The organism is Exiguobacterium sp. SH5S13 (assembly GCF_004337085.1).
GTDB classification, from domain to species: domain Bacteria; phylum Bacillota; class Bacilli; order Exiguobacteriales; family Exiguobacteriaceae; genus Exiguobacterium; species Exiguobacterium aurantiacum_A.
Map to the genome: position 1 here is coordinate 1 of NZ_SJUS01000016.1, position 57,671 is coordinate 57,671.

47 protein-coding genes and 1 other annotated feature (1 of these 48 running past the window's edge) are annotated in these 57,671 nt (G+C 52.9%); of the genes, 17 read left to right on the forward strand and 30 right to left on the reverse strand.

Annotation, left to right across the window (positions count from 1 at the left end):
- Positions 1-193: 193 nt before the first annotated feature.
- Positions 194-2,878: an HD domain-containing phosphohydrolase gene (locus EVJ30_RS09260; protein ID WP_236634069.1), complete on the reverse strand. Its 2,685-nt coding sequence runs from the start codon at positions 2,876-2,878 to the stop codon at positions 194-196.
- Positions 2,879-3,079: 201 nt separating this feature from the next.
- On the opposite strand from EVJ30_RS09260, the gene EVJ30_RS09265 reads away from it, so the two are divergent.
- From EVJ30_RS09265 to EVJ30_RS09275, 3 genes are all read left to right on the forward strand, one after another.
- Positions 3,080-3,388 carry a PadR family transcriptional regulator gene (locus EVJ30_RS09265; RefSeq protein ID WP_131456498.1) on the forward strand — a complete coding sequence of 103 codons (309 nt, stop codon included), beginning with the start codon at positions 3,080-3,082 and terminating at the stop codon, positions 3,386-3,388.
- A 5-nt stretch (positions 3,389-3,393) separates the two neighbouring features.
- Positions 3,394-4,578: a chromate efflux transporter gene (chrA, locus tag EVJ30_RS09270; RefSeq protein WP_131456496.1), complete on the forward strand. Its 1,185-nt coding sequence runs from the start codon at positions 3,394-3,396 to the stop codon at positions 4,576-4,578.
- Between the two features lie 171 nt (positions 4,579-4,749).
- Positions 4,750-6,525 (forward strand): acyltransferase family protein, encoded by a 1,776-nt coding sequence (locus EVJ30_RS09275; RefSeq protein ID WP_131468839.1) that lies wholly within the window; start codon positions 4,750-4,752, stop codon positions 6,523-6,525.
- 10 nt (positions 6,526-6,535) lie between these two features.
- Here EVJ30_RS09275 and EVJ30_RS09280 read toward each other — a convergent pair whose 3' ends face one another.
- On the reverse strand, positions 6,536-7,039 hold the full coding sequence (locus EVJ30_RS09280; protein ID WP_131456492.1) for a YdcF family protein: 504 nt from the start codon (positions 7,037-7,039) through the stop codon (positions 6,536-6,538).
- A 301-nt stretch (positions 7,040-7,340) separates the two neighbouring features.
- Between EVJ30_RS09280 and EVJ30_RS09285 the strand changes: the two genes are divergently transcribed.
- Positions 7,341-8,432, forward strand: coding sequence for a DHHW family protein (locus EVJ30_RS09285; protein WP_161567607.1), 1,092 nt, complete (start codon positions 7,341-7,343; stop codon positions 8,430-8,432).
- A 74-nt stretch (positions 8,433-8,506) separates the two neighbouring features.
- Here EVJ30_RS09285 and EVJ30_RS09290 read toward each other — a convergent pair whose 3' ends face one another.
- From EVJ30_RS09290 to EVJ30_RS09350, 13 genes are all read right to left on the reverse strand, one after another.
- On the reverse strand, positions 8,507-9,556 hold the full coding sequence (locus EVJ30_RS09290; protein ID WP_131468841.1) for a hypothetical protein: 1,050 nt from the start codon (positions 9,554-9,556) through the stop codon (positions 8,507-8,509).
- Positions 9,557-9,722: 166 nt separating this feature from the next.
- Complete coding sequence (locus tag EVJ30_RS09295; protein ID WP_070328537.1) at positions 9,723-11,153, reverse strand: MBOAT family O-acyltransferase; 1,431 nt, start codon at positions 11,151-11,153, stop codon at positions 9,723-9,725.
- Positions 11,154-11,211: 58 nt separating this feature from the next.
- Positions 11,212-12,321 (reverse strand): non-hydrolyzing UDP-N-acetylglucosamine 2-epimerase, encoded by a 1,110-nt coding sequence (gene wecB / locus EVJ30_RS09300; RefSeq protein ID WP_070328536.1) that lies wholly within the window; start codon positions 12,319-12,321, stop codon positions 11,212-11,214.
- A complete protein-coding gene (gene tagH / locus EVJ30_RS09305) occupies positions 12,318-13,175 on the reverse strand; it encodes a teichoic acids export ABC transporter ATP-binding subunit TagH (RefSeq protein ID WP_131468843.1) in 858 nt (285 codons plus the stop codon). The genes wecB and tagH overlap by 4 nt, the downstream gene beginning before the upstream one ends.
- 13 nt (positions 13,176-13,188) lie before the next feature.
- Positions 13,189-13,986, reverse strand: coding sequence for an ABC transporter permease (locus EVJ30_RS09310; protein WP_131456484.1), 798 nt, complete (start codon positions 13,984-13,986; stop codon positions 13,189-13,191).
- A 14-nt stretch (positions 13,987-14,000) separates the two neighbouring features.
- Positions 14,001-15,290: a nucleotide sugar dehydrogenase gene (locus tag EVJ30_RS09315; RefSeq protein WP_131468845.1), complete on the reverse strand. Its 1,290-nt coding sequence runs from the start codon at positions 15,288-15,290 to the stop codon at positions 14,001-14,003.
- A 147-nt stretch (positions 15,291-15,437) separates the two neighbouring features.
- A complete protein-coding gene (locus EVJ30_RS09320; protein WP_131468847.1) occupies positions 15,438-16,739 on the reverse strand; it encodes a glycosyltransferase in 1,302 nt (433 codons plus the stop codon).
- Positions 16,736-17,089, reverse strand: coding sequence for a hypothetical protein (locus tag EVJ30_RS09325; protein ID WP_131456479.1), 354 nt, complete (start codon positions 17,087-17,089; stop codon positions 16,736-16,738). The genes EVJ30_RS09320 and EVJ30_RS09325 overlap by 4 nt, the downstream gene beginning before the upstream one ends.
- A gap of 10 nt (positions 17,090-17,099) precedes the next feature.
- The gene (locus tag EVJ30_RS09330; protein ID WP_131468849.1) at positions 17,100-19,064 is read right to left on the reverse strand and encodes a hypothetical protein; all 1,965 of its coding nucleotides are present in this window, start codon (positions 19,062-19,064) and stop codon (positions 17,100-17,102) included.
- Positions 19,065-19,122: 58 nt separating this feature from the next.
- On the reverse strand, positions 19,123-21,285 hold the full coding sequence (locus EVJ30_RS09335) for a glycosyltransferase (protein WP_131468851.1): 2,163 nt from the start codon (positions 21,283-21,285) through the stop codon (positions 19,123-19,125).
- Complete coding sequence (locus EVJ30_RS09340) at positions 21,282-24,365, reverse strand: CgeB family protein (protein ID WP_131468853.1); 3,084 nt, start codon at positions 24,363-24,365, stop codon at positions 21,282-21,284. Before EVJ30_RS09340 ends, EVJ30_RS09335 begins: the two co-directional genes overlap by 4 nt.
- Before the next feature lie 180 nt (positions 24,366-24,545).
- Positions 24,546-26,570: a bifunctional metallophosphatase/5'-nucleotidase gene (locus EVJ30_RS09345; protein ID WP_131456653.1), complete on the reverse strand. Its 2,025-nt coding sequence runs from the start codon at positions 26,568-26,570 to the stop codon at positions 24,546-24,548.
- Positions 26,571-26,838: 268 nt separating this feature from the next.
- The gene (locus EVJ30_RS09350) at positions 26,839-28,965 is read right to left on the reverse strand and encodes a heparinase II/III family protein (RefSeq protein ID WP_161568766.1); all 2,127 of its coding nucleotides are present in this window, start codon (positions 28,963-28,965) and stop codon (positions 26,839-26,841) included.
- Positions 28,966-29,148: 183 nt separating this feature from the next.
- On the opposite strand from EVJ30_RS09350, the gene EVJ30_RS09355 reads away from it, so the two are divergent.
- Entirely contained in the window at positions 29,149-31,005 is a 1,857-nt protein-coding gene (locus tag EVJ30_RS09355; protein WP_131456474.1) for an SH3 domain-containing protein, read from the forward strand.
- 179 nt (positions 31,006-31,184) lie between these two features.
- A complete protein-coding gene (locus EVJ30_RS09360; protein WP_070328525.1) occupies positions 31,185-31,460 on the forward strand; it encodes a hypothetical protein in 276 nt (91 codons plus the stop codon).
- 86 nt (positions 31,461-31,546) lie between these two features.
- Here EVJ30_RS09360 and EVJ30_RS09365 read toward each other — a convergent pair whose 3' ends face one another.
- The 4 genes from EVJ30_RS09365 to EVJ30_RS09380 form a co-directional block, all read right to left on the reverse strand.
- Positions 31,547-34,135, reverse strand: coding sequence for a hypothetical protein (locus tag EVJ30_RS09365; RefSeq protein ID WP_131468855.1), 2,589 nt, complete (start codon positions 34,133-34,135; stop codon positions 31,547-31,549).
- A 197-nt stretch (positions 34,136-34,332) separates the two neighbouring features.
- On the reverse strand, positions 34,333-37,116 hold the full coding sequence (locus tag EVJ30_RS09370; RefSeq protein WP_131468857.1) for a hypothetical protein: 2,784 nt from the start codon (positions 37,114-37,116) through the stop codon (positions 34,333-34,335).
- A 642-nt stretch (positions 37,117-37,758) separates the two neighbouring features.
- Positions 37,759-39,081, reverse strand: coding sequence for an Ig-like domain-containing protein (locus tag EVJ30_RS09375; RefSeq protein ID WP_131468859.1), 1,323 nt, complete (start codon positions 39,079-39,081; stop codon positions 37,759-37,761).
- Between the two features lie 148 nt (positions 39,082-39,229).
- Complete coding sequence (locus EVJ30_RS09380; protein ID WP_131456465.1) at positions 39,230-39,604, reverse strand: nuclear transport factor 2 family protein; 375 nt, start codon at positions 39,602-39,604, stop codon at positions 39,230-39,232.
- 273 nt (positions 39,605-39,877) lie between these two features.
- Positions 39,878-40,100, forward strand: a binding site (T-box leader).
- Between the two features lie 53 nt (positions 40,101-40,153).
- On the opposite strand from EVJ30_RS09380, the gene trpE reads away from it, so the two are divergent.
- The 5 genes from trpE to EVJ30_RS09405 all read left to right on the forward strand — a co-directional run bounded on the left by trpE (position 40,154) and on the right by EVJ30_RS09405 (position 44,203).
- Positions 40,154-41,485, forward strand: coding sequence for an anthranilate synthase component I (gene trpE / locus EVJ30_RS09385; RefSeq protein WP_131456463.1), 1,332 nt, complete (start codon positions 40,154-40,156; stop codon positions 41,483-41,485).
- Complete coding sequence (locus tag EVJ30_RS09390; RefSeq protein WP_131456461.1) at positions 41,482-42,060, forward strand: anthranilate synthase component II; 579 nt, start codon at positions 41,482-41,484, stop codon at positions 42,058-42,060. The genes trpE and EVJ30_RS09390 overlap by 4 nt, the downstream gene beginning before the upstream one ends.
- 287 nt (positions 42,061-42,347) lie before the next feature.
- On the forward strand, positions 42,348-43,391 hold the full coding sequence (locus tag EVJ30_RS09395) for a Fic family protein (protein ID WP_236636073.1): 1,044 nt from the start codon (positions 42,348-42,350) through the stop codon (positions 43,389-43,391).
- A gap of 104 nt (positions 43,392-43,495) precedes the next feature.
- A complete protein-coding gene (locus EVJ30_RS09400) occupies positions 43,496-43,744 on the forward strand; it encodes a hypothetical protein (protein ID WP_131456457.1) in 249 nt (82 codons plus the stop codon).
- Between the two features lie 18 nt (positions 43,745-43,762).
- Positions 43,763-44,203, forward strand: a complete 441-nt coding sequence (locus EVJ30_RS09405) for a small multi-drug export protein (protein ID WP_131468863.1) — start codon at positions 43,763-43,765, stop codon at positions 44,201-44,203.
- Positions 44,204-44,350: 147 nt separating this feature from the next.
- Here the strand turns inward: EVJ30_RS09405 and EVJ30_RS09410 are convergent, their stop codons facing one another.
- The 6 genes from EVJ30_RS09410 to EVJ30_RS09435 form a co-directional block, all read right to left on the reverse strand.
- Positions 44,351-45,073: an FAD-dependent oxidoreductase gene (locus EVJ30_RS09410; protein ID WP_131468865.1), complete on the reverse strand. Its 723-nt coding sequence runs from the start codon at positions 45,071-45,073 to the stop codon at positions 44,351-44,353.
- Positions 45,074-45,094: 21 nt separating this feature from the next.
- Entirely contained in the window at positions 45,095-45,847 is a 753-nt protein-coding gene (locus tag EVJ30_RS09415) for an iron ABC transporter ATP-binding protein (protein ID WP_131456453.1), read from the reverse strand.
- The gene (locus EVJ30_RS09420; protein WP_131468867.1) at positions 45,844-46,905 is read right to left on the reverse strand and encodes an iron chelate uptake ABC transporter family permease subunit; all 1,062 of its coding nucleotides are present in this window, start codon (positions 46,903-46,905) and stop codon (positions 45,844-45,846) included. The genes EVJ30_RS09415 and EVJ30_RS09420 overlap by 4 nt, the downstream gene beginning before the upstream one ends.
- The gene (locus tag EVJ30_RS09425; RefSeq protein ID WP_370250802.1) at positions 46,902-47,894 is read right to left on the reverse strand and encodes an ABC transporter permease; all 993 of its coding nucleotides are present in this window, start codon (positions 47,892-47,894) and stop codon (positions 46,902-46,904) included. The genes EVJ30_RS09420 and EVJ30_RS09425 overlap by 4 nt, the downstream gene beginning before the upstream one ends.
- A gap of 24 nt (positions 47,895-47,918) precedes the next feature.
- Positions 47,919-48,929 (reverse strand): siderophore ABC transporter substrate-binding protein, encoded by a 1,011-nt coding sequence (locus EVJ30_RS09430; protein ID WP_131456447.1) that lies wholly within the window; start codon positions 48,927-48,929, stop codon positions 47,919-47,921.
- A gap of 368 nt (positions 48,930-49,297) precedes the next feature.
- A complete protein-coding gene (locus EVJ30_RS09435) occupies positions 49,298-49,939 on the reverse strand; it encodes an RNA-guided endonuclease TnpB family protein (RefSeq protein WP_131468869.1) in 642 nt (213 codons plus the stop codon).
- A 430-nt stretch (positions 49,940-50,369) separates the two neighbouring features.
- On the opposite strand from EVJ30_RS09435, the gene EVJ30_RS09445 reads away from it, so the two are divergent.
- Together EVJ30_RS09445 and EVJ30_RS09450 are read left to right on the forward strand one after the other, a co-directional pair.
- Complete coding sequence (locus EVJ30_RS09445) at positions 50,370-50,711, forward strand: nuclear transport factor 2 family protein (protein ID WP_131468873.1); 342 nt, start codon at positions 50,370-50,372, stop codon at positions 50,709-50,711.
- A gap of 170 nt (positions 50,712-50,881) precedes the next feature.
- Positions 50,882-51,358 carry a hypothetical protein gene (locus EVJ30_RS09450; RefSeq protein WP_145963151.1) on the forward strand — a complete coding sequence of 159 codons (477 nt, stop codon included), beginning with the start codon at positions 50,882-50,884 and terminating at the stop codon, positions 51,356-51,358.
- Positions 51,359-51,396: 38 nt separating this feature from the next.
- On the opposite strand, the gene EVJ30_RS09455 is transcribed toward EVJ30_RS09450, so the two are convergent.
- The 5 genes from EVJ30_RS09455 to EVJ30_RS09475 form a co-directional block, all read right to left on the reverse strand.
- Entirely contained in the window at positions 51,397-51,759 is a 363-nt protein-coding gene (locus EVJ30_RS09455; protein ID WP_131456443.1) for a VOC family protein, read from the reverse strand.
- Positions 51,756-52,529: an ABC transporter permease gene (locus tag EVJ30_RS09460; protein WP_131464246.1), complete on the reverse strand. Its 774-nt coding sequence runs from the start codon at positions 52,527-52,529 to the stop codon at positions 51,756-51,758. Before EVJ30_RS09460 ends, EVJ30_RS09455 begins: the two co-directional genes overlap by 4 nt.
- Positions 52,526-53,230: an ABC transporter ATP-binding protein gene (locus tag EVJ30_RS09465; protein WP_131468875.1), complete on the reverse strand. Its 705-nt coding sequence runs from the start codon at positions 53,228-53,230 to the stop codon at positions 52,526-52,528. Before EVJ30_RS09465 ends, EVJ30_RS09460 begins: the two co-directional genes overlap by 4 nt.
- Before the next feature lie 33 nt (positions 53,231-53,263).
- Positions 53,264-53,485: a DUF6440 family protein gene (locus tag EVJ30_RS09470; protein ID WP_071398173.1), complete on the reverse strand. Its 222-nt coding sequence runs from the start codon at positions 53,483-53,485 to the stop codon at positions 53,264-53,266.
- Positions 53,486-53,626: 141 nt separating this feature from the next.
- Complete coding sequence (locus tag EVJ30_RS09475; RefSeq protein WP_131468877.1) at positions 53,627-54,343, reverse strand: GntR family transcriptional regulator; 717 nt, start codon at positions 54,341-54,343, stop codon at positions 53,627-53,629.
- Positions 54,344-54,517: 174 nt separating this feature from the next.
- On the opposite strand from EVJ30_RS09475, the gene EVJ30_RS09480 reads away from it, so the two are divergent.
- The 4 genes in view from EVJ30_RS09480 to EVJ30_RS09495 are tightly spaced (at most 29 nt apart) and all read left to right on the forward strand, a layout consistent with a single transcriptional unit that may run on beyond the window.
- Entirely contained in the window at positions 54,518-55,837 is a 1,320-nt protein-coding gene (locus EVJ30_RS09480; protein ID WP_131468879.1) for a 6-phospho-beta-glucosidase, read from the forward strand.
- Complete coding sequence (gene celB, locus EVJ30_RS09485) at positions 55,834-57,153, forward strand: PTS cellobiose transporter subunit IIC (RefSeq protein ID WP_131456433.1); 1,320 nt, start codon at positions 55,834-55,836, stop codon at positions 57,151-57,153. The genes EVJ30_RS09480 and celB overlap by 4 nt, the downstream gene beginning before the upstream one ends.
- 29 nt (positions 57,154-57,182) lie before the next feature.
- Positions 57,183-57,482, forward strand: a complete 300-nt coding sequence (locus tag EVJ30_RS09490; RefSeq protein WP_035386318.1) for a PTS sugar transporter subunit IIA — start codon at positions 57,183-57,185, stop codon at positions 57,480-57,482.
- A protein-coding gene (locus EVJ30_RS09495; RefSeq protein ID WP_131456431.1) for a PTS sugar transporter subunit IIB crosses the window boundary here: on the forward strand, positions 57,479-57,671 show its 5' portion. 104 nt of this gene lie beyond the right edge of the window; only the first 193 of its 297 coding nucleotides appear in the window; the start codon lies at positions 57,479-57,481; its stop codon lies beyond the right edge, outside the window. Before EVJ30_RS09490 ends, EVJ30_RS09495 begins: the two co-directional genes overlap by 4 nt.

Genomic DNA, 57,671 nt, shown 5'->3' on the forward strand with positions numbered 1-57,671 from the left:
TATACTTTTTGTACATAGGGGCACCTCCAAAGTTATGGTTTGGTCACTTTAACTTTATCAGAGGTCGCCCCTATCTGTTTAGTCCGAAATGCGTGAACGAACCCATAAAAATGAGAAGAGGCCACCGGGAGCGAACAAGTCGCTCCCGGTGGCCTCTTTCTTATAAATCTACTGAGTTATGTCCCAGCCTCTTCTAGCGTTGTAACGTCGGAACAATCTTTTGGAAGAACACCTCGACGAGTACAGGGTCGAACTGGCGACCTGCCTCTTGTTCGATGACGGCGAGCGCCTCGTCAAGCGTCTTCGCTCGGCGATACGGTCGGCCCGTCACCATGACGTCGAACGTGTCTGCGAGCGCGATGATCCGGGAGGCGAGCGGAATATCAAACCCGCTTATGCCGTTCGGATAACCGTTCCCGTCCCAACGCTCATGGTGCGACAGCACGATCTCTGACAGCGTCCCGTACTCAGGGACAGTGCTCAAAATATTGTAGCTCACCTCGGGATGACGTTTGATCTCGCGCCACTCGGCTTCGGTCAAAGCACCCGATTTGTCGAGAATCTCATTACTGATCGCGACCTTGCCGATATCATGCAGGATGGCGGCCGTCTTCAGCTCGTTCACGTCACTGCTCGTCAAGTCCATCGCCTCGCCAAGCTGACCTGATAGCTCGGCGACGCGCAGCGAGTGCGCCTCTTCACGCGGGATTTTCTCATACAGCGTCCGCATGATCAATTGAATCGACGAGTGGCGGCGACTCTGCTTCTCGGACACTTTATGATGGTACATCTGATCTTCAGCCAAATTGAACGCGTCCATGATCGACAGTGCACCGTCAGTTTTGACCGCTTCTCCGAACGATGCCGAGATCGGCAACCCTTCAATCGATCTTTCAAGGAATAAACGGCTCAATCGATTGGACAACTGCTGCGCATCAGACAACGGCGTATTCGGCAAGATGATCACGAATTCGTCACCGCCGATCCGGGCGACCGTGTCGACACCGCTGATTTCACGCTTCAAAATATTCGCCGCTTCGATCAAGAGCCGGTCTCCGACCAAGTGGCCGAACGCGTCGTTCGTCAGTTTTAGGCCGTTGATGTCGACGACGATGAGGGCGAGCGGGTAATAGCCCGGCTCGTCGAACGTGACGAGTGCCTCGTCGAAGTAGCGGCGGTTCTTCACCCCGGTCAACTGGTCGTGATAGCTCAAATACTCGATTTCCATCTCGTACGTCTTCTTCTCGGTCACGTCCCCGATGTAGCCGTGCCAGAGCACGTGCCCCTCGGCGAGCTTCTCAGGGCGAGACGAGCCGAGGATCCACGTCGTCCGCCCGTCCGGTCGATGAAAGCGGAATTCGGCATCCCATATCGTTAAATTGCGATAGGACTCTTCAATGTTCGCCATCACTTGCGGATAATCGTCTGTGTGCATCTTTTTGAACACGAGATCCGCGTCTCGTTTCACTTCATCGACCGGGATCCCGGTCAACACTTCAAAGCCATGGCTAATAAATGGGAAATGGAACGACCCGTCCGGCCGGAGCTCGAACTGATAGATGGCGCCCGGGACTTGGTCGGACAACTTCGTCAGCAGACGGTCGCGCTCGGCGAGTTCTTCTTCGAGCTGGACGCGTTCGGTCACGTCCTTGGCGACGGCGTAGATGTAGTTGCCTTGGACTTTGCAATGCCATTCGATCGAGCGGTAATCCCCATCGATCGTCCGGTAACGGTTGACGAACCGAAACAGTTCACGCGCCGTATCGAGCTCACTAAAGGACGCTTTCGTCTTCGCCTGATCGTCAGGATGGATGAGCCCGATGAAGTCCATGTTCTCGAGTGACTCGATCGAGAAGCCAAGCACACGCTCCCACGCTTTGTTCAAATGCAGTACGTCTCGCGTCGCGAGTGACATGATGCACTCGAGGTCGACGGTGGCGAACCCTTCGAACATCGAATCTTTCGCCTCGCCGACTTGACGGTCGACTTTCGTCATCTGTTCGAGGATATGAACGATGTACAGCTCGACGAGACCGAGACGGTCGGCCCGCTTCTTCCCTTGCATGACGATCGTCAAGTCACCGTAAAAGACGCCGTCTTTTTCAATCTTGAACAAGATGACTTGCCCGAGGTCGAAGATGCGTAAAATGTTTTTGACGAGCCGCTTCGGCAATACCCCGTCCATGAGTGGTTCGATTTCGTCCAAGATGATCGGACTCGGTAACTCCAACAGCTCGATGCGTTTCCGGCTCATCGGCCATTTCTTGCCGACCGGGTGGAAGCCGAGGACATCCAAGCTGCGTTCGAGTAGCTCGTCAATCCCAGAGATTGCGACCGTCGAGTACGTTTGTCCATCGTCATTCATCAAGTTGAGCGTCACCGCTTTCGCACCGGTGAAGTCACGGATCTGGTCGAGGAAATGTTGGTTCATCAACAGTTCCCGGCCCGTGGCGACGAAGCGATGCGACACGTTGACGAGTTGTTTCAAGGCGTTGTTCTCTTGGACGTGCGGGGTGATGTCATGGAACAAGGTCGAGACGTAACCTGGTCGTTCGCTGAAGACGGACAGTTCATACCACGCTTTGTTTCGGCGCGAGAAGTGTTCGAACTTGATCGTCTCGCCGTTGTTCACCGCCCGCGCGACTTGAACGATCCATTCGCGCTCGCTGTATTCGAAGTCTTTCAACTGCTCGGTGATGCGTCCGCCGAGAAACTGTTTGCGCTTCGCCTTCATCATTTTTTCGAACGCTTCGTTCACTTCGACAAACTCATAATCGACCGGCTCCCCGGCACCGTCGAAGATGACTTTGAATTCGACGTAGCCTTGGGGCATATGGCGCAACAAGGATCTGTATGGGGTGCTGTCTCGTTCTGTCACGTCATTTCCTCCTACGCTGTTTTCTACATTTTAGTTTACCTCATTTTCGATAAATTCCCTATATTTTCCGAATCGATTCCTACCGATGTGCAAAGGTTAAGTTTTTGTAAATGCCGCCTCACGGGTTGCACGGTTCGCTCCCCGTTGTTAATATGATTACGAAAACCGATATCGAAAACCGATTTCAAGGAGATGAAGCAAGTGGAAGACCGCGTCCTTCGTAAGCTGTTTCTTGGTTTTATTCATATCCATATCTTGCACCATGCGTCCGAACACCCGGTTTATGGGGCGTGGATGGTCGAAGAGCTGCGCGAGCACGGTTACTCGATCAGTGCCGGGACGCTCTATCCGATCCTGCACGGCATGGAACAAGACGGCCTGCTCACTCGGACGAACGAGTTGGTCGACGGTCATATCCGCAAGAACTATACGACGACCGAAAAAGGGCTCGTCGTCTTGGCCGAAGCCCGGCAAAAAGCGCACGAACTATTCAAAGAGATCAAGGAGTGAAACCAATGGCCAATCAACGTGTGACGTTCAAGACGTTACTGGAGATTTTATTCGTATCGACCCGGCTTGGCTTGACGTCGTTCGGCGGACCGGTCGCCCACCTCGGCTACTTCCATGAGGAATACGTAAGGCGCCGGAAATGGATGGACGAGCGAACGTATGCCGACCTCGTCGCCCTCTGTCAGTTCTTACCTGGCCCTGCGAGCAGTCAAGTCGGGATCGGCATCGGCATCGTCCGTGGCGGTATCCTCGGCGGCATAACCTCGTTCATCGGGTTCACGGCACCGTCCGTCATCGCCCTCATCTTGTTCGCCCTTTTGGTCTCAGGACTCGACGTCTCCGACGCGGGCTGGCTGTATGGCTTAAAAATCGTCGCCGTCGCCATCGTCGCCCACGCCATTCTCGGGATGGCCGGCAAGCTGACGCCGGACGCAAAGACGCGGACGATCGCCTTCTTCGCGCTCGCCGGTGTGCTCCTCTGGCAGACGACGTATAGCCAAGTGCTCGTCATCGGCTTGGCCGCGCTCGCCGGATTCTTGTTGTTCAAACCGCAACATCTCGACGTCAAGTCGGCCTCGTTCCCGCTCTCGAAACGGCTCGGGGCGACGCTGCTCGGTCTGTTCGGAGCCTTACTCGTCATCTTGCCGCTCTTGCGTGAGACGATTGAAAGCCAGTCGCTCGCCTTGTTCGACAGCTTTTACCGGTCTGGTGCCCTCGTCTTCGGCGGTGGTCACGTCGTCTTGCCGCTCCTCGAGCGCGAGCTCGTCCCGGCCGGATTCTTGAGCGAAGAGGCGTTCCTCGCCGGCTACGGGGCGGCCCAAGCCGTACCGGGTCCGCTGTTCACGTTCGCGTCGTACCTCGGGACCGTCATCAACGGTGTCCCGGGCGGACTGCTCGCGACGTTCGCCATCTTCTTGCCGGCGTTCCTGCTCATCCTCGGGGCGTTACCGTTTTGGGACGCACTCCGGCGCAACCCGAAAGTGGCCGGTGCGTTGATTGGTGTCAATGCGGCCGTCGTCGGGATTTTGATCGCCGCATTCTATCAGCCGATCTTCACGAGCACGGTGAATGGCGCCGTCGACTTCGTCTTCGCCGCCCTCTTGTTCGTCATGATCGCCTATTGGAAACTGCCGCCTTGGGCACTCGTCATCGCTGGCGTCGTCGGTGGGACGATTATCGGAATGTTGTAACGTGACTAGGGACTTCGTGTCCCTTTTTTGTTCCCTGTTATCCTCCACTTCGTAAGCTAAAATGTTAATCATTTGAAACTTTTTCAAGTCTAGCGCTCGCTATACTGGAGTATGGATCCCTTTACAAAAGAGGGAAACGTTCCGCTTGGACTTGAGAAAGGAAGTGGGGTCATGCAGCCCTTACACCATAAAGCAACGTATATGCCAGGTCTCGACGGCCTGCGCACGTTCGCCGTTTTTGCAGTCATACTCTTTCATTTGAACGCACCATACATACCCGGCGGCTTTCTCGGCGTCGACTTATTCTTCGTCCTGTCCGGTTATTTGATCACCGGCATCTTGCTTCGGGAGCAAGCTAAACACGGACAGATCAATTTGAAACGATTCTATATCGCCCGGTTCCGGCGCCTGTTGCCGGCGCTCGTCTTCATGCTATCGGTCGTCATGGCGTACGTCACGTTGTTCGAGCGCGGACTGCTTGATACGGTGCGCCAAGATACGCTCGCCGCGCTCGCCTACGTGAACAACTGGTGGTATATCTTCCACGACGTCTCGTACTTCGAGAGTTTCGGCAAGCCGTCACCGCTCCAAAACCTGTGGTCGCTCTCGATCGAGGAGCAGTTCTATTTGGTCTGGCCGCTGCTGTTGATCTTTGGGCTGACCGTGAAGAAACGCTTCCTCCAGCTCACCGGCATCGTCTTACTCGCCTCCACCGTTTGGATGGCAATCAGCTTCACACCCGGGACGGATCCGAGCCGTGTCTATTACGGCACCGACACACGCCTGTTCGCGCTCCTCACCGGGGCGTTGCTCGCGTTCGGTTGGCGTCCGGATGCGTTCAAGCGCGAGATGCCAGCGCTCGGTCTTCGTATTTTGAACGGCGGTGGTGCCGGAGCGCTCATAACGCTCGTCACGGTCATGATGACAGCGAACGCCTATGATGCGTTCCTGTATTATGGAGGTTTCTTGCTCGTCGCCGTGGCGTCAGGTGTGTTGATTGCCGCGACGGCCCATCCGTCGACGCTCTGGTCCCGTCTGTTTGGAAGCGCTTGGCTTCGGTTAATCGGGACACGGACGTACGGCATCTACTTATGGCACTATCCGGTCATCATCTTGACGACCCCGCTTGAGCGGATCAGTTCGTTCAATCCCCTTCTCGCACTCGGTCAAGTCATGCTCACGCTGCTCATCGCTGAAGCGTCTTACCGCTACGTCGAGACACCGATTCGCCGCGACGGGTTCCGCCATGTCATCCGCAACCTGATCCCGACTCGCAACATCAAACCGGCTCGACTGTTTGCGATCACAATCGCGACATCCTTGTCAGTCGTCCTCGTCGGGAATTTGACGATCCTCGCGTTCACGGATAACTCGGACCGGCAACACGAGCTCCCGGTCGTCAAAGCACCGAAGCCGAAGCCAAAAGAAACGACGACCGAACGGCCGGTCGAGTCGTGTCCGCCCGCACTTGCCATCGGCGACTCGGTCTTGCTCGGCTTGAACGAGTATCTCGGTACCGCGTTCCCGAACATGACGATCGACGCCGAAGTCGGTCGCCAAGTCCGTGACGCGCAAGATGTCGCCGCGGGCTATCGTGACTTTGACGCCCCCGGCCACGTCGTCTTCCTCCACCTCGGGACGAACGGAGCTTTCAAGATGGAACAGCTCGACACGTTGATCGGTATGTTTGAATCAGCCGATCACGTGTACGTCATCAATACGCATGTCCCGCGCCCGTGGGAACGTGAAGTAAACGAAAAACTCAAGCGCGCGAGCGAACTGCACGACTTCGTCACGCTCATCGACTGGCATGAAGCGTCCGCCGATAAAGCCGACTACTTTGAGAGTGACGGTGTCCATTTGAACATCGATGGCGCCGAGGCGTTCGGAAAGTTGTTGTCCGAAGAGATCGGCTGTCACGACGAACAAGGACTTAGCAACCGCTAAGTCCTTGTTTTCATGGGCGCCACTTCCAGCGCATATAGTTGATCAATAGCTTGATATAGGCGAGCTGTTCGCGGATGACATACTTCGCTTTCGCCGCAGCCGGCGTCGGGGCATAGAGCGCGTCCGTCTCGAGCCCGAAGTAGAGCCGCCCGACGAGCCGGGTCCGGCGCACATGGAAGTCGTTCGTCACGACCGTCAATCCCGTCTCGCCTGCCCACACGTCGCGGCTGAATAAAAAGTTCTCGTACGTCGATGTCGAGTCGGCTTCGACGTGAATGCGTCCCGGGTCGACGCCACGGTCGATCAATTCCCGGGCAATGACGCGCCCCTCGGCCATCCCTTCGTCCGGACCTTGCCCGCCGGAGGCGATTAGGATGACGTGCGGATGCTGTCGCGCATATGTAGCCGCCACGTCGATTCGGTTTCGGAGCGCCCGTGACGGTGCCGTCCCGTTCACTTTCGCCCCTAAGATGAGGACGTACCGGTACGTACCGTCCGCTTGATGTCGTCGCATAGGGGTCACCTGCCTTGATTTCAAGTATAACATCAACGGCTTCTTCGATTGACTGATACGTTTTTGTTACAGTAGGTAAAGCAAATATATGGTAGAATGAGTATCGGATTAATTTGAATTTGAAGGAGTCGCAACAATGCAAAACTTGAATCCTACGCCTCGGAGCACACGACAGCGGCACGAGACGCGACATATCGTTACAAAACGAGTATTCCATAGTTTGCTAATCATAGGCTTCTTAGCCTTTCTTATAGGCGGCGCCTATGTGACGCTCTCTTCGGAGAAACGCGAAGTCTCTGCCATGGAGAATCGCGAACTCGCCAAAGCGACCGCCGACCTCACGTTCGAGAACGTCATGTCCGGCGCCTATATGAAGAGCGTCGAGACGTATGTCACCGATCACGTCTTTAACCGTGACAGCTGGATCAGCTTACATGCGTTTTTATCGAAAGACTTGTTCCGGCAGACCGTGAAGAATGGGATTTACGTTTCGGCTGACGGGACGATGGAGTCTCCCATGAAAGAGACGATCGACACGAACATGCTCCTCGATGATCTGTCGGCGTTCACGACATCGATGCAGTCGGCTGGCGTCGATGTCTACTTCGGGCTTGCCCCGAACAAAGCTTCGATGGTCGAAGTCGAACCGAACATGCCTGACTACATGGGCAACGAGGCACCAACAATCTTTAAAGAAACGCGTGACAGCTTGGCTACGGTCGAGGGAATGACGGTCATGGATTACCGCAAGCCACTGAACACGGCGGACAAATTGAGTGACGTCTTTTATAAGACCGACTACCACTGGAATATAAACGGCGCTTATCTGGCTTACGTCCAAACGGTGAAGCAGATTGCTGCCAAACATCCCGAAGTCAGTGATCCGCTCAAGCCAGGCGAACTCCGGAAGAAGGCGCACGACCGCCCATACTACGGCTCTTACGCCCGTAGCACAACGCTCCAATACGTCAAGAGCGGTGATACGTTCGAATGGATGGAACCAAAGGCCGGATTCACGCCAAGTTCGATTTGTTACAACCGGGCCGAACCGTGTAACGGTAATTTGATCAACAAAAAACCACTCAAATCGGAAGAGACGTACACGGAGATGTACTCGCTCTTCTTACACCGTAACTGGCCACTTATCACAATGAACCAAGAGACGCCGAAGAATGATACACGGACACTCATCTTGAAAGATTCGTACGCCAATCCGATGCTAACGCTGTTGCCGGAACATTTTGGTCATCTGTCGGTCATCGATATCCGCCATTTCGATGAGTCATCGATTGAAACGTATGTGAAGGATAACGACATCGACGTCGTCTTGTTCATCCACAACGTCAACCTCGGTGAGTTCATCCCGCTCTATCACGACAAGTTGAATGAGTAAAAAGAAAAAGGTGATGGTCACGACACTTGTCGGAACCATCACCCTTTTTTCAGGTGTGCGACGCCTCTTTTGAATTAGATTGGTCGCGAAAGAAGGTCTTCACCTTCCAGGAATAAATCAACGACAGACGCAAGCTCATTCGCTGCTTCAAGCAAATAGTACTCGTCATATTCCGTCAGTCCGAGTATGACATTCCGGTTAACCGTCCTTTGCTGATCAATCATCGTCAACGTATGGTGATAAAGCGCCAAATCAACCTCATTGAGCGGTTTCGCTCCATCTTCATACACGTCTAAGAATTCATCGAACTCTTGCGTCCATCTAATTAAATCGTCTAAAATATTTTGATTGCCGAAACCATCCATTGCTAAAATCTCAAAGTTGCTCCCCAACAAATCCTCATAGTTGCCAAAGTGCTGATAGTACTTGGCGTTGTATGCGTTAAAGTCGTCAGAGTAACGTGCAGGCTCATCGACGAGCACTTCTCCTTCGACCACCTCTTCTTCCACATCGACAACCGCTACAGCTTCAGCTTCAGCTTCGGCTTCGGCTTCGGCTTCATTCTGAGCCTGTTGCAACAGTTCGAAATCCCTAATCAAAACGGGATCTGCGGTCACTTTCATCGCGTAATCAAACTCATCACTCGTAGACCCCTCCACAATGACGACATCGTCCGAGTCTGCATATTGCTCCATAACCGATGTCTTCGTTCCACCGCCTACGGCCGACAAGAACTGTTGATTCTTGCTAGGGCTACCGATATCTCTCACCTCGATCGCCAATTCCAAGTACACGTCAGGATCTTTCAAGTGTGCTAGCTCTTCTTCCGTAAGGGGCATGCTGATTCGCGTTTCATGATCGCTAAAGTATTCGAGCACCGCATCAGTTGTCGCGATGGGGGCGTCGCTCGAATCATACAATGTCGCATTCACATCCAAGCCTTCTTCCAGGTTACTCGTGAACCACACGAGCAATCCTTCAATCTCTTCGTTGTAAAATACTCTTGAATCGCTTATATGAATATCCTCTTTTTCAACAGTAGGTCTTGCAGAGGATGATGTGTCACATCCCGATAAATAAAGAATGCTGATCAGTACAAATAGTAGTTTATGTAGGTTTTTCAAAAACTCACTTCCTTTCTTTTGGAATTATACCATTTTAACTATATAAATATAACTTAAAAATGGGAAATGTCTTGTTTTATGGAAATTGAATTATGAATAGCCTGTCAGATAATCTCACCGAACACAAAGAGCGCAACGTATGCCACATACGTTGCGCTCCTGTCGTTTAAAACCGGAAATAGATGAACGGGTTGAAACTGCTCGCGATAATATACGACACGGCGAAGATGAAGATCGTCGCCATAAATCCGAGGCGCATGAAACCGGCCATGTAGTTGACCCATAGTTTCTTGCTCTCCTGTTCGAGACGGAGCACTTTTTCCCCAAACACTTTCGGGAGCGGTGTCGCCGCAATCATCGCAATCAGTAAGATGACCCCGTATTGGACGAAGTAGAACATCGCCTCACTATCCCATACCGCCGCCCCATTCAAGTTGAACATGGCCGCCAAGTACGAGATGGCGTACGGGAAATCATCCGCTCGGAAGAACACCCAACCGATGATGACGACGAACAACGTGAACGCATGGGCGAGCGGTGCCGGGAGTGCTTTGAGCCACGCCCCGAGGAACGCCCGCTCCAGCATGATAAAGATTCCATAGTAGGCACCCCAGGCGATAAATGTCCAACTCGCACCGTGCCAAACCCCGGTCAGAATCCAGACGACGGCGAGGTTACGATAGAGCTTCCACGCACTGCCACGGTTCCCACCAAGCGGGATATAGACATAGTCACGGAACCAACTACCGAGCGAGATGTGCCAGCGGCGCCAAAATTCAGACACCGACTTTGAAATGTACGGATAATTGAAGTTCTCAAGGAAATGAAAACCAAACATCCGTCCTAGCCCGATCGCCATGTCGGAATATCCAGAGAAATCAAAATAAATCTGAAGCGAGTACGCGATAATCCCGATCCAAGCGAGGCCCATCGACATCTCCCCGGCGTCTTGCGAGAAAATTTGGTCGGCCACGTAGCCGGCGTTGTTGGCGAGGAGCATTTTCTTAGCGAGACCGATGACAAACCGTTGCACCCCGCTCGCAAAGTCGTCCATCGTCTCACGGCGATCATTGATCTCGTCAGCGACCGTCTGATAGCGAACGATCGGCCCAGCAATCAGTTGTGGGAAGAGCGAGATGTAGAGCGCGAGGTCGAGCGGGTTGCGCTGGACTTTCCCATCTTTTCGATACACGTCGATGACGTAACTCATCGCTTGGAACGTGAAGAACGATACCCCGATCGGAAGAGGGATTTTGGGATCGGTCAGCTCGAGACCCGTGATGGCGTTCACGTTCTCGATAATGAAACTCGTATATTTGAAGACGGATAACAGCAACACGTTTCCAGCGACCATCGCCCCGACGAGCCATTTCGCCTTCTTCTTGTCGTCACGGTTGTTGTCGACGAGCAGACCGAACGCATAGTTCATGACGATCGACGCGAGCATGACCGTCGTATAGATCGGTTCTCCCCATGCATAGAACAATAGACTGGCAATCAGGAGCACCGTGTTCTTCAAAAAACGCGGTGCGACATAATAGAGAATAAGAACAATCGGTAAAAACCAGAATAAAAAAATCGTCGAACTGAAGAGCATGAGTTCCCTCCTTTCTCATAAAAAATAAAAGGCTGCCCCGAGGGACAGCCTAAACCCATCAACGCGTGAAGCGTTCGACGATTGCGTCGACGATGCGGCGTGACGCCTCCCCGTCCCCGTATGGGTTAGACGCTTTCGCCATGCTTTGGTGCGCCGCCGCGTCAGACAAGAGCTCGTCAGCGAGGCCGAAGATGACTTCTTCTTCAACGCCTGCGAGTTTGAGCGTTCCGGCTGCGACACCTTCCGGACGTTCCGTCGTGTCACGAAGGACAAGGACCGGTACGCCGAGTGATGGTGCTTCTTCTTGTACGCCACCTGAATCTGTCAAGATCAAGTGTGAGCGTGATGCGAAGTTATGGAAATCGAACACGTCGAGCGGCTCGATCAAGTGGACGCGGTCGAGATCGTTTAAAATCTCACCGGCCAGTTCCCGAACGATCGGGTTCATATGGACCGGATAGACGACTTCGATATCGTCATATTTTTCAATCAAGCGACGGACAGCACGGAACATATTGCGCATCGGTTCACCGAGGTTCTCCCGACGATGTGCCGTCAACAAGACGAGGCGCTTGCCTTGTGATGTGATCGAGTTCAACAGTTCATTGTCGTACCCGTCTTGAACGGTCGTCTTCAACGCATCGATTGCCGTGTTGCCTGTGACGAAGATGTCTGCTTCTGTCTTGTTCTCACGAAGCAAGTTCTCAGCTGACGTCTCGGTCGGTGCGAAGTGTAGATCAGCCATGACGCCAGTCAATTGACGGTTCATCTCTTCCGGATACGGCGAGTACTTGTTGTACGTGCGTAGCCCCGCTTCGACATGACCGATGGCAATCTGGTTATAGAACGCCGCGAGTGACGCTGCGAACGTCGTCGTCGTGTCCCCATGGACGAGGACGATATCCGGTTTCGCTTCCTTCATGACTTCATCGAGTCCGTGAAGGACGCGTGTCGTCACGTCGAAGAGCGTTTGATTCTTCTTCATGACGTCTAGGTCATAGTCTGGTGTGATTTTGAACAATTGCAAGACTTGGTCGAGCATCTCCCGATGTTGGGCTGTGACGACGACGATCGGTTCGATCCCTTCACGGTTTTTGAGCTCCAAAACGAGTGGAGCCATTTTGATGGCTTCGGGACGCGTGCCGAACACGGTCATAACTTTAATCATAGCGATTCTCCTTTTCGGGGGTGACGCGGCAAAATGATCGTCTCACCGATATCGTTCTGGTCGACGATCGTTGTGCGTTGTTCCATTTTTTGCTGTTTGAACTCCGATTGACGCTTCGAATCAAGCGTACGGAACCATTTCAAAAACTTCATGTACTCGTCGGCCACATCGTCGACGAGTCCGTACTCACGGATCTCACCGTATTCAAGCCAGATCGCCTGCGTACAAAACTGCCGAACTTGTGACACCGAGTGGCTGATGAAGAAGATGGTCTTTCCTTCGTCTTTGAACTCGTTCATCTTGACGAGACAGCGGTCGGTGAACGTTTGGTCTCCGACCGAGAGCGCCTCATCGATGACGAGGATGTCAGGGTTGATATTGATCGAGATGGCGAAGCCGAGTCGCGCCTTCATGCCGCTCGAATACGTCTTGACCGGTTGATCGATAAAGTCGCCAATATCGGCAAACTCGATAATTCCCGGGGTGATCGCTCTGATTTGATGCTTGTCCATGCCGAGCATGAGGCATTTCAGTTCGATGTTCTCCATACCAGTCAAGTTTCCGTTGAGTCCAGACGAGATGGCGATGAGCGACGGTTTTCCGCGCAGCTCGATCTTGCCGTGCGTCGGCGGGATGACGTCCGACAGAAGATTCGACATCGTCGATTTCCCCGAACCGTTAATCCCGAGAATCCCGACGACCTCTCCAGGCGGGACTTCGAACGTGACGTTACGGAGCGCATAAAACTGCTTACCGTTCGCCCGGTTGAACAACACTTCTTTCAGCTTATCACTTTGTTTCCGGTACAACGTGTACCGTTTTGATACGTTTTCAAACTTTACTTGGTAGCTCATACGTCACCGCTCCTTAAATATAGTCAATGAAGTAGCGACGGAAACGAACGTGGATCGCCGAACCGATTAAGAACGTCACGAGCGTGAAGACCCAGAAGTAGAGGCCGTAGCTAAGATTTTGCATGAGCCAATCCGTTCCGAGGAACATCGATCGGTACCCTTCCACCAAGTAGTAGAGCGGGTTGATCATGAGAATCGTTTCAAGCGTTCCGGTCGGTTGCCAAAAGATAGGTAGTAAATAAAGCATCATCCGAATAATTTGTGACAGCAAATTTTGAAAGTCGCGGATAATCGTGGCCAGTGCCGACGTCAAAAGTGAGAACGCATAAAGGAACGCGAGCGCACTGAGAAGCAGGTACGGCAAGAACAGGATGTTCCAGCCTTCACTGATGCCAAACGCCATCATCAAGATGAACGCGATCACGACCATCGCTACGTGTCGGTATAGTTCCGACAAGATGACGTACGCCGGGATTGTGCTGATCGGGAAGCTCATCTTTGAGACGAGTGCAATCTTCGAAAAAACGGATCGAGAACCACTGACGATGGCCGGTCCAAAGAAGAACCATGGCACAATTCCGGAGACGAGCCATGGAAGGAACGGGACATCACCAACGTCTCGACCCGCACGAAGACCGAACCCGAAGACGAGCCAATAGATGCTGATTTGAATGATTGGCGTCAAGATTTCCCACAAGTATCCGAAGTACTGCATCGAATAGCGACTTTTCGTTTCATATAGAGAGAGTCTCACAATTAAATAGAGACTCTCCCATAATTCGATGAATACTTGCTTCGAGGCTTTGATCATAGTCGGCACACAGGTTAAGCCAACGTTACTTTTCCGTTGACGTATTTGTACAAGTTTCCGTAGTTTACAACCGCGAGGTCGCTGTCATCAGCCTTCACGATATTACGTGTATCAAAAATCATCGGGCGACGCATCGCTGCGTTCAACTCGTTGAAGTCGAGCGCTTTGAACTCGTTATGGTCAACGAGGACGAGGACGACGTCCGCATCTTTGACCGCTTCTTCTTTCGAGACGAGATCGAAGTGTTTCGACGATGAAACTTCGACGTGTGGATCGTGGACGGCGACGTTCATGCCTTGCTCGAGCATCATTTCGATGATCTCAACAGCTGGGCTTTCACGCATGTCATCAACGTTCCCTTTATACGTTACGCCGAACGCGGCGATTTTTGCATCTGTTTGACCTGACACAAGTTTTTGAACGTTTTCAACGACGTATGCCGGCATCGAGACGTTCGTGTCACGTGACAACTTGATGATTTTCGCGAGCTCTGGTTGTTTCGCGACGATGAAGTACGGGTCGACCGCAAGACAGTGTCCACCGACACCTGGGCCTGGGCTGTGAAGATTGACACGCGGGTGTTTGTTCGCCATTTCGATCACGTCGAGGACGTTGATATCGAGGGCGTTACACACTTTCGCAAGTTCGTTCGCAAGTGCGATGTTGACGTCACGGAACGTGTTTTCCATGAGTTTCGACATTTCAGCCGTCTTCGCATCTGTTTTAATAATCTCACCTTTTACGAACGTACCGTATACTTTAGCACCGGCTTCAGCACAGTCTGGCGTGATGCCGCCAACGATACGGTTGTTGTAAACGAGCTCATGCAGAATTTGTCCTGGGAGGACACGCTCTGGGCAATGCACGAGGAAGATGTCTTCGCCGACTGTGAAGCCTGCTGCTTCAACGAGGGGCTTGACGTGATCATCCATCGTACGTGGGGCAATCGTTGATTCAACAATGATGACGTTCCCTTTTTCAACGTAAGGAAGGACGCGTTTCGTCGCTTCAAGAACGTACGTGAGGTCACACGATTTATGTTCGTCATCGTTGTTCGGTGTTGGAACGGCGATGATGAATGCATCTGCCTTCTCCGGCTCGAGCGAGGCACGGAACTTGCCTTTGGCGACGACGTCTTTGACGACGTCTCCGAGGCCCGGCTCTTCGATGTGGATTTCACCACGGTTCAATTTATCGACAACTGACTGATGGATGTCTACGCCGAGCACATCGACACCGTATTGGGCGAAGACTGCAGACGTTGGGAGTCCAATATATCCTAATCCGATTGTACATACTTTCATAGTTGAGCTTACCTCCATAGATGTTAGTGACACTGGTCACTGAATATTGCTTAACATTTCACTTTATTTAAGAATTCATCAAAAATCAAACCCATTATACTCCTGATGTGAATTGAGAAGCAATTACATTTTAATGACAAAACGGGATTACGACGACGCAACCGCTCGCACGGTCGTACTAAGCACATATTCCGTGCTCAAGGCCGCCGCCCGAACATCTCCTAAACTATAACAAACTTCAGGCAATAATGACCAATTCGACACTGAAGTCATGTTAGCGAACGTCAGACGACGAAATACTTCCGGACTGACAGCTTCGGCAAGCTTACCTCGTGTGAACGGACTAAGCAAGTAAACTCGGAGAATCGTGTCGCCCGGATATTCCGAGACGAGTCGTTCGACGTTCTCGAGTTTTTCCCCGAGAACAAGTCCAACCGTTGCCGCGTGTTGGTTCAAGATGCTGTATGAAAAGTACGGCAGATCGCTCTCGACGACAAGTTGATGAATGGCCCCACGCTCCTCAGGATGATCTTTGAAGTATAGGCTCATCATCGATGTTTGGGCATCAATCTTGCGCTCGATGAAACGGCGCGATGCGTCGTTCGCGTTCATAAGCAAATCGCTAAGCGACTTGATGACGGCGAGGCGTTGTCGAATCGAGAACTCGCGGCTCGCTGCCTGCCGAGATACTGAATTGCCTCTCACTTGGCGGAAATAGACGGCGTCCGTGCCGCTCGGCAACAGCGTGACGGCCGGTTGATAGGTCGAGAAGAGCGTCGAGAAATACACGACGTCTTCCCCGCTGCGAAGCGACGGCTCGTAACGGACTTGTTTCGCATACACCGCTGGGATGAGCTTGCAGGCATTCAGCGTCAACAGCTGTGCCATTTGTTCGTACGACCAGTCACCTCCGGCGAGTCGCTCGAACTCACGATGGAGCGGCGAGACGAGTACGTTGCCATCGGGATCGAAGTCTTGAATATCGGCGATGACGACCCGGTCCGGCAACGCCTCGTTTAATAGTCGTTCCAAGTAGGTCGGGCTGAACGTGTCGTCCTCGTCCAAGAACGTCACGTATTGACGCGTCACCGTCTCGAGTCCTCGATTTCGGGCGATGCTCACGTTCGCTTCGTCTTCAAGCAGACGATGCACGGTCACGTCACGGCCAAACTGCCGACTCGCCTCAAGCAACGTTTCGTTCTTGTCTCCATTGAAGACGAGCACCCATTCGATGAGCGAGGCGTCAAGCGTCTGGGCCTCGAGCGAGGCGAGACATGTCGCGAGCAGCTCTTCCGAGTCATGAGAGGCCACGATGACACTGATTCCCCGTTCGACCGGCTCGTCAAACCATGGCGGGAGTTTCACCGGTTCGAACGTTTGCTCGACGAATCGGTTCCACGCTTTCTTCTCGGCTACGATTTCAGCTAACAGCTCATCGTAGTGACTCATGATGGCTTGCCTTCCTGCTCGAGTTTCGTGACGAGTTTACCCGCGAACGGGATTGATTTCGCCCGATTGACCACGCCTTGCAAACGCTCAACTTGACTAGTCAACTCTTCGATTCGCTGCTTCTCCTTCATCGCTTCTTGTTTCCACTTGTCCGTATTCGCTTTCGCTTGGCGGATTTCGCGTTCAAGCTCTTTCATTTTTTGGACGGTGTTCTCTTTGCCGCGAATATGCTTCGCGCCTTCTTCAAGCACGTCTTGCTTCACCGTTTCGATTTGGTCTGTCAGTGCATGTAACTGTTCCCGCAAAAATGCATTCTCACGTTCTACATATTCAACTTGTTGACGATCCATGACGATTTCCTCAGCTTTCTATGACCCACGACCCCATCCTCACTTGGACGGTGTGTTGATTGTTTTGGAATTTAATCGCTAACTTGACGAACTTGGCCTCGACTTCTTTCGGCAAACGGTGGCGGAGCGTGTTCACGCCGGGACGGAGCTCATGGCTGAACGCCGTCTTCTTCAAATTCTTTTTCGCGTCGTATTGCATGACGTATAGTTCGATCGGTGTCGTCTCGTCAGACACGAGTTCGATCGTTCCTTCGATGTTTATATAAGGGGCGCTACCGAGTGTCGCATCTTTTTGGAACTCTGTCGATGGCGGCGCACTGAAGCTCTGGTTGAACAATTGTACGTAGCCGTTCTCCCCGCCGAGCGGTTTGACTTCGATATGGGTGGCAAATCCTTGTTCACGCATGTTGAACAGTTCGGCGTTGAACGGGATGAAGTAGTGATAGATGAACGGCTTGATCGTGACGCTGCGCGGCTTGTGTGCCTCCGGAATCATCAACTCGACCGTCTCCGGTTCGATTTCCGAACCAGACAGGCGGGCCGACCAGTTTTTAGCCGTCCAGTCGTTCCAAAGTGAGACGTAGCCATGGTCTGGCGTCTCGCTCGGTTGGAAAGCCTCAGTCACGCCCGGTTCGACACCGAGCAATTCATTCATTCGCTTCACTTGATTTGATGCGGTCGCCTCAAGCACGAGCCGCCAGTTGAGCGGCGTCGGTACGACCGTCGGCAACAGCGGTGTGTCACTCCAAGCGAACGTCTCCTTGACGAAGTGGAGCGGTTTCGTACCAAATAGCTCCTCAAGCGCAACTTTGACGAGATGACCTTGGCGGCGCAGTTCGTATGGCGCTTCGAGGATGTGACGCAAGACGTCGCGATCGAAAAGCGGTTGCAACAGCGTCATCTCACCCATGAACCCACGCCGTGCGTAAGCATGGAAATGTTCGATCTTCAAATGGAACCAGACCGCCTCGAGCCGGCCGTTCCAATCGCGTTCCGGTTCTGCGTCGAATAGGCGGTCGAGCATACCTTCCACTTGTTCGCGTTCCGCTTCACCAAATCCTTCGAATGCACGAATCGCTTTACGTGATAATTGTTGCTTCGCTTCGTGCTCATCCATGTTGTCTTTCAAAAACACGTGTTTCCCATACAACCAATCCGTCCCGTGTTTCCCAACCTCGACATAGTCAAGGTCAACGGCTCTACCGGTCGGGATGCTCTCATAGGCAGTCAAGTTGCCGTCTGTCGCCTCGTAGGAAGCGGCGATCCGTTTAGAGAGCGACAACGCGAGTGTCGCCTCGGGGGCAGCCGTCTCGGCGAGCTCGATGTCGTCGAACAAGTCGCGTGCGACACGCGCCTCGTTCCCTCCCATGTCAGGTACGTGCAGCGTCACGTTTTTTCCGGCTTCGAGATAAAGTTTTGTGAGCAACACGTCGAGCGCTGACCCGGCGAACGGGATATTGACGGCTTGCATCGGTACGTTGACCGCGTTTCGAAGCGCCGTCATCCACGAGTCGACAAAATCGTCGCGAAGCTGTGGCGTACTTTGCGGAAGTTCGTCCCACGTGTCGAGCAATACCGCCCCGTCACGCACCGTCAATCGTTCGCCCGCTCCGAGACGTTTGATCCCTTCGAAGCGAGTCCCGTCCCCAAACACATGCCCAATGAGGCGCATCTGAGAGACGGCCTCTGCGCGAACGGCCGTTTTCCCGGCTAGCTGTGCCACTTCTTCAAGTGACGTCCCGACGACGATCGGACTTTCTGAATAGTAGACCGGGATCAAGTTATTGAACGGGACGGCGACGCTGAACTGTTCGTCTAACGTGAACGAGATGTTCATCCCGTTCGGTTCGTCTCGTGACTGATCGTACATACCGAGACGAACGTCGAGCGGCGTCTCCGAGACGATGTGTGTCAGACCGTCGCGGCGCTCGAAATCAAGCGTCTGACCAGTCGATTCATATATAAAATGGCTCATAGCGTATCTCCTCAAAATAATTTCAAAACAAGCAAACCCGGGATGACCGGGCTTGCTTTTAGTGTTTCCGATTCAATTCTATCAAAAGGAGCTGTTCAAGCTTCGGTGCGAGCGTCTCGATGGCGAAATGATGATGTGCGTAAGCCATATAGTCTTGTGTCGCCGCGAGTAGCTTGGCTGAATCATCGCGGAACGATCGGATGATGTCGACGCCGTCTAGCACGTTTTCCATCAGCACGTCGTCCGGATAAATCGTCTCGCTCCCCGTCCAATGGCGGATGATCGGGAACGTTCCCGACGTCATCGCCTCTGCTGGCGCAAGATGGAAGCTCTCGAGGTCGCTCGTCGATAAGATGAAGCCGATTTTCGTCAGCCATTCCGGAACATCATCACCGTGACCGTCGAAGACGACACTGTCCTTGAACGTCGGTTCCTCGAGTCGTTCGAGCAGACGATCGTAATAGGCGCGCTCGTCTTCCCGTTTATTGATCCAGTAAATCTCGTTCGGATGATGCCCTTTGATAAATAGCTTGTAGCGCGTGTCTTCCTTGCGGAGCGTTTCGAGCATGTCGAGCGCGAGATCAAGTCGTTTCAACTTCGGATTGACCCCGATCATACCGAGGTGGAACGTCAACTCGTCCAGCTGTTTCGGTTGGATGAGACGCGTCCCGTCGACCGCGTTGTAAATCATCGTCATCTTATGACGCGGGATCCGGAACAAGCGGTACATCTCTTCGAGCATATACGGCGACACGAGGATGATCCGGTCGATGTTGTGAAGGTTGTACTCCCGTGGGAACGGCGTCTCTTTCTCTTGGCGGTGGATGCGCACGATCATCGTCTGGTGTGGCTTTTTATGGTGCGAATACCAGACGGCGTTACCGAGACCCCATTCACAGAAAATGATATCGGCCTGGTCTAAGCACGCCTTACTGTGATTCACGTCATGGATTTTGTGACCTTCCCACTCGTCAATCAAGACGTTGAAGCGCGGATGGCGCTCAAAGTAGTCCATGAACAGACGCAGGAATTTGAAATCGTGTCCGGCGAAGAGCAAGTTGATCTTCTTCATCCCCCACAGTTCATCGTGGAGACGTTTATACGTGTTCGTGAACGTGTAATATTGCGCCATCTCATAGAGGCGACTCGCCGCATCGCGATAGACACGTTCATCTGTGAGCGCGAGCTTCGCCTTCTCGATGAACTCGTCTTCCGAATTGACGAATAGCGGATAGTCCGCACCGAGGATGAGTTCGTGCATCGGGTTACGGTTCAACAGCACCGGTTTTCCGAGCGATCCGTACTCGAGCAGTTTCGTCGACAGTTCAAGACTCGCGTCGAGCTCCGGATGACGCCACGACACACCGATCGCACTCGAGTCGATCAACGTCTCGACATCGGCGCGTGGAATCCCTTTCAACCAATGGACGCCGTCATCCGCCTTCAAGCGGGCGAGTACGTCTCGTTTAAAGTTCGGGTTGTTCGGGTCTTGATTGAACTTGTCGCCGGCGACGTGGAGTTCGGCCGGGTAGTCGGCCCGAAGCTTCGCGAACGCGTCGAGAATCTCCGTCGAATACCACAGCGGGGCGAACTTGCCCGTATAGACGAGGCGATCGTTCGGTTTCGTGAACGTCGGCGTCTCGTCTTTCACGTTCGGGATCATCGGGTTCAAGATGAGGAACGGCCGGTCCGTCGGCAGGAACGATTCGAAATACGTCTTCATCGCCTCGGTCTGACAGAGCATGCGCGCCGAACGCGACGCGATCTGCTGCAAGCGGGCGAGTTCTTCTGCCGACGCCTGCGTATGGTCGTGTGTGAAGTCGGTGATATATGTCCACGTCTTCGCCATCGTCCGTTCATACTGTGACAAGTCGTAGGCAAGCTGGAAGCCACGGATGAATGACATGTCGTAGCCGCCTGCCGTCATCAACTCGTCAATCAGCCTGGCCGCTTCGTCGGCTTGGAGTACTCCGCGCTCGTAGTACGGCGCGTCTTGTCTGCCTGAATCTTTGGCGAACACATCGATGAAGCGGACGTTCGGCAACTCACGGATGCCGGCCGTCACTTCCGGTTTTGTGATCGAGCGCTTCAGCAGCACGTCGACTTGAATCGATGGGTCTTGGTTCAACATCGAGACGACGGACGTCAGCCAAATGGCCGATCCGTCGATCAAATTTAAATTGACATCCCCATAGACGAGGACGCGAAGTGGTGTCGTCATAATTGTACCTCCTGAGCGACCGCTTTTGGCATATCGCTCCCTGCTTTCACGTATTGATACGGGTCTGTACTGAAGATCCGTTCTCCGGACTGAGCGAGCTCTTTGAGCGTCTCGTCTTGTTTTAAGACATCGAGCGCTTCAAGGACGCTGTAGAAGCGGAGCACATCCGGCTTCATGATCGAGCGCGACGGGGTCGCGTCGAAGACGTAACGGTACGTGCCGTCCGAGTCAATCTTCTCGAGTCCGTCTTTCCAGACGAAGTAATCTTCTTTCGTCAAGATGTTCGAGTCCGCGTAACGCGTCGCGAGCATGTAGTCCGACACGTACGCCGGTCCGTAATAGTCACTCGGACGGATGAACGCCATCCAGTCGAAGCCTTCAAGAATCTCAGACAAGGCGTTATATTGCGTCAAGTAACTGAGCATGAACGTCGAGATGTCCTCGGTGTTGTAAGCTTCATACAAGTCAAGATGCCCCTCGAACTTGTCGAGGAAGACGACGAGGTGTTTATGCTCGTAGTCTTGCGCGCGGAACGTCTCGACGGCGCGGTCCATCTCGTCGGCTGAGCGGACGAACGCGACGAGCGCGACTTCCGGGTGATCGACACGATAAGGCAGACCGATGTTGCCGACGACTTGGGCGAGACGTTGTGTGTACGTGTGGTACTTGAGCACGTGTCGCATGCCGCCCATGGCGACGTCTTCATAGAAGCTGTCGTCCGTGAGCAGTTTGCGGAACGTCTCTTCGAGCATCTCGTCGCCTTCGTCTAGGAAGACGTAATCCCCGAGCATCTGCTTGACGCCGACAGAGCGCGTACTGACGACCGGCGTCGCACAAGCGAGCCCTTCGAACACGCGGCGTGAGAACATCGTCGGTGAATCGTTCACCGAGTTGACGTTCAGCATGACTTTGAAGCCTTTATACGCTTTAGCGATTTGGTTGTACTTCAAGCTACCGCGGATGGATTTACGGAACTGCTCCGGGAATTGGAGTTGATCCGTCTCACCGCGTTGGTTCATTTCATAGTTCCGGTCATAGATGACAAGGCCATATTTATCAGCCGCCGCGAACAAGCGATCCATATCGATACGGCGCGATTCGTGACGGTTTGCGTAATACGAACCGGCGAACGAGGCGTACGGTTCACGTGTGCCCGGCAGACGGATCGGATTATGCTCTTTCGGCTGCGCCGCGAACGGCAAAGCACCGACCCGGTCATGTCCGCAGTCTTCTTTATAGTTATCGAGAATGTTCGCGTCCGTCGTGTAGACAAAGTCGAACCGTTTCGCCGTCTCGATGAAGCGGTCATAGTGAATCGGGTCTTCTTTATTCCAAAACACGGTCGGCACGTTGTTGACGCGGCACCAGTCAAGGAGCGCGTCGAGCTCTTCCCACGTGTTCGTGCCATATTTGACGATTTTCTTCTCCCACGTCTTGTCGTTCCCTTTCCAGGCCGATTCGACCATGAGGAAGTCCGGTTGACGGTCGGCGAGAACAGCCGGCCAATCGTCCGGCGAGAACGTGATCAGTTCACATTCAGGGCGATACGAGGCGGTCGTGAACTCATCAAAGATGGCTGCGACTTTCATCTCGTGAAGCTCGCGTGGTTTCGCTTCAAACAGACGGGCCTCGCGTGGGTCGATCCACTCCGGCACTTGCGTCCGGTCCGTGATGATCTCTTCGGTGACGCGGATGTTCGTGACGAGCGTTTCGCCAGTCCCGTCGACGCGGAGTGCGAAGCGCAGGTAGCGCACGTCTTTCCCGAACTCGAAAATCTTCTCGCTACCGAGTTGTACTTGCTGCATCGACAACCGCTCAGTCAACGAATACGAGATGATGTAGAGGACGACACCGGTGTTCGCATCGAGTTCACCGTCGACCGTCACACGGTAACGATGGTTCGGTCGGACCGTATACGGTTTCTCTTTCGGGAGGACCGTGAAGCGGTTGTTCGTTTCCATATACGACACGTAGCGGCGCACGTCCGGCTCGACATCGAGGACGAGACGGAGACCAGACGGATCTTGTTTTAACTTGATTGATTCCGGTGTCGGGATCGTCCAGAACGTCGGGTCAAGGTCGAACGTCTCGGTACGGCGTACACTGTTCTCACGGATGACGCCGAGCTTCAAGTCTGAGAGTGTACCGTTGCCGTGGAAACGGATGAAATAACGAACCGAATCATGGCTCGGTGTAAGGCTCAAGACGTTACTGAAGCCGAGCGGGACCTCGATGAGCTGGTCGCGTTCACCGTGGGCATACGTCGCGACGAACAACGTCGCTTTCGCCAGCTCTTCGGCTTCTCCTTTTAAATAGAAACGATAGACGTAATCGTCCATATCGGCGAGCGAAAAATCGATACCGCGTTCGGTGTCGACGTGAGGGAGCGCCGTCTCGAGCACACCGTAGTGCTCGTATTGGTTCCCTTGCCCGCTGACACGAATGAGTCCGCCATCGATCTCAACGATTCGGCTAAGCGGCGAGATGAGTTCGAGCGAATCCACATCTAAAGGAATCATCGCGTCAAAGTCGGCGTCTGCCACCGCACTGCTCATTCCTTCGACGTTCCAAAGCGATTGTCCGTCAATCAGGAGCGATTGAATCAAGACCCGACCTTTTCCTTGCGTTTGAATCACAAAGCGTGTCTTCGTCTCACCGTCTACAAGCGAGACCGTCGTACGGACACCGTCTCCGACGCGAACGACACGTTTGCGTTCTTCGTCGCTATAAATCATGACGAGCAACGTGACTTCGATGTCACCGCTCTTCTCAACGTTTAAACTCGCGTCAAACTCGCGGATTGACGGGTTGAGTTGAAATGAGTTCGCACCAGGTACCGCCCGAAACGACGAGGCGCGCTCACCGTATGATAAAAATTGTTTTTCAGCCATCGTAGAAACGAGCGCCGCACCGTCAACTTCATAGTTCGCAGACGTCCGAGCGTGCCAAGACGGGACGACTTCGACGAACTGTCTCGTCTGCACTTGCGTCTTCGTTCCTTTCATCAACCGACGGCCGATTCGTTTGCCGCGTTGCATGCCTAAATAGACACCACGCTTCACTTTTCGTTTCCAACTCATGGGGGGTTCCTCCAAATTCATAATGGCATCGTTTTCTCTTTAGCCGATGCCCTGTTATTTGAAACATCTCGTTTCGACACCCATTGATTATAGCAAACGCTCAATTCAAAAGGCAAAATCATCTGTTTGACAAAACGGAGACAAAAAAAGGACACCCAGTGGATGTCCTTTCGAAAATCATTATTTGACGTCTTTGATACGGTCTTCAACAGTTGGTGTGACTTCGCCTTGCTTCACGAGATAGTCACGCATGATCTCCCAGTCGATGAGACCAAGGTCGTTGACGCGTCCTTCTTCATAAGCCTTCTTGAACTCGAGGTAGTTGTCGCCACCCTTCGCTGCGAAGAAGTTTGTGGCAATCTTGTAAGTTGCTGCCGGGTCGATGTCGACATACGTCTCGCCTTGGAGCACTTGCGCCTTGACGACACGGCTGTTCGCCGGTTTCGAGCTATCGAACTCAAGCTTCATGCCAGACATGTGGAGGAAGCCGCCGCTCTCGATCGGATAGACGCTGACACTACGTTCAAGTGCCGCGAGCAACTCACTGCCTTGAAGCGTCATGACCGCGAGTGTGTTTCCGAATGGAAGCGTCGTGAGCACTTCGCCTGTCGTGATTGGGCCTGCATCGATTTTAGCACGAATACCGCCCGCGTTTTGAATCGCCGCGACGACTTGTGGGTCGGCTTGTTTCGCACGTTCGAGCATGCCGTCCGTGATCAAGTTACCAAGAGCCGTCTCATTTTTACGAACGCTCGGCTTCGTCACGTCACCTGCGTCACGCAAGTTTTCAAACTCGGCAGTCGCTGTCGCGCCGATTTCAGCGTTCTTGATGCCGTCGATTTCAGCCGCGAACGGTGCGAGGAGTCGGGCTGCGCCTGGGTCTGGTGCATACGTCTTCACATCGATGAGCTTACCGGCTTGTGAGACGACTTTTCCGTCTTTATCGAAGACGAGGTCGAGCGTACCGAGGAAGTCACCGTATTGATACGCTTGGACGACGACGGTCGAGTTACCACCTTCTGTGATGACGACCGGTGCGTCAAGACGTGAGTGTGAGTGACCGCCGATGATGACATCGATGCCGTCGACGTTTTTCACGAGTTCGAGGTCGTTGTCGATTGCCGGGTTGTCGTCGTAACCGAGGTGCGAGACAGCGACGATTTGGTCGACGCCCATGTCTTCGAACGCTTTGACGGCTTTTTTCGCTTCGTCGATATAGTTTTGGAATTGAATCGGTCCTGGGCTCGCAATGTTCGCCGTGTCTTCCGTCGTCAAACCGAAGAATCCGACTTTCTTACCGTCGACTTCTTGGATGATCCCTTCATACAAGCGACCGTTGTAAGGCTTCATCGCGATCTCATCACGGAAGAGCGACTTCACGTATTGATCGTTCGAGTAGTCGACGTTCGAGCTGACGAACGGGAAGTTCGCGTAACGGACGAATTGTGCCAACTCTTTATGGCCTTGCTCTGTGCCGAGGTCGAACTCGTGGTTACCCGGTACCATCATGTCGTACTTCATATAGTTCATGAGCTTAAGATCGACTTGTCCTTTGAATTCGTTGAAGTAGAGCGAGCCTGAGAAGACGTCACCCGCGTCAACTAAGAGGCGGTTCGGGTTAGCGGCACGGAGTTCTTTGACTGCCGAAGCACGGTTCGCCGCAAAGTCGAGCGACGCATGCGTGTCGTTCGTATGCATGAACGAGAGTTCGAAACCTTTTACTTCGTAAGGAACGTCGAGCGTCACCGTGCGGCCTTTGTGCGTGTACGATGCCGTCGCCGTGAACTTCCCAATCTTGTCAGTCGATAAGTTCGTCCACTTCACCGGTTGGCGTAGAACGCGGTCGACGAATTGGATTTGGAGCGTGTTCAATTGCCCAGTCAACTTCTCGCCGTGCTTGAACGTCCACTCACCCTTCGGTGCGATGATCGCTTTCGGATAGTTGATGACGCGCACTTTCTTCTCGAAGTGTTGGTTCTTCCACTTGATGTAGCCTTTTACCGTTTGATATGTACCGAGTTTGTCCATGTTGACTGTCGATTTGTACCAATAGATCTTGTTGCCTTGGTATGTCTTATCGAGCGCTGCGTCAAGATCCCCGTTCTCAACGAAAGCCGCCTTCAATTTGAACGTTTTTTTCGCCGGGGCTGCCTCTGTCACGACCGCCGGGGCGATCACCGATGCCGTGAGCGTCGCCGCGAGCATCCCTTGATAAAACCTTGCGTGTCTTCGAATTCAACATGCACTGTTCCTCCTCTATTATGTATAAGTCGACCGAACCGAAGTCATAACCGCCATTTCGTCGCCACTGCCAGATGTCTGACCTCAAGCCAATGGAAGCGATTACAAAACGCGTACAGACTTCACTTTTAAAGATACGCAATCTCATAAAATAACACAATTACTTTTCTGTAAATATTTCGTTATTTCTTTTGAATTTTGAAAAAAAGGACACCGATTGGCATCCTCTCGCTCATTCTGATATTTCAACTTCCTCAAGCTCCAACACCGGTCCTTCACCCTTCGGCATCTCAATCGTCCGCGAGCGTCCGTCCGAAAGAGAATACGTGACAACATAACTCGCATCATTCTCAACCACGTTCGAGAACGTAACGTTCGTCCCCGACTTCGACATGTGGAACAACGTGACGAACGATGTCCCTGCACCCGTTTTCGTCGAGACGACTTGGTGACGCGGCACCCACTCGAAGTCACGGTAGGCGATAAAGCTCGACTCTCGTTTCATCGCACCAGACGACGCGACCGGAAGCTGAACGACTTGGAGAGTGCGTCCCTCTTTGTCGCGGAACGTCATCTCACCAGTTTGTTCCGCGACCGGTTCTAACCCGACACCGAGGTGGAAACGTTGGGTGAACGAGGCACGCGAGTCCGACCGAATCGTATCGGCGACAATAACCGTGCCCGCTTGATCATGGGCGATACTGCGCGTATGGTGCATATCCTGCCCAATCAACTCGCTGTACCCAAGTGCTCGTTGTAACCCTTCCGTCTCCTCGACCGAGACGATCCCGCTCTTACCGATCGTACTCGGATGAAGCGTCAATTGCCGGGTGCCAGTGTTCACCGTGTTATGGGCGTTGACGTGCACCGCTGCATTTCTCTGCGGAAGCGTCGTGTACCCGAAGCGTCCCGTCTCGACGATGAAGTCACGGCCGTAGCCGTACAAGTCGATGCTCAAGTCGTCTTGATGCTTGTGCGCCGTATTATGGAAGCCGGCCGTCATCATGAGGGAGATGGCATCAGCGAACGGCTCCTTCTCACCCCAATGTTCACGTAGAATCGCGTATTGGGTATGGAGCTGTTTCGTCCGTTCGAGCGGGCGTTCCCCTTCCTTCCCGCCACTGACCGCATACATGAGATGCGGATAATTGCGCAGCGTCGATATCATCGACATCGTCCGCGGCTCGCCTGTCGTGTCCCCAAACAGCGGCAGCGTCCGGTTCGGCTTGACGAGATGAGTCAGCGTCTCCGGCATCTGTCGGACGGCTTCGAGCCGTGGTGACGTCGTGAAGGCGTTCGCCTCGATCCAGCGATTGAAGCGGTACAGCATCTCATACGTGTACACTTGATAGCCCGGCGAATGCTCGAGATGGACGTTGTCCGGACTCAACGAGTGGTCGAGCTGCTCGGTCAGACGCAACGCGGCGAGGTCGCGCCACTCCGATGACCGTTCGAGTTCCGGGAACGTCTCGGCGATATCGGTAAGCGCCATGTCTTGGAAGATGCCGTGATTATGGCGCGGACGATAAAATGACGGCGTCGATAGGATGTCACCGTGTCCTTCGACCGTGCGCAACACGAGCGCGCTGAACGCCGGGTCGTTATTCAGACGCGACTTTTTAAATTGATTCCAAAAGTTGATCAAGTGGAACGTCCGGATGGCCGTCCCTTGCTGATGGTAGGCGTTCGGATAACGCTTATACTGCGCCGTCGGATACTGTTTGACCCACCCTTCGACGAGCTGTTTACCGTATGCCAAATACTTGGCGTCTTTCGTGTAATGGTACGCCATCGTCACTTGGTTCAAGACCATCCAGTACTGGGCCTGGAACATGAACGACGTCGAGTCGCCGACTCGAATGTCACGTTCCCAATCGAACGTCGCGATGTCCGGGACGGCTTGTCGACCCGGTGCTGCACCGAGACGCCAACTGCCTTTGAGCGCCGAGTCCGCTTGCGATACCGCCTGCGCCTCGGTCAAGAAACCATAATAGTATGGCACTCCGCGCTTCACCGAGTGCGCCGTATAGTTGTGGAGCAGACGGTCGTACTGACTGTCCGCGACGACCGCCTGCGTGAGGAGTGCCGTCTTGAGCGGGATGTCCCGTTTCAATCCGTATGTACGACGTCCATTGACCTCGACTTGATAGTACCCGCCCGAGACGCCGACGACGTCATAGCGCTTGTTCGGCGTGAGCAATGCGATCGGCCTCATCGACTTATCCGGCATGAGCCGATAGACGGTCGTGTCTTTCGCGACTTCTGTGAAGAAGGGACGCGCGCCGGCCTCGGCCCCGACAGACGTCGCCGCCATGACGAGCGCCGTCGTGAGAAGCGTCCCTTTCATTAATGTGTTCATCGAATACCCCATTTATCTTTTTTTACCATCATAACACGTACATAAGGAAACTTTTTCAAAATGAAGGGAACCATTTTTTATTTCCGTTTCCAAATAACTCATTTCCATCTTCTGACAAAAGGGTCTGTTTGCATATCCGGTCGTTGCTATACTGAAAGAAAATGCGTAAAGGAGTCCAGTCCCATGAAACGATTTATCATCTTCACCTTGATCGCTACACTCCTCATCGGCGTATTCCCGCCGGCCGTCTCGGCGAAGGCAACATATGTGACCGTGAAGCAAGTCGCCCTCAAGCAATCGGCGTCGACGAAAGCGAAGACGCTCGTCACCATACCGAAAGGCAAGGTCGTCACCCACTTGTCCGATAAAGGCAGCTGGTCGAACGTCCAATACGGCAAGCAGAAAGGCTATGTCGCCAAGCGCGACATCAAGAAGCAGACCGCCGCGCCGAAACCGGGGGCGGGCACGTTGCCGGCACCAAGTTATGCGTATACACAGTTCGCCTCTTACAAAGGCGGTTCGGTGATCAGCATTTATGGGAAAAGCTATAAAATCGACCCGCCGCTGCTGCCGTTCTTCAAAAAAAACATGGCCACCCTGCAGACAATCTTCGGACTGCCGATCATATCCGGAAATACCGTGACCGGCTATAAAGAGCTGAAATTTGATTTGCGCGGCCCTAAAGCTGCCCAGATTCAGATCGATGCCACGGCGGCGAGCCGCATCCACACGTTCGTCGTCCCGATTGACGCCTTCCCGAACCTGCCCGTCACGATCACGGCGGCCGCCCCGGTTCGCCAGCTCGCGACGTATGGCGCTAGACCGTATGAGAAAGGGTTTTACGGGGAAAGCGATTTGCGCTTGAACGGAACGTTCCGGCAAGTCGACTTGACAGGTCGCGCCACCCTCACCGGTAAAGCGACGATCGACCGCCTCGTCCTGCGGATGGGCGACCTATATCCGTCCGCCCACAGCTACACGGCCGACGTCCAAATCAATGGGACGATCACGCACCTAGAGAGCCTCTACCCGGACGCCCAAGTCACACTCGGAAAAACGACCGTCGTCCGTAACCTTAAAGGTGTGGACGCCAATCAGCTGCTCGACGGTCAATTCGGCCTCATCCGCGGGACAAGACCGCAAGCGACGCTCGTTCGCGGACGGTGGATGAATGACCCTGAGCGGCGAATCAGTTCTTGGACCGAGATGATGGCGAATCGAACCATCGATGACAAGACGCTACGTCAATGGTTCACGCAGCTCGGTTTAAAACACGTCACGGACGACGCCCTCCCCTCATACCGACTCGCATTCGAGACGAACGCGAAAGCGACCAACACACGCATCGAGATGGGGACGCTTGAGTCTTGGCAGCGGCTCATCCTCGACGTGAACGCCTCACTCGGCACAACGACGTATGATCACCCGTTCGTCTTGGCGAACGACAACGACATCCTCGTCCGTCACGATCGCCCGCTTCGTGATTTGAAGACCGACCGAACGGATCTTTATCAATACGAGTTGATCGGGCTCATCGGTCCAACGGGTCAGTTCGAACAGATTGCCTTCAAGCGGACGCATTCCAATCCGAAATTGCATCAGTTCGGCACCCTTGACAGTCAAATGATTCTTGAACCATACGAGGCACCCGGTCTGTACCGTCACGTGTCCATCCAAAACGGAAAGCGGCACATCGTCTCCGTCGAAGTCGCCGATGTCGACGGACGTCTCGGCATCGTCAAAGTGAACGGACAACCGTTGCATGCTTTTCAAAAGCCCGCACCAAAAGTCGAAGTCAAACTGAGCAGCGGGTACATCTTCATCCGCTCGTCGGACCAGGCATGGCTACAACACGCTCAACAGTTCAAGACAGGCGGGACTTATGATGAACCGACCCAACTCGCGGTGGGCAACGTGTCGGATGCCGGCGATTGGAACAAAGGGACATACCTCGCGGCCGGCAGTTACGGATTGAGCAAAGGAAAATCGATTCGGATTCAAGCGTATGGCTACAAGGATGTACTCGTCAGAATCCCTTAATATCTATGTTTTTGAAACGTAATTTCGTAAAACTATTCAATTCCTTGTATTTGGAATTCATAAAAGAGTAAACGTCAATTAATCCAAAATCACAACCTAAAAAAACAAAAAAAGAAGCGACAAATTATGGATATAAATGTATACTGATGTGGAAGAAACTGATAGAAAGAGGTGCGGTCATGACAACTTTTCTCCCTTGTTCCGAGCGATTCACATATAAACGAAATTTACAGCGGCTCGCGGAGATCGATTTGCACCAGTCAGCCACATCCGAATTCTCGTTCACGCTGCGCGTCAGTAAGCAAGCGAAGCTGGCCGAGCCGTTCCAACAAATCGATTCACTCGACTCGGCAGCGCTTTGGAAATGGTTCCCGAACGTCAAAGCCAAATACGATACGCAGCGTGACTGCCTCAAAGCGGCGACGTCTTGCCTGTCTGTCATGGTCATCAATTAATTTTTCAAACGAGGTGCTTCACGCGCCTCGTTTTTCTTCACAAGAAAACGCCTGCCCGATTTCAATTCGGACAGGCGTTTTTCGGTTTAGCGGACGGTCACATACACCGTCTGCGTACGCCCTTTCGGCGTCGTGAATTTGATGGTCAGGCGTGTGCCTGACTTTTGTGCCGCGATCGCGACCGGTGTCGATTTCGATGTCACCGTCTTCGTCGCGATCAGCGTCGTTCCGCGACGGACCGTGATCGTGCCGTAGTCGACGTTCGAGTTCACCGTAAGCGTGCGCATCGTACTCGTCGGGGCGGCGACCTTCATGACCGGGGTAAGACCCGCCTTCACGTTCACCGTCTGGACGAAGCGATAGACACCGCGTGTGCTGACGAGCGTGATCTTCGCCTTGAGCGGTTGCGGTGCCAAGCTCATGACGACACGGCCCGTCGATGAGCTCTTGCCGCTCGTGATTTGTTTCGTCCCGTTCTGCAACGTGACGCGACTGTTCGGGAGCACCATGCCGACCCACGTCTTCTGTTCATCGTGGAGACGAATGTTGCTGAACGTCACTTGCGGAAGGGCGAGGCGTGTGTCGAGCTTTTGCCCGCCTCGTGTCAAGCGGACGAGGACGATGTCGCCCGGTTTTGCCGGCACCGTGAAGCGTGTCGATGAGACCGGTGTCGCCGTCGTCAACTTCCCGTTGATGAAGAATTGGAGCACAGCGCGCGTGTCACGGCGAACACTGACGACCGTATGCGTCGCCGTCATCGCGACGTCCGTCACTTGGAGGATGGTCGGACCAACTGCGGCGACACGATGTTCGAGCGTCTTCTCCCGGTCACCGGCTTTGGCGACGACTTTGATGACGTCCCCGTCTTTTAATGGCGTCGTCAACGAGACCGTCTTCCCATTCCCGACGTGTTTTCCGTTGATATAATGTGTGAACGTCGTCAATTTTGCCGTCGAAGATATCGTGAGTGTCGTATCTCCTTCGTTCGGCGTGCCGGCTAGACTGAATACCGGTTCGGCCCGTTCATAGACGACGAGCTTCTTCTCGGCTCCTTCCGTCCCGGCCGGCGCGTACTGGATCTCGACACCCTTGGCGATCGGGTCGACCGTATCGGTCACACGGGCGATACCGTTCGCGTCCGCTTGTATCGTGTCATAGTAGCGGTGCGCATACTCGATGACGTACAAATCGATTTTCCCGTTCGGCACCGTCTTGAAGACAACACCTGCCTCCGCTGAATCGCTCACGACCGTGATCGTGTTCGCTTCCGGATTCGGCGTCGGCACGACGAACGGTTTCCGATAAACGTATGTCCCGCTCGAATTCGATGTCACCGTGAGCGGTGTCCCCGGGAGCAGGCGCTCCGTCTGCATACGGAAGACACCCGTCGCGTCAGCACTTGCCGTGTATGTCAACACGTCAGTCTCTGACTTCAACACACGGACGGTGACACTTGCCCGCGGCGACGTCTGTCCGACAATTTCACCAGCAAGACCAAATCGATTTAAACTGACCGCCCCTTCATCTGTCGTATTCAAACTACCGCTAAATACTTTCCCCAGATAAACAAAATCGTAATAGACGGTCGTCGCATAGCTCCGATTGAACGGCGACGTCAACAGCTCATAACAGCCATTTTTCTTCGCCCGTTCAATCGAGATCGACTCGGTCGTCCCGTCCAGGTAAGTCGCGCTCAAATAGACCGGGTAGTCACGCTTCGTATAAATCGTCGTGTCCCCTTCGCGATTTTGGCGCTTGTCGACGACGAGTTCGAGTTTCGTCGGAAGCTTTTTGTAATCCGCCATCGGCATCGTCTGATCTGTGAAGCCAAGGACGCCGTTATAGACGCGCGGCACGGTGTCCGTTTGGTACGTCTCGGTCTCACCGGTCGTCACATCGTGCACCGAGTAAGCTTTTTGTCCGGTCCAGTGCAGCGCCCCGTTCGACATCGCATATTCGGTCCGTGAGTGATTTCGTGTCGTCAAGGTGACCGCACCGGTCGTTTCATTGTAAATGTAGTGGGCCTCGTTCGAATAACCCGTCACATAGACGGTCGTCTTTTCGAACGTGAGCACTTTGTTGATCGGGTTCAGTTGGCGAGGCAACGTCCGAGTAAAGAGCGTCGCGCCCGTCTCGACCGACACGTGGTCGACCGTCTCGAGGTGGCTCGACGCGGCGAGCACCGTTTTTCGATCTGTCGACAACGACACGTAACGTGTACCAAGGTCTTTCTCCCAAATCACGTCTCGGTTGAGTGTTGTCATGACGGTCTTGCCGTCTTTGTACCAGAGCAAACGATCATTTTCAACATCCGCCCCGAGCAATTTGTCGTCTTCATCGAACCAGAAAGCGGTGACGCTGCCATCAAAACCGATGAGGTAACTCGTCGTGGAACAACCCGAGCAACTTCTCAAGATGACGACGTGGTCACCATCAATACTCGCGAAGCTATTGACGTCATGGTGACGCATAATGTCTAGCGTCTCCTCGAGCGGGATGCGCTCGCCGGTCGCAGGCTCATATAGCGCCGTCCAGTCGTTTAGTAAGACGTAAGGGCTGTTTGAGATCCGGTGGTGCCCTGGGATCGGCTCATTGGTCGTCTCGGCGTTCGCACTTGGCAAAGCGAAGCCGGAGGCAACCAAGAAGAGCGCCAACAAAAAAATAATTCGTTTCACGTATGTTTTCCTCTTTTCTTAAAATTATGGGAAATGATATTTTTTATTACAAAAAAAGTATAATTGCTTTTTTAGAAAAGGGGAATAGTTTTTTGTGCAAAGCACAGAAAAAACCGGCAGTGCCGAGGCACTACCGGTTTACAAGATGGCTCTGTCCGAAGACTTTGCTCTATTTAACCCTAAGGGAGGGTCAACGATTAACGGACGACTTTTACGTCGAACGATACTGGTGAAGAAAGGAGGTTCCCGTTCTCATCAGTTGTGATTTGTGGTACGACGATTGTAGCTGTACCTGATACGCGGTCGCCTTCGATTGTGAGGAACTGACCGTTGTACGTAAGACCAACCAAGTTTGTAACAACTGGTGAGATCTCAAGATCTACTCCGTTTGAAAGAACAGAAAGTTGGTTGTCCGTCAAGTCGTAACCCATTGTCTTACCGAACTGGTCAACGACCGTTACAGCAGGAGCGAAGACAAACTTACCGTTTTCAGCTTTACCGAAGAGAAGGTTATCAACATCCAAAGCAACGAACTCAGATGCGTCGATTGTGCGCATTGCTGTGTTGACTTGTGCTTTCGTTGCTACAGAATCAGTGTTTGTGTAATCCACTGAAATCGTATCAACTTGAACACCGTTTACGAGTGCTTTGATTGTCGCTTTACCAGAAGCAGCGAATTCAGTCGTAGCTGCAGCGATGAATGAAAGCTCTCCTTCAGTTGCTGTAGTGAAGTACTCTGCATGTGAAGCTGAAGAATATGTGACAACGTATTGAACTTCGTCAGTTGCTGGATTGTTTTCCAAAACTTCAATGACATTGCCATACTTGTCAAGTCCACGGACTTCGTATGTTACTTCATCGTCTTGATCAGCAGGTGTAGTATCTACATCAGCGTCAAGTGACGTGTTCCCTGATGTGAGAACGAGGTCGTAAGAAGCGACTGTTGCATCAAATTCAGATACTTTAACAGCGACTGACTTCGTGAACACCACTTTACCAGCGTTGTCTTTGAACGTGACTGTGACAGTAGCAGAACCGTTGCGATCCTCTTCTTCAACTGACACATCACCGTTAGCGTCGAGTGATACTGTCGCCACGTTAGTGTTGCTCGATTTAACTTCAAGTGTACCAACTTTGTCACCAGCTACGCGAACATCTCCATCTGATTCGATGACTGCAGCGAGGTCTTGTTTGTACTGATCGAGGAAGTCAACTCCAACAGTTTGTGGAGTATCATCTCCTGCTACTGTCCCAGAATCAAAGCTGAGTGATGAACGTGTGAGTGTTGCGTCAGCAATCTTAGAGTCAGCTACAACTGAGAATTCTACAACCTGTTCAAAGTTACCGTTCTTAACTTTAACTTTAGCAGTACCAGTAGCGAACGCACGGATAACGAGGTTCCCGTTAACTTCAGATACTGTCGCGATTGCTGGAGTCAAGTTAGTGAATGATTCAACATCAAGAAGTTGAAGTTCTCCAGTAACGTCTTTCACGAACACATCCAAGAATGTGTCAAATTCAGAAAGTTTAATTGAAGTATCAAGTTCGCCATCTCTCTTAGCTTGCTTGTATGCTGCCAATACTTCTTCCTCTGTCGCACTAGCATCTGAAGAAATGTGAACGCCGTCGAATGCTGCGATTTCTTGATCATCAGAGACAGTTACTTTAACAGCGCCAGTAGTCGCGAGAACGTCTGCACCGTCTACTGCTTTAACTTCTACGAAGAATGTGTTTGCAGAAGCAGTATCCGAGAAGTTGAATACTCCAGTTGTTGTGTTCAAGACTGCTGAAGTTGCAGAAAGTTCTACATCATCATTTGACAAGAGTACGCCGTTTTTGTCTTTGACAACGATGAAGTCGTTGATATCGTCGCCATCAAGGAAGTTTGTTTTTGTGAGTGTGATTGTAGCAGCAGCAGCAACTTCGAACTCGAAGTCTTTTTCGATTGCAGTTGTCACTTCGCCAGATGGAACTGAGAAGTTGTTAACTGAAAGCGTGTACTCGCCACGGTCAACCAAGCTATCGTTGAGTGTAAGAAGCAACTTAGTCTTGTCGTCAGCGTCAACTGTTACTTTAGTAACGTAGCGGCCGTTGTTGAGTTTGAAGTCAGTAGCTTCAACGCCTGAAACTTCTTTGTTGAATTTCACTTCGAGTTGGTCAACTTTAACTGGCTTCACTGAGAATTCAGTAGCTTCAACTGTGAAAGCAGTTTCTTCAGTCATTACTTCACCAGACTTGATGACGAATGAGTGAGTTCCTGCAGGAAGAGCTGGAGTCTTAGCAGTCAACTTACCATCCTTGATTGTTGCAGCAACTGGGATTGCTTTAGAAGCGTCTTTGAATGGGTAGATGAGAACATCTGCCTTCGTATCTTCTTTAGCGTTTTCAACGTCAGCAGTTACAGAAAGAACTTCTTTCGCTTGATCGACTGAAGAAGCAACGTTTGAGAATGCAACTTCGCTTGCGACAACTGTGTAAGTCAAGAACGAAGTGATACGGTTACCGTTGTGGTTGTAAGAGATGAGGACTTTTTGCTCGCCTGCATCTTTCGTGTTGTAAGTTGAGCTCATTGTGAAACGCTCAGGAGCTTGTGTGTAAACTTTACCGTCGCGGTACATTACGCGAATCGATGGTTTCACAAGTTCAGAACCAGCTTCGACTTCACCGAGGTCTTGGTCAAGAACGTAGAGTGGGTAGTTACGAGCATAAAGTTTCTTGATGTAAGTCTTGCCATCAGAACCTTGGCCTTTAATTGTCTGCCATGTGTTGATTGCAGTTACGAGGTGTTTGCCCCATTTGATTTCTACACCTTTAGGCGTGTTAAGCGCGAGCGCTTCTTTGAACTTGCCGCCGAGTACGACCTCTGCTTTAAGTTCTACTGTTGAAGTTGAAGCTTCTGCTGCCATTACCGGAGTAAGAGCTGCTGCCGTCACAGCGAGTGCTGCTGACGCTTTGACTAACTTGAATGATTTCTTTGCCATCTTGTGTAAATCCTCCCTTTGGTATGTTGCGATTTTGCGCTACCAGCTTGCAAGCTACGCTCCCCCCACTAAACGATTCCATATGTATACGCCATTCGTTCGAACGACTTATGCAACCTGATCCTTTAGGTCTTGAGCTTCACTTAAACTGATAGGTACTTTTCAAGATGTGAATCTTGAACAATTTACCAAGTATGAACTTGGAAAACCTTACATCCATAATATACATAACGCTTCCAATCAGCACAAGCGTTTTTTTTCGCAAAAATGGGAATGATTTTGAATTTTGGAGTTTTAAAGATAATTAAGTATCGGTTTTACCTCTTTTACAAATGTCGAAAATCGTCGAAAAACGCCGATATAACGCCATTTCGACATCTTTCGATTAAATTAATCCTTTAAATGTATTTTATTTTACTTTTATTACCTCCTTATATAATTACCATGTCTAATTTTAGATTGTATCAAAATAAGGAATAAATTAACCCTTATTTTTACATTGACCAAACTTTTAAAACTGATTCAATAAGACTATTTTGAAATTCAGGGAATGCATTTTGACTAGTCCGATTGCAAATTATACACAAAAAAAGCTACGAACCGGTTTGGTCCGTAGCTTATGAAAAACGTCTTTCTTCTATATTAGTAACCCGCGTATTGGAGCGATTGAATGAAGGCCCGTTTCTCGCCTCCGAGGAGCGCCCATTCGAATTCATACTCGTAGCCTTCGATGGTGATGACGATCCGGTTCTCTGGACGGACGTGTTGCTTAATGAACGCAATCATCTTCGCATCCGGAATGAACCAATACGTCTCGTCGACCGTTCCATCGTCGTACTCTATATAGTCGACATCGAACGGATCGATCGTATGGACGTACGATGCCGAACCGACACGGATACGGAGCTTCTCGAATTCGAGCGGCTCACCGTCTTCCGCATAGTACTGCAAGAGGAAGCCCATGCTCGCTTTCGTCGGGCGTTCGAAGAAGAACGGTGCGAACGTCTCGTTGTAACGAGTCGAACCATCCGCCGCGAACACTTCCTTATGAACGACGATACGATTTCCCTCTTCGTCACTGACACGGTGGAAGTTGTTGAAGAGCGCGTGTTGGACCGTGAGCGTCTCTGATGCGCTACGGTTGCCGGCACCGTCACGGACGACGAGCGACATCTTCTTGCCGAGCGGTTGTTTCGGGATCGGGAGAACGAACTTCCCTGTCGACATGACCGGGGCCGTGTACGCTTTCCCGTCGATCGTCACGATGACCGTCGCGAGCGGCTCTGCCGTTCCGGCAATCCCGTTCGAAAGCGTCGTGACCGCTTGCGTGAGGCGCGCCTTGCTCGGTGCAACCTTATCCGCTACGACCGTCGACTTGACGAGTTCGCTGATCGCACCGTTCGCCGTCTTCGCCTGCGCCGTCAAGACGGTACCGACTTTTTGAAGCGCGATGACACGGCGGTAGTTCCCGTTCGCGTCGAACGAGCCGTTGAACGTGCTGCCCCCGACCGTCACAGTGACGGCGAGTCCTGGTGTACCTGTCACTTCGATCGCACGAGCCGAGTTATCGACTGGGTTGATGACCGGTGCCGCCGGACGTGCCGCCGGGTCTTCCGCGACGATGACGCGTGTCACGGCGCTTGCATTCCCGCTCGCATCGACTAAACGGACATCGATGACGCGGCCGACTGGTTGTGGGGACATCGTGAACACGGCTTCACCGTTCGTACGGATGACGCGCTCGTATGTTTTCCCAGCGACAAGGATTTCAGCTTTTGCACCGATCTCCCCTTGAATCGTGAGCGACGTCGACGTATGGAACGGTGCCGCTACGACCGGCGCAGCAGGTGCCGTCACGTCGGCGACAGTCGTCGTGTCTCCTTCAGCCGCGACGAACGTCGGTGTAAAGCCACCGATGACGAGTGTCCCGGCGAGGAAAAGCGCTAAGTATTTCGGTTGTTTCATTTTATGAATTCCTCCTAAATAATGTATCGAATTAGACAACAGCTTTATTTTAATGGATTTTTTTAAAAATAGGTACATAATTTTCTATTTTAGGTGCACATTTCTCTTCAGCACACAAAAAAACATCTCCATCGCTGGAGATGCCTGATCACGTCTCGTGAATCATCGTCGCTTGTCCGCCTTGCCAGAGCCACGTATCCTGGTCTTTCACGTACAAGTGCAGTGCCCAGAATCGGCCCTCGTAAGCGTTCGTCCCAAGGATGAACCGCTCCTCGAGCAACAGTTGCACGACGGCGAGCTCACCTTTGATCGTCTCGTCGAACGTCACCGTCTCTTGGGCGATCCATTGAATGGCGGCCGGGTCGACGAACTGATCTAAAAATGTCTCTTTATCGAACTGACGCCCGCTCGAGTCGACATAGCGGAATTCATCGTGCATGATGCCCCGCATCGCGTCAAGGTCGCCCGCCGTTTGAGACGCGGACCGGTCGTCAGAAAGTTGTTTCATGTTGAGTGTTTCCATAGCTGTACCTTCCTTTCACCGTACATCATAGCACAATTTCGTTCATTCGACCGAGCCGATTGCATCTGTCCTCGATCGCGTCCATCAGCGCGCCCCGGTGACGGTTCATTATGAATGGAGCATGATCAGCTTAAGTTCTTGGAATTTAATTTTCCCCGTCATCTCGTTCTCGATTGCCTATACATTCATCGGGAAACAGCAGACGGATCAGCAACTCTCGGATAGACCTTGACAATCTCACTTCATCCCGTTAAAGTAACGATAACATTATACGAACTCGCGATGAGAAAGAAGAGTAGCGCGAAGGAACGTCTCCAGAAAGCCGGTGGTCGATGCGAACCGGTGACGTGTCTCGCGTGAATGGGCTTTTGAGCGTTCAGACCGATACGTAGGCTCTGACGGGTCCTCCCGTTACCGAGGACAGCGAATGATCGTTCGCGATGAGTGGGGGGAACTCCCCCAACGAAGGTGGCACCACGGGTCTCCCGTCCTTCATGTCTATTTAGACATGTCGGGCGGGGGACTTTTTTATTTGGAGGAGGAGATTACATGGAACAACTGATCATCAACGGCGACGAACTGACCCCGGTGGCCATCTTCCACCGGTTGCAAGGAGAACGAAAAATACTGCTCGAGAGCCGGGCTGAAGGCAAACACGGACGTTACTCGATCATCGCGGCAAATCCGGTCGAGACGATCCGTGTCGACGGCAACACCGTGACCGATGCAACGGGCACGACCCAGGCGGACGACCCGCTCGCCGTCTTATCCACATTGATCGAACGCGACACGGAAGACGCGCCCTACCCGTTCATCGGCGGCGCCGTCGGGTATATCGGCTACGACCTGCTGCGGACGTATGAGCCGATCCCGAACACGCCGACCGAGACGCGCGACTTGCCGGACGCGTTGTTCCAGCGCTATGAGACGGTCGTCTTATACGACCATCTCGAGGAGCGTGTCATCTTGATTGACACCGGCGACAGCGACGGAGCGGCCCGGCTCGAACAGTTGAAAATCGAGCTCGAGACGGCGAAGACGCATGAACTCGCGCCGGTCGTCCGAACGAGCGAACGGATCTTGACCGACAAGGACGCATTTATCGAGCGTGTCTTGAAAGCGAAAGAAGCAATCCTTGCCGGCGAGGTGTTCCAACTCGTGTTGTCGCAACGGATTGACGCGACGTTCACCGGTGACCCGTTCCACTTCTACCGGACGCTGCGAAAACTTAATCCGAGCCCGTACTTATTCTACATCGACCTCGGCGAAGCGATCGTCCTCGGGGCGTCGCCTGAGAGTCTCGTCCGTGTCGAAGGGAACCGCGTCTCGACGAACCCGATCGCCGGTACGCGCCCGCGCGGCAAGACCGTCGAAGAAGACATGCGCCACGCCGCCGACTTGATTGAAGACGAGAAAGAGCTGGCCGAACATCGGATGCTGCTTGACCTTGGCCGGAACGACATCGGCCGCGTCGCCAAAGTCGGCACCGTCACGATCCCGAAACAGATGGAAGTCGAGCGTTTCAAAAACGTCATGCATCTCGTCTCCGAAGTCGAAGGCGAACTGCGTGACGACTTGAACCCGATCGACGCACTTCGGGCCTGTCTCCCGGCCGGCACCGTCTCCGGGGCACCGAAGATTCGGGCGATGCAGCTGATCGATGAGCTCGAGACGGTGAAACGTGAAGTATACGCCGGGGCCGTCGGCTATCTCGACGTCCGGGGCGGCTTCGACTTCGCCCTCGCCATCCGGACGATGGTCGTCCAAAACGATACGGCGTACGTCCAAGCCGGGGCCGGCATTGTCTTTGACTCGGATCCGGTATCGGAATATGAAGAGACGCTGCATAAAGCCAAATCCCTGTTGGAGGTGTTCGCATGATTTTACTGATCGATAACTACGACTCGTTCACGTATAACGTCTATCAAGACGTCGCCCGGTTCAGCGATGTCTTGGTCGTCCGTAACGACGAGCTGACGGTCGATGAAATTCGCGCCCTTACCCCGTCCGGTATCATCATTTCACCTGGTCCAGGTGGTCCAGGTGACGCCGGTGTCTCCCTCGACGTCGTCCGGCAGCTGTCGGGACAGATCCCAATTCTCGGTGTCTGTCTCGGTCATCAAGTCATCGCCGAAGCGTTCGGCGGCACGGTCGGCCGGGCCCGTGAGGTCATGCACGGCAAGACGTCCGTGATCGAGACGACACCTGGTGCCTTGTTTGACGGCGAGCCGATGGACGTCATGCGCTATCACTCGCTCGTCGTCCAAGCGACGGAACTCGTCGTGACGGCAACGACTGCGGACGGTGTCATCATGGCGCTCGAGCATCCCGAACATCCGACGTACGGCGTCCAGTTCCACCCCGAGTCGATCGGGACACCGGACGGACGAGACCTGTTCGAACGGTTCGTCGCGATTTGTCACACAAAAAGACCGGGGAACGTGTCCTCGGTCTGAATGTCGAACTTCCGTACAATGATGAAGAAGTCTGATGCTACACATACGATGAATCATATGAACCAAGCGCGTCTTCGTTGAAATCGGAGATGCGCTTTTTCATGTCACTCACGTTCATAATTTGAAATATAACTCATCTATCCCTAAACATAGTCATACATTAAGAGAATGAGTATGTTTAATATTTTAAACTCATCATAAATAGGTTATATTATAGCTAAACATAGTCAAAAATTGATGAAATGAATATGTTTAATCGATTTTGATAATGAATGAGGGTGATTCTTATGCGAAATTACGATTATCAGTATTTAAGAAATCTCTCCTTGCCGATGGAGACCGTACGATTGATCGGCCACATCAATGAATACAAAGGCAAACAAGACCTGTATAAACAACAGGCGCCTCAAATTCTGAACACCTTGCGTGACGTGGCTGTCATCCAATCGACCAAGGCTTCCAATGCAATCGAGGGAATCGTCGTGACCGAGAGCCGCCTACACACCATCATGTCGAAGACCTCTGACCCGGCCGACCGCTCGGAAGCTGAAATTGCCGGATACCGGGATGTATTGAACTTGATTCATGCCTCAGCCCAGGACATCCCAATCAACCCGAACATATTGCTTCAGCTCCATAAAGAGCTCTACAAGTTTGTTCCGATTGAGGGCGGGAGATGGAAGAATGTCGATAACGAGATTAGTGAGACCTTCCCTGATGGCACGCGCCGGACGCGTTTCGTACCAGTCCCAGCCTTTGAGACCCCAGCGGCTGTCCAGGCCTTATGTGACAGTGTAAAAGAACGTCGGCAAAATGAAGACGTCGATTCGCTCATCTTGACGAGTATGTTCATCCTCGACTTTTTATCCATCCATCCGTTCAATGACGGGAACGGACGAATCGCCCGTCTTTTAACCTTGTTGATGCTCTATCAATTCGGCTTCGAGGTCGGTCGCTATATTAGTCTCGAGAAGATTGTCGAGGAACGAAAAGAAGATTACTATGAATCCCTACGATTGTCCTCAATCGATTGGCATGAGAATCAACAAGACCCTTTTCCATGGATTCATTATCTGTTGAGCGTGATTCTTGCCGCATATAAAGAGCTAGAAGATCGTGTAGGACTCGTCACGTCAGGAAGTCAAAGTAAGAGTAGTCGGATTAGACGATTCGTAGAAGGGAGAATCGTACCGTTTACCAAGTCGGATATCCGAAGCGCCTGCCCCGACATTAGTGAGGCGACCATCAACCGTGTCCTTCGGGAATTGCGGGATGAAGGGGAAATCGCTCCGTCTGGACTCGGCCGGAGTGCGAAATGGATTAAGCAATAATTCTTCCGAGACGTGTTTTTTAGTAAAGACCGTCAAAGTGAAAAGAATGTATGTATTGTTGGCTCTTTGTGATGCGACTCTCGAATGCCGAGGAACGCGGACTGATGAAAATCGAAGTGATTGAAGACCCAAGATTCATCGGTGATTTACACTATTATGTACACGTGGAAAATGAATATCAGATGGAGCTCTTTCTCGAGGATGTCCCGCCCAACTCAAAGAAATTGATTCGAAACGAAGGACGATTCTATGATTATTTATTAGAAGAATGGACTGATGTGAAAGGCTCAATTGAAGTATTCAATAATTTGAATTTAGGCATTCACCGTGAAGACAAGTGGTCAAACGATTGAACATAAAGGAGAATCAAAATGAATCTATTTGAATACATTAGCCTGTCTGCGACCGCATGGTTCATGGGCTTCTTCCCTATGTTCGAAATCTATTTAGCCATCCCGAGTACGATGTTACTCGGTCTCGACGGCGTCTCTGCCGTCCTTTGGGCCGGGCTTGGTAACTTCTTGCCGGTTCCTCTGCTCGCTTATTTTTACGATTGGCTTCATCGATTCAAACGTCTTAGTGGCTGGTTAGACCGCCTAGAGAAACACCGTTTTAGTCATTTAATGCGCGAACATGGCAGTTGGTCCATCATCCTCGTCACGCCTCTATTAGGATCATGGGTAGTTGGCGTGATTGGTCATTCGATTGGGATGAGACGCTCTACACTTCTCACCTATTCAGCCATCAGCATATTTGGGTATGGCGTGTTAATCGCTTGGCTCACTTCTAAAGGAATCGAGTTCACAATCTGAGGCATGCCTGACGTCCATAGCAAATAAAAGGTAGCTGATTCATTCAATATAGAATGAGTCAGCTACCTTTTATTGAGCTAGATTGCTCGATTGTCGTCTCGATAGGATAGCGGCAATTTTCTCACGTCCACTCTTTTCTCCTCTGACTTAAGAAGAAAGAGAATTTTCGCCTTTTCCTGTGAAAAACTCATCCAACTGGAAGTCATGCTTGTCGAGCACGATTTGTTCCCGCGAGATGCCCCGCTCACATAGCGTCGCAATCGTCTCGCGTAAGAAGTCGTCGCTCCCGACGACGTAATACAGTCCGTCCATATCCTCTGCGAGCGTCTTGACCGTCTCGTGGTAACGCCCGCGGCTGTCGACGAAATCGGCTGTGAACGTATCTGTCGATGTGAAGACGTCCTCAAACAAATAGTTCGCCGATGAGTCGACGTTCAGCGAGTGGAGATGCGACACACCTTCCCCGTTCTCCAAGTATTCGAGTACGATCGGGCGGAACGTCGCGAGCCCGACGCCAGCCGACAGCAGGTAGACGTTCTTCCCGGCTCGTTTCAATGGGACGTTCGAATGCGTCTTGAAGATGGCGACTTGTTCGCCGATCTCCATGTCACGCAGAATCGATTTAAACGTCGAGCACTCCGGCTTGACCCGGGTCGTGATGCCGATCACGCCTTCACGCGGCAGCGTCGAGATCGACATGTGGCGAATCAAGCTCCGGTTCGGTCTGTCTTCTTTGTTGAACCCTTCTAAAGCGAAGTGGGTATGCGCCCCCTCGTCCCACGTGAAGCCGTCGGGCAGCTCGAGTTGGAACGTGTATGTATCCGGCGCTTCGTTCACGATTTTCAGGATTGGCGTCCAGTAAATTTGCATCGTCGTCACTCCTTCCTTCTATTAATAGACCGCAATCGGTCCGTATGGTCCTTGAATGATTTCAAGCTTCGTCTCGAAGATATCGGATAGCGTCTCGGCGACCATGATCTCATCAACCGTACCGAAGGCGGCGATCTTGCCGTCTTTCATCGCACAAATCCGGTCCGAGTACTTGGCAGCGAAGTTGATGTCGTGAAGCACGGTGACGATCGTCCGGCCGAACTCGTCGGCGACGTGGCGCAAGTACTCCATCATCTGGACCGAGCGGGCGATGTCCAAGTTGTTGAGTGGCTCGTCGAGCAACACGTATTCCGTCTCCTGACAGAGCACCATCGCGACGTAAGCGCGTTGGCGCTGACCGCCCGACAGTTCATCGAGGTAACGGTGCTCCAAACTCGTTAAGTCGAGGAAGTCGATATATTTCGAGATGATGCGCTCGTCCTCTTGCGTCAACCGTCCTTTCGAATACGGGAAGCGACCGAACCCGGCGAGTTGCCGTACGGTGAGACGCGTCACGAAATGGTTCTCTTGCCGTAAGATCGTGATGATTTTCGCCAAGTCTTTCGATTTCGTGCTCGACACGTCCATCCCTGCGACTTGGATCTGTCCTTCGTCCAAGTTGAGCAGACGGCCAATCATCATGAGCGTCGTCGACTTGCCGGCCCCGTTCGGACCAATCAACGACGTGAATCCAGCTTTCGGGATTTGAAGGTCGAGCGGCCCGATCTGGACGTCGTCCGTATACGATTTTTTTACTTGCTCGATTTGTATCATAGGGACCCCTTCCTTAATATCACCGCTAAGAAAATCACACCGCCGAACAATTCGATGATGACGGACACGACACTCGGTGCATTGAAAATGTGATAAATAAAAAAATATGCGCTCGTCAGTACGAAGAAGCCAAGCGCGAACGCCATCGGGAAGACGTATTTATGGTCATACGTCGCCGCGACCTGATAACTGAGCGTCGCGACCAAGAAGCCGAAGAACGTCAGCGGTCCGATCAAGGCCGTCGACACTGACATTAAGAGCGAGATGAGTATAAGCGTATAGATGACGCTTTGGCGATGGTTCACCCCGAACGACGTCGCCATGTCTTTCCCGAGCGCGACGATGTTCAACTGGTTCGAGAACAAGTAAAGCAAGACACCGACGACCACAACGATCGGGATGACGATTGGGAAGTAGGCGGCGTCCGCGTTCGTCACCGAACCGAACAGACGCGCCTGCAACAGATCAAACTCGGACGGTGCGAGCATGCGGCGCATGAACGTCGACACCGAGTTCAACCCGGTCCCGATGATGATCCCGATGAGGAGCATCAGTTGGAGGTTGGCGTATTTTCCCGATAACAGCCAGCCGTACAACAGAAGACTCATCAGCACCATGACGGCAACTTGGCCCAAAAACGCACCCGTCCCGCTGAAACCGACCAAAGCCCCAGCCCCGAAGAAGAAGATCATACTCGTTTGAATCGTTGAATAGAGCGCGTCAAACCCGAGTAAGGACGGAGTGATGATGCGGTTGTTCGTCACCGAGTGAAACGCGACGGTCGCGAGACTTTGACAAAGTGCCGCAATCGCCATCGTGATGACGGCGACGACACGGCGCTCGACGACCGGCATGAATGACGGTGAGTCGAACGGGACCGGATTGTTGTAGACGAGAAGACCGAACGCGCATAACAGACCCCCAATAATGAAAGCGATGAGGAACACCCAATAGCGGCGTTCTTCTTTTTTTGAGCGAAACGCAGACGCGCTCCGCTCTTTCCCGCTTAGCGGACGAACGTCTTCTTCGTAAGTTTCTCTCTCCATGACCGTACTCATCGTACACCTCCCGTCTTCCGTTGTCGCAACAGAATCGCGATGAACACGACCGAGCCGACCGTCCCGAGAATGAGTGACACCGGCAACTCGAACGGCATGATGATCGTCCGGGAGATCAAGTCACTGACAAGGATCGCCCCCATCCCGATGACACACACCCACGGCAAGTTGCTGCGGAGGTCGTCACCGCGGAACATCGAAACGAGGTTCGGGACGATCAAGCCGAGGAATGGCAAGTTACCGATGACGGTCGCGACGACCCCGACCGATAACGCAATCAAGCCGGTTGCGATCAACATCAATAAGTTGTAGTTGACGCCAAGGCTCGTCGCAATATCTTCCCCGAGTCCGACGAGCGTCAACCGGTTCGCGAGTAAGAAAATAAAGAACGTGGCGATGATGATGAGCCATAAGTATTCATAACGTCCGACTTGGACCGAGGCGAACGAGCCGACGAACCAGCCTTCGAGCGTCTGGCTAGCCCGGAAGAACAATCCAAGAAACGTCGACACGGCCGAGACGACCGCCCCGAGCATGAGTCCGATAATCGGGACGATTAAGGACGAACGAAGTTTGACCGACCGTAAAAACCAAAAGAATACCATCGTTCCGATAAACGAGAATACGATCGCTCCCGTCATACGCATCATGAGTGACGGTGCCGGGACTAACAAGTAGACTGCCAACAACCCGAGACCAGCCCATTCAATCGTGCCGGTCGTCGTCGGTTCGACCAATCGGTTTTGCGTGATCAACTGCATAACGAGCCCCGCCATCGCCATTGCGGCACCAGTCAACATGAGCGCGACCGTCCGCGGGACCCGCGTGATCCAAAACATATCGAAGCCGTCCGCTTTACTAATGTCGTATACACCGGTGAAGAGCGATAGAATCGCAAGCATCAGGACGACGAGCATGGCAAAGATGAACGACTTCGTCCAAATGTTAGAAAAGGAGGGTTGAGCACTCGTCTCAACCCTGTCTAGTATTGGATTTTGCACAACGTGACCCCGTTACTTCGCGAGCGCTTTTGCGACGCTCTCAAAGAATTCCGAGTACGTTTGAATCGATTCGTTCAAGTACGTGTCTTTCGGTGTGTAGACGATTTGGTCTTCCTTGACGGCTGTCGTCTTTTGAAGTGCAGGTGCGTTATCGATGACGTCTTCAGCCGGGACTGCGCCTTCCGCGTCAGCGAGCGGTGCGTCGCGGTCAAGTACGAACAACCAGTCCGGGTTGCTCTCGGCGATCGCTTCGACCGATACTTCGTCGCCTTGGTGGTCGCCTGTCGTCTTCTCGACTTCTAGTGCTGGCACCCAGCCGAAGATGTCGTACATCGGTCCGAATACGCGGCCGCTGATCGGCGCTGAGAACCCGATGTCTCCGCCCGAGACGATGACCGACATGATTGATGCTTTACCGTCGTAAGCCGTTTTCGCGTCTTCGATCGACTTGTCGAGGTCAGCGACCATGTCTTCCGCTTCTTCGTTTTTGTCGAAGATTTGACCGAGCGTGAGCGTCGTGTCTTCAAGTCCTTGGACTAAAATCTCACCCGGTGTGCCTGAATCTTCTGGAAGTTCGATGTTCAAGTCGATGACGGCCGCATTCGGGACCAACTTTTTGATGTCCTCGTAGTAGTCGGCGAAACGTTGACCGACGATGACGACGTCCGGATCGACTCCGGCGATCGCTTCTAAGTTCGGCTCGAAGTGCATGCCGACGTCGACGATGTCTTCGTCTTTGACGTATGGTGACTCAGCCGGCATCAAGCCGACCGGCGCCGCCGCGAGTTCGACGTCCCACTCTGCGAGCGTCTCGAACGTCCGGTTGTCGAGTGCGACGACCGTCTCCGGGTTGACCGGTACTTCGATCTTGCCATGGGCGTCCGTGATCTCGACCGTCTTCGGTGTCGCTTCCGCTTCCGCGTTGCCCGTATTTTTCGCCTCATTCTCGTTCCCGCACGCCGCGAGTAACAAGACGAGCGATGTCGCCATGATTGATGCTTTCAATTTCCCCACTTTTTCCATCTCCCTATATGTATTGAGTACGCTGACAACCTTCTCAATCGAACGGCATCCCGGTTGTTGATTTTGTCTATGTAAGTCACAGGAATACTTTCTCATTGATAATGATTATCATTGTCGTTTTCATTGAGAAGCATAGCAAACAAAAAAAGGATGCGCAATGCTAAATTTTCAAAAAGAGATTGGTAATATTTTTCCTACTATCTAACGCAAAATAAAAAGAAAGTGGTGCTCGACCACTTTCTGGAAGGGTGAACTACTCACCACTTATTTGCTTCGCAACTTGAAGTGGGAGCTTCTTGGGAAGACCGTGCTTTGACCAGCCACGGTTGTGGACCAAGCTCGTCGGGCAGTCCCTGCCCTGAAGTGTTTCAGTCGGCGAGACGCAACAGGTTGAGGCTCGCGTTAACGTCGCGGTCGTGGTGCGTGCCGCAGGCCGAACAGACTTGAGTCGAGGCGAACCACGGGTCGGCCTTGATGAGCGTCCGTCCATAGAACCTCGCCTTATATTCCAGCTGGCGGACGAACTCGCCCCACCCGGCGTCCCCGATCGATTTTGCCAGGCGGCGGTCCTGCATCATCTCCCTCGGTTTCAGCGTCTCGACGACGACGACTTGGTTCTCGTCGACGATGCGTCGTGACAGCTTGTGGAGGAAGTCATGTCGGCGGTTCCGTACCTTTTCATGCTTTTTGGCCAATAGGAGCCGCGCCTTCTCGCGGTTCCGGCTGCCGGCCGTCCCGGCGAAGAACTTCGCGAACGCCGCGTCGAGGTGAAGCTTCGCGTTCGCGAGCGCGAGGCTGTCCGCCTCGGCGAGGAACGGGAACAGGGGCTTGTACGAGGCGGGTGTCGACGGTTTCCGCTTCGGGCCGGTCCCAGCCTTCGACTCCTCGTGGATGGCGATGCGGTCCTCGAGCAGCTTGTTGTAGACGAACCTGGCGCAGCCGATCGTTCTGACGAGGAACTCGGCCTGTGCCGCCGTCGGGTAGAGCCTGTATTTGTAGCCCTTCAGCATGTCTCCGCCTCCTCTCGGCCGATGATCTTGATGAACGTCTTCCTCATCCGATACCCGTGGCGGGGGAAGGGAAATCTGACGGATTCACGAACTTCTGTTCGTCATATCTGTCACAGGGGTGGCCAAGAGGTTTATGTACGGGCGAGAATTCTCCCACCTACGCTGGGCCTCGCCCCAGACGCTCAGAGGTGGGAGAATTCTCGCTTAATTATGTTAAAGTTCAATTTCGCCTGTCTCGTTTTCGTTTGAGAATGCTGTAGATATTTGATCATTTTCCTAAGCTTCTGTGTTTGCGTTCGCTTTTTCTGTCGACACCCGTATATAACTCGGCACAGTTGCGACCGGACTCATCGTGCTCGGTGTCATCGTCATGAATTTCGGGAAAACGAATACGGTACACGGCTAACGTTTTTAGAAAGGAGTGACGCGAATGCTCGCACCATTGATCGAAGAGAAAGAACGCCTTTTATTGACGACGGAAGTTCGGACATCGCCCGAGCGGTTGCGTGAACTGTTGACCGAAGATTTCTTTGAAATCGGGAGTTCCGGTCGCGTCTTATACAAAGAAGACGACACGAATACGATGGACCTTGGAGAAATCGACATCACACTCTCCGACTTCAATCTCGAGGTCATCCGCGACGATGTCGTGCTCGCTACGTATCGAACCGAGAATCACGCGACTGAGAAGACCACCCTTCGCAGCTCGATTTGGGTCAGGATTGACGGCGTATGGAAAATGCGATTCCATCAAGGGACACCTGCACAATAACGATAGATAGGGCGCGCCGATTTAAGCGTTCCCTTTTTTCTGTTCACCCTACCCTTTATTTTACTCACCCGCCTTGTCCGGATGTCCTATAATTCACGTATGAATGACATCAAAAGAGAGGGTCGACAAAATTGAATACATATAGCACACGCAATCACTTTGAACCGGTCATGCGACGACCGAGAGCCACGTTAGAAGAGAAGTTAGCGCTTATGGAGTCACGCCGAAAGAAATTGATGTTCGAGCCGACGATCCCGCTCGATGCCATCCGTAAAAAGAAACCGACCATCACCGTCACGTTCTCCGTCGGTGGCTTCGGTGTGCACAACGAGTCCACGTTGACGTTCTTTGAAGACGGGTCGGTCAAACGAGAAGTGATTTGGCGCGAAGATTACGACTTGAGCGTAGCAATCCCAAGCTCAGGTTGGTACGAAAAGGAGGATGCGATACGCGTCCACGAACGATTCGTCGCCCTCTCCTCACATCGTTGGCCTGAAGTGTTTGAAGAAAAAGGATATTACACCACCGATGGGACGCAGTGGAGCCTTGTTGTGAAACGTCACGGGAAACTGATCCATCAGCATTCCGGCAGCAACGCCTACCCATCGAGCTGGAAAGCCGTCACGGAACTGTTCGGCATCTCGTGAACCGACAAAGGGAGCACCCACTTGGGCGCTCCCTTTTCTCATATCGCCTGAATCATCTCGACCCGATTGCCGAACGGGTCGCGGAACTCGAACCGGTCAAATCCAGGGATTGGAATCCCTTCAATCCGCTCGATTCCTTCTGCTTCGAGTTTCCGTCCCCATTCCGCTAGATCAGTCACCGTATAGGCGACATGTGCTTTCGTTTTCAGCCGATCGACCCCGTCCTCGGTACCGACATGGACGCTTTGGTCGCCGACTTGAAGCCAAAACCCACCTCGTCCTTGAAGCGACTCCGGTTTGTCGATTTCATTCAAGCCGAGCATATCGCAATAAAACGCGCGTGCCCTCGCTTCTTCACCTTTTGGGATCGTGATTTGGACGTGATGGATGCCTGTGATCATGTCGTTTTCCCCTTCCGATACGTCAATCCGATGAACTGCAGTTTTTGGTTAAACAAGCGTGGATACGACATATAGCCGACCATGACGGCTGAGATCGTCGCCGTCGTCAAAATGAGGAACAAGATGAGCAGTTGGTACAACACCGCCTCCATCGGGTCGGCGCCGCCGATGATAAGGCCGCTCATCATGCCCGGAAGCTGGACGAGCCCCATCGTCTTTTGCGCCTCGACGGTCGGGATCATACTCGTCCGGATGGCGTTCTTCAAGCTCCGCTCGATTGCGATTTTCGGTGCCCCGCCCATCGACAGGATGAGCTCGATGACCTCGTCGCTCCGTTCGACCTCGTCTTTGAACTTGTTCAAAAACAGGAGTGACAACACCATACAGTTGCCAATGACCATACCGCTGATCGGAATGATTTTCTCCGGCTCGAACGGGATGATGCCGAGCCCGAGCATGAGCCCCATCGTCAGCGATTCAACCGTGACGAGCGTGAGGACGATCATCCAGGTGATGCCAGGGATGCCGTCCCCTTTTTTGATGATGTTTTGCGTCGCCGCGCCAATCATGAGGAGGATCATGAGCAGCATGAACACCGGGTTATCGCTCTCGAAGACGAACGTCAAAATGTAGCCGATCAACAACAGTTGAATGATCGAGCGTACCGTCGCGATGACGATGTCACGCTCGAGACCGAGCTTCAAAAATAACGCCAACCCGAGCGGAATCGCCACGAAAATCAAGGAAGTCATCAGTTCGATGAACGTCATAGCTCTTCCCCCCTGACGAAACGTCCGATCATCGGATTGTCCGACTCGTCGATGAACGACGCGTCTCCGAACTCAATCAATTCCCCGTTCCGTAAAAACCACATGTCGTCACTGACCCGTCTCGCTTGATCGAGGTCGTGGGTGATCCAAATGACGGTGACCCCGAAATCTTTTTGAAGTCGCACGATCAAATGCTCGATCTCTTTCACCGTCCGGTAGTCGAGGCTCGACGTGATCTCATCTAACAGCAAGACGTCCGGTTTATTGACGAGCGTCCGGGCGATGGCGACCCGGCTCCGCTCCCCGCCCGACAACGTCTTGATCGGTTGGTCGAGCGAGATGCCGTCCAAGTCGACTTTTCCGAGCAGCTCTGTCGCTTTAGCCCGGTCGAGCGTCTCCCCGAAAATCGCTTTCGGCAAATTCAAATTGTCGTACACCGTCCCGTCGATCATCGGGGCGCTTTGGAACGCCATGCCGATCTGTTTCCGGAGCGCGATGACATCGATATCGCGGATGTTCTCGCCTTTGAAATAAATGTCGCCCGCGTCCGGCGACAGTAGCCCGTTAATATGTTTCAGGCACGTCGTCTTGCCGGCGCCGCTCGGTCCGACGAACGTCGTGATCCGGCCTTCGCGGAAGTGGCCGGTGATGTTATGTAGGATGTCGTTATGACTGACCCCAATGAATTCGATAATGTGCATGTGCCTTCAATCCTTTCTCGATCCGATCCCTATTTACTGAAAGTTAGACACGTCGTCGACCACGACGTCACCGTTTGAATCAAGTAACGGCGTGATGCCACCACCCGTCCCGACCCATGTCTGGATGTAGTTGACACCGGTCGCTGTGTCGACGAGTACCATAACTTGGCCAAGTTCCGGCAACTGTTCCGTCAATTTGACTTGGAAACGCGTCGCCCCTGTCACTTCCTCGTCTGTTTTTTTCTTGAATAACATGACATCCCGCCTTCCTACTGTTAACTGTACGCAACATGACCCTCGGTTTCAATGAATGCGATATCTCCAAGGCTGACAAATCCTTAACCCGTTCATTTTTGTTTAATATGACTACAAAAAAACACGCCGACCTCGGCGTGTTTAGGAATAGCTCCGTTCGATGACAAAACTTGTCTTGTCCCCTCGGAAATATGAACGCGAGTACTCGATCGTTTTTCCTGACGCGTCCTCGGTCACCGTCTCGATATAAAAGCACGGCGTCCCGAGCGGACAGTCGAGAAGATCGCTTATCCGTTCGTCGGCGAGCGCGATCTCGAGCGCCTCGGTCGTCTTGGCGACGTGGACGTCGTGGACTTCCGCTAGCGTTTGGAACAGCGAATGCTCGGCCTGGTCTTTCGTGATACCCGGCGCGATCTGCCACGGGATGAACGAGACCTCGTATTGCGTCGGCTCCCCGTCGGCGTGACGGATGCGTTCGATCTTTTGAATCGGCGCTTGCTCGTCGACCGTGAATACGTCCGCGAGCTGAGCGTTCGCCGAGACGACCGACAAGTCGATGAGCGACACTTGCCCGCGCTTGCCTTGGATGGCGAGCTGGGCCGCGTAATTGTTCGGCGTATGCGATAACGTCTGCCGGACTTTCTTCCCGGCGACGAACGTGCCGCGCCCTTGCTGGCGGACGAGATAGCCTTCCGTCGTCAACTGGTTGAGCGCGCCGCGGACCGTCGTCCGGCTGACGTCGAACTCTTCGCATAACGCGTACTCGGTCGGGAATTTCTCGCCTTCTGTATAATGCCCGCTCTTGATGCGGGACAATAACTCTTCTTTGATGGCTGTTTGAAGCGTCGACTGCGACATTCTGTCACCCCTTTGTGTCATCCTTCTTTCCTTTATTCTGATACAGCAAACATACAAATGCAAATACAAAAAACAATTTGTATTATTTGTACTTTTTATATTGCGACAAGTTGTACTATTTGTTATATTTGTTACAACAAAAAGAAATCGCTTTCACAAGGAGGAGTTGGCACTATGGCAGTCAAGGTCGTCATCATCGGTGGAGGTTCGAGTTATACCCCCGAAATCATTGAAGGTTTGATCCAGCGACAAGCGACGTTTCCGGTTCGGGAGATCGTTCTTGTCGACATCGAGGAAGGAAGAGACAAATTAGACATCGTCGGCCGTCTCGCCGAACGGATGATTCAAAAGGCAGGCGCAGACATCAGACTCAGTTGGACGCTCGACCGGAAAGCCGCACTTGTTGGCGCCGACTTCGTCTCGACGCAGATCCGCGTCGGTGGACTGAAAGCCCGCGCCTTGGATGAACGCATCCCGCTCAAGCACGGCTTCATCGGGCAAGAGACGAACGGTGCCGGTGGCTTGTTCAAAGCGTTCCGGACGATCCCGGTCCTCGTCGAGCTCGCTAATGAGATGGCGGAGATTTGCCCGGACGCGTGGCTCGTCAACTTCACGAACCCGGCCGGTATCGTCACCGAGGCCGTCTTGCAGCACTCGGCCCACAAAAAAGTCATCGGCGTCTGCAACATCCCGTTCAACATGCGCAACTCGGTCGCTGAGATTTTAGACACGCCGGTCGAACGTGTCGCCATCGAATTCATCGGACTCAACCATTTCGTGTTCGGCCGCCACGTCTGGGTCGACGGCGTCGATCGTACGGACGACGTACTCGCGTCACTGAACGCCGGCACCGACTACTCGCCGGCGAACATCGTCGGGCTCGGTTGGAGCGAGTCGTTCTTGAAATCGCTCCGCATGTTGCCGAACCCGTACCATCAATACTATTTCCAAACGGCGGACGTACTCGCGAAAGATCTAGCGGCGTATGAACAGAACGGCACGCGCGCCGAGGTCGTCCAGCAAGTCGAGGCGCAACTGTTCGAGAAATACAAAGACGTCGAACTCGACGTGAAGCCTGTTGAGCTCGAACAGCGCGGCGGCGCCTATTATTCCGACGCCGCCTGCAACTTGATGGACTCGATCTACAACGACCGCGGTGATATCCAGACTGTGAACACACTGAACCGCGGCGCGATTCGCGATTTACCGGACGACGCCGTCATCGAAGTGAACGCCGTCATCACGAAGGCTGGTCCACGTCCGATTTCAATCGGTGCGTTACCGCTCCCGATCAAAGGACTCATCACTAATTTGAAGACGTTTGAACAGCTCGCCATCCGCGCAGCGATGTCCGGCTCATACAACGACGCCTACCTCGCCTGCCTGATGAACCCGCTCATCCAAGATGAGAAGAAAATCGATGTGCTCTTGCGAGATTTGTTCGACGCGCACGAAGCGTACTTACCCCAATTCAAGAAGGAGGTTTACTCATGAACAAGTTTATCGAAATCGCTGGGCGCATCGGCTCCCAGCGACACTTAGTCGCCATCCGTGACGGCTTCGTCTCCGTCATGCCGCTCATCATCGTCGGTTCGCTCGCTGTCCTCATTAACAACTTCCCGGCCATCAATTTAGGTGGCCTCTCGCTCGACTTCGTCGGCATGATGAACAATGCGTTCGGCGAAGGCAGCTGGCAAGGACTTGGCGGCAACATTTGGACGGCCTCGTTCGCCATACTCGGGCTGCTCGTCGCTTTCTCGATCGGGTATAACTTGGCCCGGTCGTACGGGGTCGATGGACTCGCCGCCGGTATTTTATCGGTCGCGTCATACATCATGCTCGTGCCGGTCACAGAAGACTGGGGCTTAAACTTCGCTTGGCTCGGTGCCCAAGGATTATTCGTCGCCATCATCGTCTCGATCGCGGTCACCGAACTGTTCCGTTACCTCATCAACACGAAACTGACGATCAAGATGCCGGAAGGCGTACCGGGTGGGGTCACCCGTTCGTTCCAAGCACTCATCCCGTCGATGCTCATCTTGACGCTCGTCGCCGGAGTTCAACTGTTCATGACACTCCAAGTCGAGCTCAGCATTTTTGAAGTCATCTTCAAAGTCATCCAGCAACCGCTTCAAGGGTTCGGCGACTCGCTCGCGGCCGGTCTCGTCATCGCCTTCTTGAACCATATCCTTTGGTTCTTCGGACTTCACGGCACGAACATCATCGGTTCGGTCATCGAGCCGATCTATCTCCCGCTCATCGAGCAAAACTTGGCCGCGTTCCAAGCAGGTGTGTCGGCTTATGATGTCCCGTACACAGTGACTAAACCGTTTCTCGATTCATTCGTCTTCATGGGCGGATCAGGTACGACGTTCGCCCTGCTTCTCGCCATCTTCATCGTCGTCCGCAAACAGCGCAACCACCCGTACCACCAAGTTGCGAAACTGTCGGCTCCGGCCGGACTGTTCAACATTAACGAACCGGTCATCTTCGGTCTCCCGATCGTGTTGAACCCGGTCATGTTGATCCCGTTCATCTTGGTGCCGGTCACGCTCACGATCGTATCGTACGTCGCCCTCTCAACGGGCATGGTACCGAAGACGGTCGCCATCGTGCCATGGACGACGCCACCGATCATCAGCGGTTACCTCGTCACCGGCGGTAGCGTCCGCGGCGTCTTGCTTCAACTCGTCAACTTGACGATCGCGACGGCGATGTATATCCCGTTCGTCATGGCAGGGGCGAAAGCGATGACGGCCGAAATCAATAAAAATAAAGCAGAAGTCAACGAAGGAGAGAAAATCAGTTGAAGACAGAAAGCATCCAACAATTATCGTTCATGATCATCTTACACGCCGGAAACGCCCGCTCGTCGGCGTTCGAGGCGATTGCCGCCGCCAAACGCGGCGAAGGTGAACTCGCCGAAGCGAAAATGAAAGAAGCGGATGAGGCGTTTTTAGAAGCCCACAAGCTTCAAACCGAACTGTTGCAGGAAGAGGCACGCGGTGCGACGAGCGACATGAGCGTCCTGCTCGTCCACGCCCAAGATCACTTGATGACGGCAATGACCGTCAAAGAACTTGCGATCGAGATGGTCGACATGATCACTCGACTCAACCAATTGGAGGAACTGAAATGAACATCTTACTCGTCTGCTCGGCCGGTATGTCGACATCGATCCTTGTTGAAAAAATGCGCACCGAGGCCGCAGCACGTGGCTTGGACGCGACAATCGATGCCATCCCGGAATCGCGCTTGAAAGAACAAACGAACGTCGACGTCATCTTGATCGGACCACAAGTCCGCTACCTCGAAGGCAAGATCAAAG

Coding starts and splice junctions, on each gene's coding strand:
- chrA (WP_131456496.1), top strand. CDS start 3,394: ATGGCCAATCAACGTGTGACGTTCAAGACGTTACTGGAGATTTTATTC.
- EVJ30_RS09275 (WP_131468839.1), top strand. CDS start 4,750: ATGCAGCCCTTACACCATAAAGCAACGTATATGCCAGGTCTCGACGGC.
- EVJ30_RS09280 (WP_131456492.1), bottom strand. CDS start 7,039: ATGCGACGACATCAAGCGGACGGTACGTACCGGTACGTCCTCATCTTA.
- EVJ30_RS09285 (WP_161567607.1), top strand. CDS start 7,341: ATGGAGAATCGCGAACTCGCCAAAGCGACCGCCGACCTCACGTTCGAG.
- EVJ30_RS09295 (WP_070328537.1), bottom strand. CDS start 11,153: ATGCTCTTCAGTTCGACGATTTTTTTATTCTGGTTTTTACCGATTGTT.
- wecB (WP_070328536.1), bottom strand. CDS start 12,321: ATGATTAAAGTTATGACCGTGTTCGGCACGCGTCCCGAAGCCATCAAA.
- tagH (WP_131468843.1), bottom strand. CDS start 13,175: ATGAGCTACCAAGTAAAGTTTGAAAACGTATCAAAACGGTACACGTTG.
- EVJ30_RS09310 (WP_131456484.1), bottom strand. CDS start 13,986: ATGATCAAAGCCTCGAAGCAAGTATTCATCGAATTATGGGAGAGTCTC.
- EVJ30_RS09315 (WP_131468845.1), bottom strand. CDS start 15,290: ATGAAAGTATGTACAATCGGATTAGGATATATTGGACTCCCAACGTCT.
- EVJ30_RS09320 (WP_131468847.1), bottom strand. CDS start 16,739: ATGAGTCACTACGATGAGCTGTTAGCTGAAATCGTAGCCGAGAAGAAA.
- EVJ30_RS09325 (WP_131456479.1), bottom strand. CDS start 17,089: ATGGATCGTCAACAAGTTGAATATGTAGAACGTGAGAATGCATTTTTG.
- EVJ30_RS09330 (WP_131468849.1), bottom strand. CDS start 19,064: ATGAGCCATTTTATATATGAATCGACTGGTCAGACGCTTGATTTCGAG.
- EVJ30_RS09335 (WP_131468851.1), bottom strand. CDS start 21,285: ATGACGACACCACTTCGCGTCCTCGTCTATGGGGATGTCAATTTAAAT.
- EVJ30_RS09340 (WP_131468853.1), bottom strand. CDS start 24,365: ATGAGTTGGAAACGAAAAGTGAAGCGTGGTGTCTATTTAGGCATGCAA.
- EVJ30_RS09345 (WP_131456653.1), bottom strand. CDS start 26,570: ATGCTCGCGGCGACGCTCACGGCATCGGTGATCGCCCCGGCGGTCGTG.
- EVJ30_RS09350 (WP_161568766.1), bottom strand. CDS start 28,965: ATGAACACATTAATGAAAGGGACGCTTCTCACGACGGCGCTCGTCATG.
- EVJ30_RS09355 (WP_131456474.1), top strand. CDS start 29,149: ATGAAACGATTTATCATCTTCACCTTGATCGCTACACTCCTCATCGGC.
- EVJ30_RS09360 (WP_070328525.1), top strand. CDS start 31,185: ATGACAACTTTTCTCCCTTGTTCCGAGCGATTCACATATAAACGAAAT.
- EVJ30_RS09370 (WP_131468857.1), bottom strand. CDS start 37,116: ATGGCAAAGAAATCATTCAAGTTAGTCAAAGCGTCAGCAGCACTCGCT.
- EVJ30_RS09375 (WP_131468859.1), bottom strand. CDS start 39,081: ATGAAACAACCGAAATACTTAGCGCTTTTCCTCGCCGGGACACTCGTC.
- EVJ30_RS09380 (WP_131456465.1), bottom strand. CDS start 39,604: ATGGAAACACTCAACATGAAACAACTTTCTGACGACCGGTCCGCGTCT.
- trpE (WP_131456463.1), top strand. CDS start 40,154: ATGGAACAACTGATCATCAACGGCGACGAACTGACCCCGGTGGCCATC.
- EVJ30_RS09390 (WP_131456461.1), top strand. CDS start 41,482: ATGATTTTACTGATCGATAACTACGACTCGTTCACGTATAACGTCTAT.
- EVJ30_RS09395 (WP_236636073.1), top strand. CDS start 42,348: ATGCGAAATTACGATTATCAGTATTTAAGAAATCTCTCCTTGCCGATG.
- EVJ30_RS09400 (WP_131456457.1), top strand. CDS start 43,496: ATGAAAATCGAAGTGATTGAAGACCCAAGATTCATCGGTGATTTACAC.
- EVJ30_RS09405 (WP_131468863.1), top strand. CDS start 43,763: ATGAATCTATTTGAATACATTAGCCTGTCTGCGACCGCATGGTTCATG.
- EVJ30_RS09410 (WP_131468865.1), bottom strand. CDS start 45,073: ATGCAAATTTACTGGACGCCAATCCTGAAAATCGTGAACGAAGCGCCG.
- EVJ30_RS09415 (WP_131456453.1), bottom strand. CDS start 45,847: ATGATACAAATCGAGCAAGTAAAAAAATCGTATACGGACGACGTCCAG.
- EVJ30_RS09420 (WP_131468867.1), bottom strand. CDS start 46,905: ATGAGTACGGTCATGGAGAGAGAAACTTACGAAGAAGACGTTCGTCCG.
- EVJ30_RS09430 (WP_131456447.1), bottom strand. CDS start 48,929: ATGGAAAAAGTGGGGAAATTGAAAGCATCAATCATGGCGACATCGCTC.
- EVJ30_RS09435 (WP_131468869.1), bottom strand. CDS start 49,939: ATGCTGAAGGGCTACAAATACAGGCTCTACCCGACGGCGGCACAGGCC.
- EVJ30_RS09445 (WP_131468873.1), top strand. CDS start 50,370: ATGCTCGCACCATTGATCGAAGAGAAAGAACGCCTTTTATTGACGACG.
- EVJ30_RS09450 (WP_145963151.1), top strand. CDS start 50,882: ATGCGACGACCGAGAGCCACGTTAGAAGAGAAGTTAGCGCTTATGGAG.
- EVJ30_RS09455 (WP_131456443.1), bottom strand. CDS start 51,759: ATGATCACAGGCATCCATCACGTCCAAATCACGATCCCAAAAGGTGAA.
- EVJ30_RS09460 (WP_131464246.1), bottom strand. CDS start 52,529: ATGACGTTCATCGAACTGATGACTTCCTTGATTTTCGTGGCGATTCCG.
- EVJ30_RS09465 (WP_131468875.1), bottom strand. CDS start 53,230: ATGCACATTATCGAATTCATTGGGGTCAGTCATAACGACATCCTACAT.
- EVJ30_RS09470 (WP_071398173.1), bottom strand. CDS start 53,485: ATGTTATTCAAGAAAAAAACAGACGAGGAAGTGACAGGGGCGACGCGT.
- EVJ30_RS09475 (WP_131468877.1), bottom strand. CDS start 54,343: ATGTCGCAGTCGACGCTTCAAACAGCCATCAAAGAAGAGTTATTGTCC.
- EVJ30_RS09480 (WP_131468879.1), top strand. CDS start 54,518: ATGGCAGTCAAGGTCGTCATCATCGGTGGAGGTTCGAGTTATACCCCC.
- celB (WP_131456433.1), top strand. CDS start 55,834: ATGAACAAGTTTATCGAAATCGCTGGGCGCATCGGCTCCCAGCGACAC.
- EVJ30_RS09490 (WP_035386318.1), top strand. CDS start 57,183: ATGATCATCTTACACGCCGGAAACGCCCGCTCGTCGGCGTTCGAGGCG.